The sequence below is a fragment of the Chelativorans sp. J32 genome, from assembly GCF_000518985.1.
GTDB lineage: Bacteria > Pseudomonadota > Alphaproteobacteria > Rhizobiales > Rhizobiaceae > Chelativorans.
The window spans coordinates 55,014-107,508 of the sequence record NZ_JAEQ01000017.1; the positions used below are offsets into that span (position 1 = coordinate 55,014).

Below are 52,495 nucleotides of genomic sequence, written 5' to 3' on the forward strand. Positions count from 1 at the left end.
CTGGTCCACATCGATCATACGGACCTGATCGATTGTCTCCTGCACTGCAGGCATCAGCGTTCTCCATTCACGCCGGAGTCAAGGTCCGGCTTCTTTCGATTCTATCGGCTTTGAGTCCTATCTAGTGAGTGCGCGAGCCGAATTCATCCATCCTGTCGCAAAATATGTGTCATTTACTCCATTTTTCCCAAGGCATCCGGTTCCTTCTTCTTCAAGCGGCTGCAATGGCCGATTTTCTCCTCGTTGCGATCTTCGCAAGAGCCGCTGCGAATGCTTCGATTTCGTCATCTGTGGTTTGGGGGCCGATAGAAACGCGCAGCGCGCCGCCCTCGCCCCCATACCCCATCGCCTGCAAAACGTGACTCGGCCCGACCTTTCCCGAGGAGCAGGCAGAACCTGCCGAAAGTGCGATGCCGGCCAGATCGAAAGCGATCTGCGCTGTCTCCGCCTTGATACCCGGAAGAGAGAAAAACACGGTGTTGGGCAGGCGCGGTGATTGCTCGCCATAGATCATCGTGTCAGGAACAAGCGAACGGATGGCGGCCTCGATTCGAGTCCGTTTTTCATGCACCTGATGCATGTCATTCATCGCCGTCGTCGCCTCGCGGGCAGCTGCCCCAAAACCGGCTATGGCCGCGACGTCCTCCGTTCCCGCACGATGGCCCTTCTCCTGTCCACCGCCTTTTATTAGGGCGCGGGGCATCATGAGGTCTGAAGCACCAATCACCGCACCAACGCCCTTCGGACCGCCAATCTTGTGCGAGGAGATGATGAAGAAATCTGCAGATCCGGCTGAAATATCGAGTGGAATCCGCCCAGCCGCTTGAACCGCGTCAAAAACGGTCGTGCCGCCTGCCTGTCTCGCAACAGCGGCGATCTCCTCTATCGGCTGGATCACACCCGTTTCGTTGTTGGCGACATAGGTCGCGACAAGCGGCAGGCCTTCGCTTGCGTCGTGCGCGGCTAGCGCATTCTTCAGCGCATCGATATCCATTCTGCCGTTCGGCTGAACAGCAATCTTCGTCATTTTCTGTTCAAATCGGCCGCCGGAGAGAATGCATGGATGATCGGCTGCGCTGACATAGAGGTGAGAGAACTTGAGGGGCGCGCGGCCCATTGTCCAATCAGGTGTCAGGAGCATCGAGGCAGCTTCGGTGGCTCCTGATGTGAATACCACATGGGACGGTTGGCCATTGACAAGAGCTGCAACTTCCCGCCGCGCATTCTCCACGACCTGGCGTGCAGCGCGGCCTTCTGCGTGCACTGAGGAAGGGTTGGCAAGGTCCAAAGCCGAGATCACGGCGCGTCTGGCCGACTCCCTCAGGGGGGCGGTGGCATTAAAATCGAGATATATGCGCGTTCCGGCCATGTCCACCAGCGATGCCTCTCGCCATAATTGTGGCGAGGAAGGCGTTATTTCCTTGAATTTTCTAGGCGAGCCGTCCTATCTACCGGCTGCCAACGGGCGGTGATCCCGCCAGTTTTGAACAGTTCTAAACTAGCTTCTATGGAGGCATCGGCCCCACGTCAAGAGCCGCCGCGAAATCGCAGATAGCGTTTGCGGCTCTGGCAGGGTGCCAAGGTGGAGTAAACATGCCCGAAGTGATCTTTTCCGGTCCAGCTGGCCGTCTCGAAGGCCGGTATCAGCCGTCGAAGGAGAAAAATGCGCCAATCGCGCTCATCTTGCATCCGCATCCGCAGTTCGGCGGAACGATGAACAACAAGATCGTCTATGATCTGTTCTATATGTTTCAGAGCCGCGGCTTCACCGCGCTGCGCTTCAATTTCCGTGGCATCGGGCGGAGCCAGGGCGCCTTCGACCATGGCAGCGGCGAACTTTCGGACGCCGCAGCAGCGCTTGACTGGGTACAATCGCTCCATCCGGATTCCAAGAGCTGCTGGGTGGCGGGCTATTCGTTTGGTGCCTGGATCGGCATGCAGCTTCTCATGCGCCGGCCGGAGATCGAAGGTTTCATTTCGATCGCGCCGCAGCCCAATATCTACGACTTCTCCTTCCTGGCTCCCTGCCCTTCTTCCGGATTGATCATCCACGGGGCTGCTGATCGTGTTGCACCGGCTGCCGACGTGCAGACGCTGGTAGACAAGCTGCAGTCACAGAAGGGAATCACGATCACGCAGAAGACCATTCCGGACACGAACCATTTCTTTACGAATGCTTCGGACGTTTTGATCGAGGAATGTGCCGAGTATCTCGATCGGCGGCTCAATGGCGAACTTGCGGAACCGCGTCCCAAACGACTGAGATGAGAGGCTGAAGCGTAATTCAGCCTAGTATAAGCCCGGCGTCCTAAAAATAATGCTTGCCGCTCGACAGTCGCCCGGCTGCGTGAGACGCTTTTGCTGTGGCGAATCACCGCCTGCTAACGGGAAAGACGGCAGTGAGCAAATTCGAAATCTACAAGGATAAGAAAGGCGAGACACGCTTCCGGTTTCGAGCCAGAAACGGCGAAGTGATGTTTACCTCTGAGGCCTATAAGGCCAAGGCATCAGCTGTAAAAGCGATCGAGTCGCTGCGCAAGAACGTCGCTGAGGCGGTCATCGAGGAGATCGCCCCCGCGGACAAAAAGGCTCCGGCCAAGGCGGCAGCGAAGGCTCCCGCGAGGGCCAAATCTTCCGGAAAATCGGAGGCCGCCGCTAAACCATCTGAGAAGGTCAACACAAAGACGGCGAAGGCAAAGGCCAAGGCGACGGCCTGAGCGGCTTTCGTTCTTATCCCGGGCTGAGGTCCGGCGGTCGATTCCTCTGGACGGGATTCGCGCTGCCGAATGGATAAGAAACACCGGCCATAATGTATTGCGCGGCGTTCCTGCCGCGTTTTCTTTTCCGAGACGATGTTCCCATGGGCTGAAGTCAACGCCAGCCCATAGCTCCACGAGCGCTTGTGTGCGGTGCGCGAGTGGTGTTAAACGCCCGCTCATCTCCCAGAGACCGTTCCCGCAAAGGGATTTTTGCTATGCTCGAGTTCAAATCCGATTTCCTGCGCGTTCTTTCCGAGCGCGGCTTCATTCATCAGATCTCCGACCCGGCGGGTCTGGACGAGTTGTTCCTGCGCGAAACGGTTACCGCCTATGCCGGCTTTGATCCGACGGCACCCAGCCTGCATGTCGGGCACCTCACGCTGATCATGATGATGCATTGGCTGCAAAAGACCGGGCATCGTCCGATCGCGCTCATGGGTGGCGGCACGGGCATGATCGGTGATCCCTCGTTCAAGGACGAGGCCCGCAAGCTGATGACGCTCGATACGATCGCCAGCAATGTCGCCTCGATCAAACGGGTCTTTTCCAATTACCTCTCCTTCGGTGAAGGACCGAAGGAAGCGGTCATGGTGGACAATGCCGATTGGCTGCGCGGGCTGAATTACCTGGAGTTTCTCCGTGATGTCGGCAGGCACTTCTCGGTCAATCGGATGCTTTCATTCGAAAGCGTAAAGCAGCGTTTGGATCGCGAGCACTCGCTTTCGTTTCTCGAATTCAATTACATGATCTTGCAGGCCTATGATTTCGTCGAGCTGAATCAGCGCTATGGCTGCCGATTGCAAATGGGCGGCTCGGATCAATGGGGCAATATCGTCAACGGAATCGATCTTGGCCATCGTATGGGCACGCCTCAGCTCTATGCCCTGACGCTTCCGCTTCTCACGACTGCTTCAGGCGCCAAGATGGGAAAGTCGGAAAACGGTGCCGTGTGGCTCGATTCCGCGCTGCTGAGCCCCTACGAATTCTGGCAATACTGGCGCAACGCGGAAGATGCCGATGTCGGACGCTTCCTGCGTCTCTATACCACCCTGGCTTTGGATGAGATCGCCCGTCTGGAGAAACTCGGGGGAGCCGAGATCAACGAAGCCAAGAAGGTGCTGGCGACAGAGGTCACGGCAATGTTGCATGGCCGCCCGGCCGCCGAAGAAGCTGCCGAGACGGCGCGGAAGACCTTCGAGGAAGGCGCACTTGCAGAGAGCCTTCCCACGGTGGAAGTGGCTCAGGCGGAAATCGGGGCCGGTATGGGTGTTCTCCATGCCGTGGTGAAAGCGGGCTTGGCTTCGACCAATGGCGAAGTTCGCCGCGCTATTGCCAATGGTGCCATCCGCATCAATGACGTTCTCGTTACGGATGACCGGAGGGTCGTGGGCAGCGACGATATGAGCCCGGAGGGCGTCATCAAGCTCTCCTTCGGTCGCAAGAAGCACGTGCTTCTGCGCCCCCGCTGACATCGCCGACCGTCGGTCGCTTGGCCGGCAAATGCCCTGCACGCTTTGAGTGCGGAGCGCTGCTGAATTGTAAGCGGCGCATCGTGCTTCCGATAATCAGCCGATGCGCTAGCGAAACTCGAAGATTTCCCGCAGGAACCCCGGCGCAACGGCTGAAAGGGGATTCACTTCAAGCCGTGGCTTGCCGACTTCACCGCTCAGCCGAAAGGTGATTCCGATGAGGCCTCGGTCACGTCCGTTGCCAAGAATCTGACCGATGATCGGTAATTCGCCGAACAGGCGGTTGACCCCGTAAAGCGGCATGAAGGTCCCCGTTATGTCCATTCTGTTATTGGGGTCGTAGAGGGTCCCCTGAAATGTGGAGCCGATCACCGGGCCGCGTAGAACGCCGTTCGCGATCCTCAGGCTTGCCCTGCCCTTTCCTAAGCCAGCTGCACCGCGCTCGAAATAGACGCGGGTCGTGTCCACACGTCCGCTTTCCTTGGTGGCGGCGACCAGCGAGCGCATCTGCGGCTCGTCAACGATCCAGAAATCGCGAATATCAATCTGGCCGGCGAGGTTCTCGTTGTTTGCTCCCTGCAGCGCCAGCGTGAGCTGGCCGCCTTCCATATGCTCGTAGAGGTCAAGAAACCGGAACATTGCACCGGCATTGCTTGATGATGCATGGATGGTGGTCGTCCCCTGTTGAGACGTCTTGGTCACCTTCACGCCACCGTGGGATCTGGCCGCACCTGCGAGCGTCAACTCGTCAGGCTTCTTGCCGTCGTTGGAATAGGTGAACTCCACTTGGCCGAGCGTCTCGCCTCCGAACCCGCTGATCTGCCCGAGCGATGCTTTCACGGTCACCGGCGTAGAGCGGGCGTCCTCGTCTCCAGAGCTGCCCTGTGTCTGTGCATCGCCAAAAATCTGCTTTATGAGGCCGCGAGCATCAAAAGCTGCTCCATTCACCGAAACGGCATAGCCTGCCCCGCTTCTTCGAATGGTCGCGGCAAAATCATCGCCCCGATTGAAGCGAGCATTTTGGAAGGTGGCTTCCTGCAGACTGCCTCTGTCAAGGCGCACGTGTCCCGCCAGTGAAAAGCTCTCCCCTGTAAGGGAAAAATCGCTGAGCTCGATCTGTTCGCCATTTCTGGAAAGATAGAAAGCGGCCTTCGCCGGGATGCCTGCCCCCTTGCGCCAACCGATCCACGGCACGCTGAGGCGGGCGGAGTCGAGCTTCAGGTCGATCTTTTCGCGCCCATCCGGCTCGCGATCATAGACGGCGTTGAAGGGCCCGGAGACCAGCAGTCCCAGTCCCGGAAAGAGCTTCTCACGGGTCTGATCGTCCACATTCAGCTCGATGTGGCGTATCCTTTGTATCTGCGCGGTGCCGAAGGGTTCGACGATATGGACATCGGCCGGAACGCCGTTGAGCTTTGCAACCGCGGAGAATTCCGCATGTGTTGGCTCGACGACCAGGTTTCCCTTGGCGTCCGTTACATGTTGGCCTTCGAAGGGCTTCGCCACTGAGAGGTTCTCATAATCGAGCGCGACGCGCCAATTGAGCTCCTCCATCGGGATATTCGCCTGCAGCGGGATTTCGGCGCTGACATGGCCCGACATTTTTCCCGTGAGGTCTTCCGGTTTGAAATCATGGAAGCGGGAGGCCGCAATCGGCCGGTAGGAGACAAACTCCAGGATTGCAGGCGCCTCGCCCGCGACATCGATCTCCAGATTGCCGATGCGACGGTGTTCCTTCGAGGCATCGATCACGAGCGTGCCGTCGATGGCGTCCACGGTCCGTCCGCTTTCCATATAGGCGCGGCCCGACGAAAGGCCGACCTTTACATCCGTCCCGTGGAATTCGACATATCCATCGGCGTCACGCACCGCAGGGATCTCACCGGCTATGTTGAAGCGGGTGTCCGACAATGCAAATCGTCCGGAAACTTCCTTCGAACCGAGGGGAATGCCGTTTCCAAGCCGGCCCGGCGGCACTTCAAGCGTCATTCCGCTGTCGCGGATCGTGCCGCCGAAGACATTTTGCAGTGTCCAGTTCCGCGCACCGGGCGCCGCAAACCAAGGCCAGAATTGCTTCACATGCGCGGTGGGCATGCTGCTCACCTGGAGGGAGAGCTTTATGCCGGGGGACTTTCCTTCCGCGACGGTGATTGCCGCGCTCGCTCTCAATTCTCCTTCCGCCGAGCGAACCTCGATCGGGTCCGCCACAAGTCGCATTGCAGCCGGGTCGAACCGGCCCGCCAGGCGCACCGCGAAGGGCAGCGGCGCCTCGGGCGAATCCGTTGGTGCAAGCACGGAATCGCGGGATACGAGATCCATGCGGTAACCCGGTTTGCCGCTGGTGGCGGTTTCCGGCCCGAAAGTACCCTGGAAATTTACACGTGTCCGTCCAGAGTCGAGGCGGGCTTGAAGCACGGAAAAGACATCTTCGCCCGTGCCGGCGCCGATGGCGACCGAGGCTCCATCGAGAGCCAGCTCGTCCTCGCCGAAGTCGAGCAATATCTTGTCTGCGGCAATTTCGATGCGCAGGAAGCCGCGTTCGGCCCCAGCCGGAGCCTTGCCCGAAAGCGTAAGGTCAAAGGCACCGATAGACCGGACGAGACCTTCCTCCGCCGGAGAAGCCTCCTCCCCTTCGGCGGCCGAGACCTTCAATGCCAGATCGGAGGTGACGTTCGTGTTCGGGTCGCGGCCGGCGCTGCCTGCAAATGAAAGCTCACGCCCCTGGTAACGAGCGACGCCGTTCAGATCGATTTTCGTTCCGCTTTCCCGGTTGATCTCCAGATTCTCGACCAGGAGGTCGGGAACTGTTTGCCCTCCAGCCAAAAAGCCGACATTCGAGAAGCTTACATGGGCAAGACCGGCACCGCGCGTAATTTCGAATGCACGATCGATGGCATCGAATACGGCCCGGTTCAGTTCGTCAGGGCTGATCGCGGACGGTCGCGCGAGCAGTTCCGTCAGGGTCGGCCCCGTACCGGAGGATATTTCACTCGGTGTGAGAAGAGCATCTGCAACGACCACGCGGGAAAGCTCGATCCTGCCGCTCAGCAGAGGGATGGCACGCAACCCGAAGCGCAATACCCCGATATTGGCCACGGGCGCCTTGTCGCTCGCTCTCACGATTCCGGCATCGCGCACTTCCAGCGCGAAAAGGCTGGTCCGACCGAGTCCCAGGTTGATGCTCCCGATCGAGACATCGACGTCGACGCCGGCTAGCTTTTCGATGGCTTGCTCTGCATGGAAGCGTAGGCGTTCATTGCCGATCGCATCGACGCCAATGAAGTAGAAAGCGCCGAGGGCGACAAGAAGCAACGCCACTATTGCTGCTGCCGGGCGGAGCACCCAGCGCCAAAGGCGCGATCGGCGGCCGCGGCAAACGGAAGGCGGCGGCAGGCAGGCAGAAGGAAAACTCCCCAAGGGAGCTATTTCTTCCCGCCGGAAGCGCACCTTCTCATGCTCATCCGTTCCGTGCGCCACCAAGGTTCCCGTCAAAGTATGGACCGATCGAGGCGAATCCGCTTCAACCATTATATGCACGCCTCGGTCCCCTTTGGGGACAGGGTTTCAAAAGATCCAGAAATTTGTCGATTATGCGCCTAAGCAGGGAAGAAGGGTAAGATAATGGCCAGTGTGGAAAAAGGAGATATGGCGCCCGATTTCGAACTCCCTCGGGATGGCGGCGGCACGTTCCGGTTGTCCGAATTGCGGGGTAGGTCCGTGGTTCTCTATTTCTATCCCAAGGACGATACTTCAGCCTGCACCGCGCAAGCCATCGAGTTTTCAACCCGCAAGGGAGAGTTCGATGCGCTCGGTGTTCCCGTCATCGGGCTCTCCCCCGACACGCCGAAGAGCCACGACAAGTTCAAGGCAAAGCACGATATCACCATTGATCTCGTCGCCGACCCTGAAAAGAAGGTCGTCCAGGATTATGGGGTCTGGACCGAAAAGAGCATGTACGGCCGCAAATATATGGGCGTCGAGCGCAGTACATTTCTCATTGATGCCGATGGACGTATCGCCGAGGTCTGGCGCAAGGTCCGTCTCAAGGGACATCTGGACGAAGTGCTTGAGGCTGCAAGGAGGCTTCGGGGGGAATTTTCCGTGTAAGGGCGTAGGTTTGTTCAGCTCGGTAAGGATTTGTTAACCATATCGCGCTCTAGTCAGCTTCTCTAGGAATCTGCAACAGGCACGCGATCCGTGAAGCTGAAGAGAGGCAATCGTCGCTTCGACGGACAGGAAAAGCCCCTTACAATCATCTTGGCCCGCGGACAGAATGTCCGATATTGGATCCTCCGCCCCTGGATGCTTCTCGCCGGCGCTGCTGCGGCGTTCGGACTGGCGGCAGCCGGCGTGGCAGCCCCCTTCCTGTTGCTCTCCAGCCCGGCGAGTGAAGAGCCTACGGAGCTTCCCGCCCGAATGCAGCAGTCCTATGAAGACCGGATATCCTCGCTCCGGGCCGAGCTTGACCGTGTCACGCGAGATCAGAAATCCGATCAAAAAGCGCTGGAGCGCAAGATCACGGAATTGCTCGACCGCCAGGAGCGCCTGACATTGCGGCACAGCTGGCTAAGCCCGATTTTGGAGCGTGCGGAAGAGCTGAATACATCAGCCAAACCCATCCCGGTCCCTACCCCGCGTCCGCAGGTCCAAGAGCCAGCGGGAGAAAACCGGGTTGATCATACGACCATTACTGGCAGCGCCTTTGCGAGCATTGCCACGCCGAAAATTCCCTGGCCGGTCCGTAGCGAAAGGCCCTTCGACCAGCCGGATGAGCTGTTTCGCGCGCTCGACCGCTCCCTCCGGAGCCTGGAGACCGATCAAGCCGAACAAATCGACAGGCTCACCGAGGAGACCTATCGGAAGATCGACGCCATCGACGAGGCGCTTGGCTCGGCTGGGATCAAGATCAACAGCCGTTACGGCCAGAATGCAGGTGGTCCGTTCATCCCCATCTCGGGCTACCTTCCCATCGAGGAGAGAGCGCGTGGCCTTGATGAGGCGCTGAACAGACTCCAGGAGCTAAAGCGCAAAATCCGCTATATGCCTATTGCTCATCCCGTGCCCGGCGCTCACGTCACCAGCAATTTCGGGGCGCGGCGGGATCCCATTTTGGGGCGGACCGCTTTTCATGCCGGCTTGGATTTTCGCGCTTCCCCAGGCTCACCTGTCCGCGCGGCGGCTGCCGGCATTGTCGTAGAGGCGGGTTGGCAGGGCGGTTATGGCAGGATGGTGGAGATCGATCACGGCAATGGAATCAGAACCCGCTACGCTCATCTGAGCAAGGTCTTGGTGAGCGTGGGTGATCGTATAACCAATGGCGGTATCATTGGCCAAGTGGGCAGCAGCGGGCGTTCTACAGGACCGCATCTGCACTACGAAGTCCGTCGCAAAGACGCGCCGGTAAATCCGCGTAAGCTTATCAAACTCGGCGAACATTTAGCCAAGTTGCTTTAGCTGTCCCGCAGGTTCAAAAAATGTGCTCGGAACTGTCGAGTTTGGATCCGCTCCAGCGTCCTTGATCCGAACCGGCCTGTGCACATGTGACGCGTCGTACAGGACTGAAGCCGGGCTGAGCGTCACGAGGGACGTAATATGAGCCATTCCTATCGCTGGGTAATCGTCGGCGCAGGTGCGCTGATGGGGTGCGTCGCCATTGGCGCGATGTTCTCCTTAGCCATATTCCTCGAGCCGATTGGAGCCGAAACGCTTTGGTCCCGTGCGGGCATTTCGAGCGCCATGACGCTCAACTTCCTTGTCATGGGCCTGGGCGGCTTTGCCTGGGGAGCGGCGAGCGATCGTTTCGGAGCACGTATCGTGGTGCTGATTGGATCGGCACTTCTGGGGCTCGCCTTGGTTCTTGCGAGCCGAGCTGCCTCACTTCTGGAATTTCAGCTAACCTACGGTATTCTGGTTGGACTGTCCGCCAGCGCCTTCTTCGCGCCGATGATCGCGGCGACCACAGCCTGGTTCGAGAAGAACCGTGGTTTGGCCGTTTCGCTTGTCTCTGCTGGAATGGGGATGGCGCCGATGACGATCTCGCCGCTCGCGCGCTGGCTGATCTCCGCCTATGATTGGCGCACCGCCATGTTCCTGATCGGGGTCTTGGCCTGGGTGCTTCTTCTGCCGACGGCCCTCCTCGTTCGTCGTCCGCCTGTTTCCGCCCGGAATGCCCACTCTTCCGAACCCTTTCCGGAAAGTGGAGGGAAGTCGGTGGGAAAAGCGCTGCGATCACCCCAATTTCTCGTGTTGGGGCTCACTTTCTTTGCTTGCTGTGCAGCGCATTCGGGCCCGATCTTCCACATGGTGAGCTACGCGATGGTGTGTGGTGTCGCGCCGATGGCAGCCGTCAGCATCTATAGCGTCGAAGGTCTGGCCGGTCTGGGCGGAAGGCTTCTCTTCGGTGTTCTGGCAGACCGGATTGGCGTAAAGCAGATGCTTGTTGCCGGCCTTCTCGTGCAGGCGGTCGCGATCAGCGCCTATCTCTTCGTCAGCCGGCTTGAGGAGTTCTATCTCCTGGCCATGATTTTTGGGGCGGTTTATGGCGGTGTCATGCCGCTCTACGCTGTGCTTGCTCGCGAATATTTCGGCCAGCAGATCCTGGGGACGGTGCTCGGCGCGGCGACGATGCTATCCAGCATCGGGATGGCCTTCGGGCCGCTCGCAGGCGGCTGGATCTTCGATACCTTTCACAATTATGCGTGGCTCTTTATCGGCTCGGCCATGGTCGGCCTCGGTGCTGCGGCCGTTGCCCTTGCCTTCCCGCCATTGCCGCGGCTGAAGGTTCAGCCGGCACAAATCTGAGCGCAACAAAAAACCCCCGGCAAGCCGGGGGTTTTTGGTTCGGAAGCTTATTCGGCAGCGTCTTCCTTTTTCGCTGCCTTTTTCTTAGCGGCAGCCTTCTTCTTGGTTGCGCCCTCGGCCTTCTTTTCCTGGCCTTCGACCTCGTCCTCGGCGAGGAGTTCGTCGCGGCTCACCTTTTGGTCGGTGACATCAACTTGCGAAAGCAGCTGATCGACCACCTTTTCCTCGAAGATCGGCGCGCGGATAGAAGCAAGCGCCTGCGGGTTCTGGCGATAGAAGTCGTAGATTTCCTGCTGCTGGCGTGCTGGATAGCGGCGGATCGTCTCGATGAGAGCCCTTTGCATCTCGTCGTCGGAAACCTGGATATTGGCTTCCTCTCCGATCTGCGCAAGCACAAGGCCAAGGCGCACGCGGCGCTCCGCGAGACGCTGGTATTCCTCACGCGCCTCCTCTTCCGTCGTGTCCTCGTCTTCGAACGTGCGCCCGGCAGCCTCGAGGTCACGCGTTACCTGCGACCAGATATTGTTGAACTCCGCCTCGACCAGCTTGGAAGGAGCTTCGAACTTGTAGCTCTCATCCAGTGCATCCAGCAATTGACGCTTCGCCTTCTGACGCGTCATCTGGCCATACTGGCTCTCGAGCTGGCTGCGGATGATCTCGCGCAGCTTCTCCGCCGATTCAAGGCCTAGCTTCGTGGCCAGTTCGTCGTTGATGGTGAGTTCCTCGGCCGCTGCTACCTGCTTGACCGTGATGTCGAACTCAACCTCTTTGCCGGCCAGATGCTGCGCTGCATAAGATTCCGGGAACGTGATCTTGAAGGTTTTGGTATCACCGGCCTTCAGGCCGACGAGCTCGTCCTCGAAGCCCGGTATGAATTGGCCGTGACCAATCACGACTTCCGAGTCATTGGCCGAGCCGCCCTCGAAAGGCTCACCGTCGAGCTTGCCGACATAATCAATGGTGACCTTGTCCCCGTTTTCGGCCTTCCCGTCCTTCGGCTCATAGGTGCGGACAGAATCAGCGACGCGCTTGACCTGCTCCTCCACCTCGTCCTCCGGCACGTCATAGACCGGCCGGTTGATCTTGATGCTGGAGAAATCCTTGATCTCGATCGGCGGGATCACCTCGTACGACAGGGAGAACTCGAAGTCCGCCGCTCCGGCGAGCACCTTCTCAGCTTCCTTCTCGTCCTCGGTCATCGTGATTTCCGGCTGCATGGCCGGCTTCTCGCCGCGATCGGCAAGGATGGTGCGCGAGGAATCATTGAGGATCTCGTTCACCACCTCGGCCATGAAGGACTTGCCATACATGCGACGCAGGTGCTGCACAGGCACTTTGCCGGGCCGAAAGCCCTTGAGCCGTACTTTGTCCTTAGCCTCGTCCAGGCGCGCCATGAGGCGGGCCTCCATGTCCTTGGCCGGCACGGTGACCTTGATCTCGCGCTTAAGACCGGAATTGAGAGTCTCGCTAACCTGCATTCAATAAAACCTTCATGTTCACTCGCGCCGGCTGCTCCACAGCACCTCGCCGCTGAGCCCGCCGAAAATTCGTATCCGGGGTGGCCTGGTGCGGGTGGAGGGACTTGAACCCCCACGGCTTTCGCCACCAGAACCTAAATCTGGCGTGTCTACCAGTTCCACCACACCCGCTTCGATGGCCGGCGCCCTCGAAAGCGCGGGGTTCTATATCATCTGGACTGCGGCTATCAAAGGAAATTTGCCTCCAGGCAATTTTTTCCTGAGGTCTCGGCCTTCAATGTGCTCTCGGCCGCTCTTTGACGAGGCGAGATCCTTTGCTGGAACCATTCCAAATTCATCTGACCTCGTTAACGAAGATGGCAGAACCAAGCCGCATTTCGACCGGTCTGTGGCAGTTCTATGGTGCAATGCACAATATGCATTGCTGCCATGCAACATTCGCACTTCCGGAAGCGCAAGAGCGAGACTATCTAAGCCTCACAAGAACGAACGAACCGAACGAAACGAGCAAGACGATGAACCTGATCCGCAACTATCGTAACTGGCGCCGTTACCGGCAGACGGTTAACGAGCTGAGCCGCCTCTCCAACCGCGAGCTCAACGACCTGGGTATCTCCCGCAGCGATATTCCCTACGTCGCCCGTAAGGCGCTCTGATGTAGAAGAGTTTCGTCGGGGTATCCTCCTCCCACCCCGACGGATAACGACCGGCTTTCTCCTCCTCCCGAAACGCCGGTCGACCTAAACGACACCCGCCGGACCTCCTCCCCCGGCGGGTGTTGTTTTTTGTTTGTCGCACTCGATTGTCCGGATCCCATTCACGTTGCATTGATGTCCGGTTCGGCCTATTTCCATCGCATGACGATGAAATCTATCCATGTAATCGGCGGCGGGCTTGCGGGCTCAGAAGCTGCTTGGCAGGCGGCTGAGGCAGGCGTGCCGGTCGTTCTGCATGAGATGCGGCCCGTGCGTGGCACAGACGCGCACAAGACCGACAGTCTGGCCGAACTCGTCTGTTCCAATTCCTTCCGCTCCGATGATGCCGAGACCAATGCGGTCGGCCTGCTTCATGCAGAGATGCGGCTTGCCGGTTCCGTCATCATGCGCGCCGGGGACGCCAACCAGGTGCCCGCCGGTGGGGCGCTCGCGGTGGACCGCGAGGGTTTTTCCCAAGCCGTGACACAGGCGCTGGAGGCGCACCCGCTGATCACCATCGTTCGCGAAGAGGTGACGGGATTGCCCCCGGAAGATTGGGATCAGGCCATCATCGCCACAGGCCCCCTCACTGCGCCATCGCTTGCCGAAGCCATTCGCGAAGCCACCGGCTCGGAAGCGCTTGCCTTCTTCGATGCGATCGCGCCGATCGTGCATTTCGATTCAGTCGATATGAATGTCTGCTGGTTCCAGTCACGGTACGACAAGGTTGGACCGGGAGGAACGGGCAAGGATTATATCAACTGCCCCATGACCCGGGAGCAGTACGGCGCTTTCGTCCAGGCTTTGCTCGATGGTGAGAAGACGGCTTTCAAGGAATGGGAAGGCACGCCTTATTTCGACGGCTGCTTGCCGGTCGAGGTGATGGCAGAGCGCGGTGTCGAGACACTGCGCCACGGGCCGATGAAGCCCATGGGACTCACCAACGCGCACAAGCCCGACGAGAAGCCCTATGCCGTCGTTCAGCTCAGGCAGGATAATGCGCTTGGCACGCTGTATAATATGGTGGGTTTCCAGACGAAGCTCAAATATGCCGAGCAGGTGCGCATTTTCCGCATGATCCCGGGACTGGAAAATGCCGAGTTTGCCCGTCTCGGCGGCCTGCACCGCAACACATACATCAATTCTCCTGCCCTGCTCGATGGCACGCTGCAACTGCGGAATCGCGCCGGTCTGCGCTTCGCAGGACAGATCACCGGTTGCGAAGGCTATGTGGAGAGTGCTGCCATGGGGCTGATGGCAGGGAGGTTCGCCGCGGCGGCGCGGCTTGGCCGCACGATCACGCCACCTCCCGCGACAACGGCCTTCGGCGCTCTGATCAACCATATCACCGGCGGGCACATTCTTTCCGAAGACGAGCCGGGAAAGCGTTCCTTCCAACCGATGAATGTGAATTTTGGCCTTTTCCCGCCCGTCGAGCTTCCCCGATCGGACGGGAAGCGGCTGCGCGGCAAGGAGAAAACGCTGGCCAAGAAACGTGCCATTACGGCCCGGGCGTTGAACGACTGCCGTGACTGGCTCAGCATCCCAAACCGCGCGGCTGCCGAATAGCCGGTTTCACCGGACCCGTTCAGTCCAATCCTGCGCCCGTAGGAGCACCGCTGCCTGCAGGTTCTGCAGACGCGAAGGCTCATCGATATCTGCATAGATGTAGGAAGGCAGGAGGAGTATCCGCCGGCCGGCCGTTTCGAGAGACAGCTGCGCTGGCTCGTTGCTCGCGCTTTCCCGGGCCATTTGTTTTATATCCTGGGCAGGGATCTGGAACCGTGTTTGTTCCTCACCCCTGGTAATGATGATCGCATCCGGCGCCAGAGTGAGGTCCAGCCTCGGTCCGGAAGGCAGATTGATGGAAACGGCAGAATCAGCGGCGACAGCCAACGAGACGTTCTGGGCGAGGATGTCGAAGCCAGCTACAGCGAAGATCACCGGATCGGAGCCCGATACAAACGAGAATCCGCTCGGTCCCTCGCTCGGCCGCGCCGGGTCCAGCCCCCAAGCCAGCGCGGTTGCGCGGTAGCCTTCATCCGGTTTGCCAGAGATATCGGTACCTTCGTGCGCAACCAGTCGAAGGGCCCTGTGATTGTTCAGAAATTGCAGGGCGGCAAGTGCTTCGTCGTGGCGCTTACCGTCCAGCGGCGGGTTTCCGACGATGGCAAGGAATCGGTTGGCCTGGCTCGAAACGGAAACACCCACGGCACCTTGAGGTCCGAAGCTGGCCAGAATGAGCGCGACAACCGCCAGGCCGGCGATCACCCGAATATCGCCGCGCAGGCGCATCCAGATCTGGATCAGCAGAATAAGAGCGGTCATCACGCCGAAGAGACCGAGCAAGTAGCGTTCCGGCGTGAAGCCGTAATTGCTCACCCGCACCCCGAGCGCATAGAACAGCAGGATGAGTGGTATCGGCAGGAGAAAAGGCCAATACCGCAGGAAGAATCGCGTGGGCGCGCGGGCGCGATCGAAGAAGGGATTGATGATCAGCAAAGCCCCGAAGATGCAGAGTCCATAGACGAGCACGAGCCAGCCGATCTGTCCTTCCGGGACCTCGCCGGTGATCACGATCTTCAAAGCGTAGAGATGCAGGATTACTGCGTAGACGATGAGAAGCGGCGCGGCGATAAAGTCCCCAAGCGCCTGCATCCCTCGATCCATGAAGCCGGCCATCACGTCATTCGGCTCTCCGTCGAAGCGGTCAGGGATCTGGCCCATTGCGAAGAGCGGTGCAGCGAACAGGCCGGTAAAGGTCCACACATAGGCGTAGAGGTCGTTAGGCACCGCAAGGCGGAAAAGAGCGGTGAGGCTCGCCAGTATGGCCGAAATGCCCCCTGCAAAAAGCAGGAGGGCCAAGCCTCCCAAAAAGGCAGCGAAAGCCAGTTGAGCCGAAAACATCCAGAACGAATCGCTTGTTCCCCGCCCGGCGTAAGGCGCGACGAGCACGAGGCCGATCAGCGCCAAAAACAACGTCCATTCGGTTGCAAGGAATATCTGGGGAAGAGCGAGCAGGGCTGCGGCCACGCAACCGGCCACCAAGCCGATACCAACGCGGGAAGCTGAAGAAAGGCCCCGCCTCTCGCCGAAGAGGGCTGCTGCAAGAGATGCGAGCGCCGCACCTTCGAGGCCGAACACAAGGTCGATTTCCGGCACGCCTGGCTCTGCTTGAAAGCGGAACAGATGAATACCCGCAATCAAAAGGCCCGCCTGTATTGCCGCGGCTGCGAGAAACAGGGAGGGCATGGGAAAGCGAATTAGAGCCGCACGCAACCCGGTGAGCATCTCGAGGGTGACGTGCCTCCAGCCGCCCTTGCCGTTGTTAACTTCCGTCAGCGACGCCATCCCCGAATCTCCTGCGTTTGAAAGAGGCTAATGAAAACGGCTGAACGAGCAACAAAACCGAGGCCGAATTTCGGCCTTTGCGGGTCCGCGGGCGCAAGGTTGTAGAAAACGAGGTCACCAACCGCGCATTGCGTATCTTAACAGCAGCCAATGCTTACGCAGGGCCGAAAGGCGCACGCTTTCCTCAAGCGGATCCACTGCTCCGACCTCGATCCGTTTGAAATAAGCATCGGTCAGTGCGAGCGGCAGGTAAGCGGGACGAAGGGATGCAGGCAATTCCCCTGCCCCGCGCATGAATGCATTCAGATGTTCGCGCCCAAGTGCAACCATGGCGGCCACAGCTCGCGCAGCACCGGCACGATCCTCCCCGGAGATGAGGTCCTCACGCGAGGCTCCTGCCGCGCGCAGCAGGTCGAGCGGGATATAACATTGTCCTCGGCGGCGGTGGAGAGGCAACAGCCTGAGGAGTCCCACAATCGCCTGTGCACACCCGGCATGGCCGGCCAAGGCTGCGGTGCCGCTCGCGTCCTTCGGGTCCAGGACAAGCGCCGACAGCTGGATCAGTGCCGAGGCTGTCTCGCCGCAATATCCTTCAAGGTCTGTGCGCGTTGGCATCGGATCGTCATAAAGATCGAAGATTCGCGCCTCGATCATGTTCCGGAATGTTTCGACCGGAAGCCGGTGGTCGCGGATAGCATCGAGTAGCGCGATCGCGATGGGATGGCCTGCTGCGGCCGTCGTGCTCTGTGCATTGCCGAGCACGTCACGCCACCACTGCAGGCGTATCTCGCCGGGAAGGGGCTGGCTTATGCGATCGCGAATCGCGGCGATCTCCGCGTTGAAGGCATAAAGGGCAAGAAGAGCTCCCCGTTTCTCCGCCGGTGCGTAGAGGGCGGCGAGGTAGCGGTCTGAATCGGCCTGGCGGACAAGCGCGGCCGCCTCGGTTTCGGCCGGCGACATTTTATTCGACGGCAATCAGGGCTGCCGCTACCGCCCTATCTTCAGCCAGCAGCACGTTGAAAGTACGCACTGCCGCGCCCGTCGACATGATCTCCACGGCCAGGCCCGCCTCCTTCAGCTGCGCGCGGAGCTCTCCGGGCAGCGGCTTGAGGGTCGCGCCCGTTCCGACGAGCAGGATCTGGATATCAGCGGCTTCTTCTGCAGCTCGCTTGAAATCATCCATGCTCACCGAGGACACATTGTCGGCAGACCACCCGTAAATGCCCGACGGCAGGCAAAGCAGCGACCCGCGATGAGACATGTCGGCAAAGCGAAAACCGCCATTGCCGTAGGCATCTATTGGAGCGCGGCCCGGATAATGGGCCGCGCGTATCTGCAATCCGCTCGTCATCAGCGCGTCGGAACTTGTCCTGCCGTATCGCTTCCCCCGGCTTCTACCTCAACAACCGGTCCAGTAGTGGGGCGGAGCCTGAACAGGATAAGGATCGGAGCAGCCACGAAGATCGAGGAGAAGGTTCCGATCACAACGCCGAAGAGCATCGAAGCCACGAAGGAACGGATGACCTCTCCGCCGAATACGAACAGCGAAAGCAGCGCGAGGATGGTCGTGATCGACGTCATGGTCGTGCGCGACAGCATCTCGTTGTCCGACAGGTCCAGGAGCTGGCCCAAGGGCATCTTCTTGTAACGCCTCAGATTCTCCCGGACGCGGTCATAGATGACCACCGTGTCGTTCAGTGAGTAGCCCACGATGGTAAGGATTGCCGCCACTGTCGAGAGGTCAAACTGGAGTTGCGTGACGACAAGGAAACCGAGTGTCAGGAGCACGTCATTGATTGTGGAAGCAATCGCCCCCAATGCGAAGTGCCACTCAAATCGGACCCAGACATATATCAGGATGCCGCCCAACGCTGCGAGCACACCCATGATTGCAGTCCACACCAACTCACCGGAAACGGTCGGACCGACCACCTCGGTGCGCCTTATATCGTAATCTGCTTCGAGGGCCGCCCTCGCTTCCCGCACGATGCTGTCGCCGGATTCCGCACCGGTGTCCGGGGCGATGCCAAGCCGGATCAATGCGTCGCTCGGGTTGCCGAAGCCCTGCACCTGCGCTTCGCCAATACCTGCTTGCGAAAGCCGCTGACGTATGTCGCCCGTATCCGCTTCGCCGGATTTTGCACGGACTTCAATGATCGTGCCACCCGTGAAGTCGATCCCAAAATTGGGTCCCACGGTGAAGAGGAGCACTACCGAGGCGACAGAAAGCGAAAGCGATAGGGCAAAGGCCTGCAGCCGCACCCGCATGAAGGGGATGCGGGTTACTTCCGGCACGAGGCGGATATAGCCGCGGGGCAGCTCCTTCGGGCGGCTGCGGCGAAGCCATTCTGCCGTCAGCCAGCGCGTCAGCGTGAACGCCGTGAAGACGGTGGTGATGATGCCGATCGCCAGTGTCACGGCGAAGCCGCGCACCGGGCCAGAGCCGAGGAAGAAGAGCACGACGGCCGCGATCAAGGTCGTGATGTTGGAATCGATGATCGTCGCCAAAGCTTTTTGGAAGCCCTGATCGAGGGCTTGGACCAGCGAGCGCCCCTGTCGTCGCTCCTCGCGAATGCGCTCGTAGATCAGCACGTTGGAATCGACCGCCATGCCTACCGTGAGCACGATACCGGCGATGCCGGGCAGCGTCAGCGTCGCCCCAAGCACTGACAGTATGGCGATAATCAGCACCACGTTCGCTATCAGCGCGATATTCGCTATGAATCCCAGGAACCCGTAAGCGGCGAACATGAAGACGACGACTAAGATGGAGCCAATGATTGCGGCCATCTTTCCGGCGTCGATAGAGTCTTGTCCCAGGCCGGGCCCAACCGTCCGTTCCTCAACGATGTTGAGATCGGCGGGCAATGCGCCTGCGCGCAGAAGGACCGCAAGGTCGTTCGCACTCTGTACGGTGAAGCTTCCCGAGATCTGGCCTGTGCCCCCCAGAATCGGTTCGCGGATCTGGGGCGCCGAGATGACATGCCCGTCCAGGATGATTGCGAAGAGTCGTCCGACATTCTGCTGCGTAGCCTGCCCAAACCGGGTCGCTCCCCTCGTATCGAAGCGGAAGGTCACGACCGGTTCGTTGGTGAGCTGGTCGAAGCTCGTCTGGGCATCCACCAGGTTTTCACCGGAGACTATGACGCGATCCTCGATCAGGTAAGGAACAGGCGGATTGTCCCGCGAATACATAACGGTGGTGCCTGCCGGCGGGCGTCCCTGGATCGCCTCCTGCACCGGCACAGACTGATCGACCATCTGGAAGGTGAGCTTGGCCGTGGTGCCGAGGATATCCTTCAGGCGTTGCGGATCCTGCAAGCCCGGCACCTGAACGAGAATACGATCGTCTCCCTGGCGCTGGATAATAGGCTCGGTGGTGCCGAGTTCATTCACGCGGCGACTCACCACCTCGATCGACTGGGTAAGTGCGCTGGAGAGACGATATTGGATGCCGGCGTCCGTAAGGGTCAGCCGCAGCAGCCCAGGCTCCGGCTCCGTCATCTCCACTTCCTGAATGGCGCTCGTGCCGAGGAGGCCGCCTGCGACCGGCTGAAGCAACTCGGCCAAAGCCTGCTTTGCAGATTCCACATCAGCCGCATCGCGGACGCGAACCTGCACGAAATGGCCGGAGGAAGAAAGGCCCGTGTAGCCGATCCGCTTGTCGCGCAGCAATCTACGCACGTCGTCGCGCGTGCTTGCCAAACGCTCATTGACGAGCTGATTTCGATCGATCTGGAGGAGGATATGTGAACCGCCCTGCAGGTCGAGACCGAGCGTCATCGGGCGTGTCGGCGCCCAGCTCGGTAGCGAGTTCAGCCATGATTGCGGCATCACGTTCGGCGCGGCGTAGGCAAAACCCAAAGCCACGACAAGCCAGATGAAGAAGGACTGCCAGCGCGAGAAATGTAGCATGTTATCTCTTGTCGTTGGGGGCGGCCCTTCCCCTAAGGCCGCGCCCGGTATCCCGCTTCTTGCGGGCTATTTAGCGGTCTTGTCGGTTGCCGCCGGTTCACCCTTCACGCGCACATCGGCCAGCATGGAACGCAGTGCCGTGACCTTTGCTCCGCCGAGGTCGATCTCCAGCTCGTTATCGTTGATGACCTTGGTCACCTTGCCGACGAGCCCGCCACCCGTAACGACCGTGTCTCCGCGCCGCACATTGGCGAGCATCTCCGCGCGCTTTTTCATCTGCTGGCGCTGCGGCCGGATAATGAGAAAATACATGATAACAAAGATCAGCACAAAAGGCAGGATGCTGACCAACATATCCGGTGCTCCCGCCGCTGCCTGGGCATATGCCGGTGTCACAAACATGAACCACTCCTGAGATGCAGAGGCTGAGCGCCAGCCCGAAAGAAAACTGCGCGGAATATAGATGTTCGGCCTCTGTTTGCAACCGCTTGCCGCGGTTGCGCACGTCTTAGAAGAAGAGCGTACCTTTGGCCCCTCCCCGGCTTGCAACGCTTGCCTCCTTATGGAAGAACCGTACCGTACGGTACGGTATCACCAGGGGTGATCACATGACTGATAATACTTTGGAAGCGTTGAACCAGAAGCTGGACCGGTTGATCGAGGCGGTTTCCCGGCTTTCCCCGCCTTTAGCGCCAGAGCCGCATTTTGCTGAGGCGGATTGCTTTGTCTGGCAAGCAGAAACGGGAACGCTTCTTCCCGTTCCGCGCGTCAATCGGGTCGATATCACCCTTATCAGGGGCGTCGACCGCGTACGCGACATCCTGCTCGACAATACACGCCGTTTCGCGGCGGGTTTGCCTGCCAACAATGCCCTTCTGTGGGGTTCGCGCGGCATGGGGAAGTCCTCGCTCGTCAAGGCCGCCCACGCGGAGATCAATCGGAGCCAGCCGGATGGCGAAGGCCGACTCAAGCTTGTGGAAATCCATCGCGAGGATGTCGAGAGCCTGCCAAAACTGATGCTCCTCCTCAGGGAGGCTCCGTATCGCTTCATACTCTTCTGCGACGACCTCTCGTTCGATCATGACGACACTTCCTACAAATCACTGAAAGCCGCGCTGGAAGGCGGCGTCGAGGGAAGACCGGACAATGTCATTCTCTACGCAACATCGAATCGACGACATCTGCTGCCGCGTGACATGATCGAGAATGAGCGATCGACGGCGATCAATCCGTCGGAAGCGGTGGAAGAGAAGGTGTCGCTATCGGATCGATTCGGCTTGTGGCTCGGTTTCCACAAATGCTCTCAAGACGAATATCTTGAAATGATCGAGGGCTATGCGCGCTATCACGATCTGCCGATCGAAGCAGAAAGGCTGCGGGCGGAAGCGCTTGAATGGGCCACCACGCGCGGAAGCCGGTCTGGGCGCGTGGCATGGCAATTCATCCAGGATCTCGCAGGCCGTCTTGGCCAGACCCTGAAGGTGTGAACGGCGGTCCGGTGGACCGCCCTCACCTCAGATAGGACATCGGATCGACGGGGCTGGTTCCCTTACGCACTTCGAAGTGCAGTTTGGGCCGGTCTGCGTCGCCGGTCATGCCGGACAGTGCGATCTCCTGACCGCGCTTCACTTGGTCGCCACGCTTCACCTTCAGTTGCGAAGCATGGCCGTAGACGGTAACCAGGCCGTCCTCATGGCGTACAAGGACCGTGTTGCCGAAGCCTTTCAGGCCGTCGCCGGCATAAATGACGACACCATTCTCGGCGGCGTGTACAGAAGTTCCTTCAGGAACAGCAATGTCGATACCATCACTTTTCCGGCCGCCGCTGCTGCCGAAATTGCTGATCACGCGGCCTTGTGCTGGCCAGCGAAGACGACCCACCCCGGTCGCTTCGGGGGGCAGAGCCGCAACCTGGGTCTGCTCCACGGCTTCTACGGCCTTCGGCTTCGATTCGGTCGGCGGAGTATAGGCGACGACCTTCGGCTCCTCGGTCACTTCTAGCTTCGGAGCCGATGCCACCACTACCGGTTCTGGCGCGGGCTTGGGGGCTTCAACCACTTTGACAGCGGGTGCGCTGACGGCTTTCACCTGTTCCGGCTTGGCTGCGGGCGAAGCGGCGGCGGCCATGGTTGTCCCGCCCGGGACGACCAGCTTCTGACCGATTCTGATCGAGCCATCTGCCAGCCCGTTCGCCTCTTTCAGCGCGCTCACACTGGCGCCGGTTTTGCGCGCGATTCCGTAGAGCGTGTCGCCTGACGCCACGACATAACTACCACCAGATGCAGCTCCCGATGGGCGGCTCGGCTCCTGCGCCCTAGGCGCCTGGGGCACCATTGCCACCTGCCGCGGCTGCTCTGCGGGCGTCGCTACGGTTGGAGCGCTTGCCTGCTGAGCACCACCACCGGGCGGCGGAAGCGGCGCAGACGATATTGCAGCTGAAGACGCGGGCGCCGAATAGGTAGCGGCGCTGTAGGTCGGAGCAGCCGGCGGCGGAAGCGAAGTGGCGGCGGAAGAGGACTGGAGGATGCCGCCCCCGCCCACCTCGGCCTTCGGCCTGATGATGCGTACGTCACCCGGATAAGGCTGATTCGACCGAGCGACCGCGACAGGGGCGGCGGTCGAGTTCGTCGTAAGACCGTCGGTTAGGTTTGCAACGCTGCATCCCGCTGCCAGAGATCCTATCAAGAGTATCGCCGCACCCCTGGCCAGCGACGTCTTGTACTGTGGCATGATTCCCATTGGCATAAGGCTATCCGCGCATTCCCGTTGACCCAGTCCGATTAAAGCGCGTTAATCTTACCGGGCAGTTAAGCCTCGGAAATTTCAAGCCAGTATTTCGCCGGACCTGGTCAAAGGGCCTGCGCTACGCCCTTGATCAGCGGCTGTAGTCTCACAGGCTCCAGATCAACGCGCTCGAATCTGCTGCCGATCTTAGTGAACCTGGTCATTATCTGCACATCATCGCCTGGTCCCAGTGGGGCAACCATGACGCCGCCGCTGGCGAGAAAGTCCACAAACCGCCTGGGAAGCTCCTCGAAGGCCGCCCAAACCACGATTCGATCAAAGGGGCCGTCGGCCGCGCCCTCGGTGCCGTCCGCCTGTTTCACGATGATGTTGGAAAGACCAAAAGCTTCGTGGCGCTGGCGCGCCTGCTCGCAAAGCGTCTTATAGCGATCCAGCGTCAAAACTCGGTCGGCGAGCCGTGCCATGATCGCCGACGTGTAGCCGGAGCCAGTTCCGATTTCGAGCACGCGGACGCCAGGCTTCAAATCCAGCGCATTGAGGACGGCCCCCTGCAGGTCGCAGGGCTCGAAGGATTCCCCGCACTCGATCGGGAGGGTTCTGTTGGACCAGACCCATTTCTTCCATTCGGCCGGCACGAAAGTGCTGCGCGGGATGGCTTCCATGGCGGTAAATAGGTCTTTGGAATCGATGCCGCGCGCGCGCATACGCAGCATGAAGGCGGCGAACCCTTCGCGCTCCCCCTCGCCTGCCGTCATGCGAGGGCCTTTGCCAGCCGATCGCGCATTTCATGCGCTGTAAGGTCGAGATGGAGCGGAGTGACGGAAATATAGCCGTCGCGGATGGCCGCCTGGTCTGTTCCCTCCCTAATCTCCGCTTCCTGTCGCCCGAAACGGAGCCAGTAATAGGGAAAGCCCCGCCCGTCGCGGCGTTCGTCCACGGAAAGCCCGTGAACGAGCCTGCCCTGCGAGGTGACCCGCGTTCCCTTCACCATGTCCGGTGCACAGCGCGGGAAGTTGACGTTGAGAAAGACGCCTTGCGGAAGCTCGGTGCTGACGAGCTTCTTTAGAAGAGCAGGCCCGAGCGATTCGGCCGTGTCCCAATGGACCGTTCGCATGTCATCGGCGAATGAATAGCCCTGGCTGAGAGCGATGGAGCGGATGCCGAGCAGCGTGCCCTCCATGGCGCCTGCGACGGTCCCTGAATAAGTCACGTCATCGGCGACATTGGTGCCGCTGTTCACGCCTGAAAGGATGAGGTCCGGCAGGCGATCCATCACCTTTCGGACGGCCATGATCACGCAGTCCGTCGGCGTGCCGCGCAGCGCAAAATGCCGGTCATCGATCCTGCGCATGCGCAGCGGCTCGGAAAGCGACAGCGAATGCGCAAAACCGGACTGATCGGTTTCCGGGGCGACGACCCAAACATCGTCCGACAATGTCCTGGCTATCCGCTCCAGGACGGCAAGGCCCTCGGCATGCACGCCGTCGTCATTCGTGAGGAGGATCCGCACGTCAGCCCCTCGCGGCTTCGATCTTCTTCAATCCTCCCATATAGGGCTGCAGGATTTCCGGAATACTAATGCTTCCATCCTCGTTCTGGTAATTTTCCATTACCGCGATAAGAGCCCGGCCGACCGCCACGCCTGAGCCGTTCAAGGTGTGGACGAAGCGCGGCTGTTTTTCTCCAGTGGAGCGGTAGCGTGCATTCATGCGCCTTGCCTGGAAGTCGCCGCAGACCGAGCAGGAGGAAATCTCGCGATAGGTCTTCTGGCCGGGCAGCCAGACCTCGATGTCGTAGGTCTTCTGAGAACCAAACCCCATATCGCCTGTGCAAAGGACGACCGTGCGGAATGGCAACCCAAGCCGCTTCAGAACCTCCTCCGCGCAAGCCGTCATGCGTTCATGTTCCTCAAGCGAGCTCTCTGCATCGGTAATGGATACCAACTCCACCTTATAGAACTGGTGCTGGCGCAGCATTCCGCGCGTGTCTCGCCCCGCTGAACCGGCCTCCGAGCGGAAGCAAGGGGTCAGCGCCGTGAAGCGCAGCGGGAGTTTTTCGCCATCGACGATTTCCTCGCGCACGAGATTGGTAAGCGGAACCTCAGCCGTAGGCACAAGCCAGCGTCCTTCGGATTGCATCGCCGCCGTCAGCGCAGTCTTGAATTCGGGATGAAGCGGATCGGGGACCTGCGCCAGCGCCGCGGACATCACGTCACGCAGGCCGTCGGTCGAATGAGCATAGAAAAGATCGTCCGCAAATTTCGGCAGGTTGCCTGTGCCGAACATGGCATCGCTTCTCACCAGCAAGGGCGGCTGCACCTCGGTATAGCCGTGCTCACTCGTGTGCAGGTCGATCATGAATTGGCCAAGCGCACGGTCCAGGCGAGCAAGTTGTCCGGAAAGCACCGTGAAACGAGCGCCGGAAAGCTTGGCCGCTCTCTCGAAATCCATGAGGCCGAGCGCCTCGCCGAGCTCGAAATGCTCCTTCGCCCAGTTGGGCTGGCGTGGCTCCCCTACTCTGCGGATCTCCACATTGCCGCTCTCGTCGGGGCCAACCGGAACGTCGTCGCGAGGAATATTCGGAATCCGTGCGAGAAGATCTCGGAACCTGTTGTCGAGCTCCCGCTCCTGTGCCTCACCATCCTGGATGAAGCCTTTGAGCTCGGCAACCTCGGTCTTCAGCCGCTCGGCCGTCTCCTTGTCGCCGGCCGCCATCGCGCGGCCGATCTCCTTGGATGCGGCGTTACGGCGCTCCTGAGCTTCCTGAAGCTTCGTGAGGTGGATGCGACGGGTCTCGTCCGCGGCGATCAGCGTCTTGACCGTGGATCGCGCCTCGCTTTCTTCCTGTCCCCGCCTTGTGAGTGCGAGCACGAGCGCTTCATTGTTCTCGCGAATCCATCTGATGTCGAGCATGATCAATATCCGGGTGTGAATCAGGGCCTTCGGACCACCCGGAGGAGATTCAAGCCGAGGAGATCAGGCCGAGCCCGCGCTCGTTCCCGCATCCGCTGGGGCCGACGCGTCGTCTTCCGCCGCTTGCGCGGCTTCGGCTGCCAGCCTCTCTTCCTCGCGTTTGCGCTCCACCATCCGGGCGCTCCAGATGGAGACCTCGTAGAGAAGGATGGTTGGAAGCGCAAGACCGATCTGGCTTACGGGATCAGGCGGCGTCAGGACTGCTGCAACCACAAAGGCGGCGACGATGGCCACCTTGCGCTTGTTCGCAAGCGCTTGCGAAGAAAGCAGACCGACCCTCGCCAGCAGCGTTGTCACCACCGGCAACTGGAAAACCAGTCCGAAGGACAGGATCAGCGTCATGATGAGGCCGAGATATTCGGAAACGCGCGGCAGCAGCGATATCTGAATCTCGTTGTCCGGTCCCACCTGCTGCATGGACAGGAAGAACCACATCACCATCGGCGTGAAGAAGAAATAAACGAGCGCTGCGCCGAGGAGAAAAAGAATCGGCGAGGCGATCAGGAACGGCAGGAACGCCCGCCTTTCATTGCGGTAAAGGCCCGGCGCCACGAACTTGTAGATCTGCGTGGCGATCATGGGGAAGGCAAGCACCAATCCTCCGAACATGGCGAGCTTGATCTGCGTGAAGAAGAACTCCTGCGGGGCCGTGTAGATGAGGTCGACCTGCTCGGAGTTCAGCCCGGCCCAGCGCGTCGCCCATTGGAAGGGGATCACCAGGAGGTTGAAAATCTCGCGGGCGAAGAAGAAACAGACGAGAAAGGCGATAAAGAAAGCGCCAATCGCCCAGATCAACCGCGACCGCAATTCGATGAGATGTTCGATCAGCGGCGCCGAGGATTTTTCCACCTCGTCCTCGTCTTGCCCTGCACTCACTGAGCAGTTCCTGTCGTCTTTTTCTTGCGCGGAGATGGCTTCTTGACCGGCGCAGATACCTGCTTGACCGGCGTCTTCCTGGTGGAGGCGGATCGTGCCTTCGGAGCCTTTGGCCTCGCCGGCGGTTCCGCAGGCTGACTTGGCTCGGTTGCCGCCGCGATCTTCGCCTCGGAGACGCTCGCGGCTGATGTCGCGGCGGGTGGCCCGTCAGGGCCCGGTGGAACCGGAACTGTCGCGCCGTTCTTCAACGGTTCGGCCGCAGGCGTGCTCGGGGCTACCGGCTTTGGCTTGGCAGCCTCGCTGAGGCCACTGCGGATTTCGCGGCCGGCCTCCTCCAGCGGAGACAGGTGCTTTCTGATCTCCGCTCGAGGGTCGAGCTTCTTCACGTCATCGACGAGATTCTTGACGTCCTCGAGCTCAGCTTCGCGCAGGGCTTCGTCGAACTGACGCCGGAAATCCCCTGCCATCGCACGCATCTTCGCCGTCGTACGGCCGAAGCTGCGCAGAACGCGAGGCAGATCCTTCGGCCCAACGACTACGATCAGCACGATCGCAATGACAAGTATTTCGGACCAGCCGAGCTCAAGCATCGCCAATCTTCCAAAGAACTGCGAAGAGGCTTAGGACTTCGTGGCCTTCTGCTTCACGTCGCCCACCGGCTCATCGGCGCGGTGCTCCACCGTTTTGGTTTCTTCGGCCTCGTCACTCATTCCCTTGCGGAAATTCTTGATGCCCTTGGCCATGTCGCCCATCAACTCGGGGATCTTGCCGCGGCCGAACAGAAGCAGCACCACCACGAGCACGATGAGCCAGTGCCAAATCGAAAAGGAACCCATGATAGATCTCTTTACGCGTTAGAGTTCGTTACCTGATTTATGCGCTTTTACGCCGTGTTTCAAACACTAGTACGTCACTGGGACGAACATTCATCCAGATGTCACGGATGCCCGGAGAAAGCTGTCCCGCACGCACACGCGCCCTGACATGCTCCTCCGCCCCCGGAACAGCGAGCTCCAGGAGCTCAACAACGCCCAGAAAACGGCGGGAAATCACTCTGGCTTCCACCCCACCGCCCTTCTCCGCCACATCGAAGCCCGAGAGCCGGATCGCGACCGTGACCGCCTCGCCGTCTTTTCGGCCGGGTGCGGCAAATTGGCCGACCGGGGTATCGGCGCGTCCATTTTGTACCCGGCAATCGAACAGATTGAGCTCGGAGAAGAAACCGGCCGCGAAAAGGTCCACTGGCCTGAGGTAAAGTTCTTCCGCCGTTCCCACCTGTATGAGCCGGCCGCCTTTCAGAAGGGCTATGCGGTCACCCATCCGCATGGCTTCCTCGGCATCGTGCGTGACGACAATCGCCGTTGCTCGGCTTTGCCGCAAAATCGAAAGCGTCTCCGCCCTCACCGTGTCCTTTAGCCGGGAATCGAGGCCGGAAAAGGGCTCGTCCATCAAAAGAACCGTGGGGCGCGGCGCAAGGGCCCTGGCGAGGGCCACCCGCTGCTGCTCGCCGCCCGAGAGGAGATGCGGATAAGCGGAAGCATAACCTTCGAGCCCCACGCGGGCGAGCGCGATCATGGCTTCCCGTTTGGCCTCCTCGCGCGAGAGCGCCGTCAGCCCAAAGCGGACATTGTCCAAAATGCTAAGATGGGGAAAGAGCGCGAAATCCTGGAAGACGAGGCCGATCGAGCGCCGCTCCGGCGGAAGAAATAGGTCGGGACCGGCGATCTCGCGATCGTTCAAGAGAATGCGGCCGGATGTCTGGGCCTCTATACCGGCTGCGATCCGCAAAAGCGTTGTTTTGCCTGATCCCGAGGGACCGAGCAGACAAAGCACCTCGCCCGGTTCGGCCACGAGCGATACCTGGTCGAGAATCGTTTGGCCCGCGGCAAAGCGGTGGCTAATGGAATCAAAGGCGAGTCGTGCGGCAAAGGTTACGCCAGCGGTCACCCGCGCGGGCTTTTCCAAGGTTTCGCTCATCTATGACGTTCTCATCTTCCCCGTTGCCCGGGTAGCCTAAGGCTGCAGCGTCGGCTCGAAAATCGAGATCGGCTTCGCACGTGCGACGCGTGGTTCTATCACTTGCTGCGTCCTCTGTAGACGCATGGCAATGCCTGTGGTCAATCACCCTCGACGCGCGGTGTCAACAGGCCGAGTTCTTCGAGGTCGATATCCGTCAGCGGGTCTTCGTCGTCCGTCAGTGTCTCGGGATCGGCTGGCGGCTGCGGCACGGAGAAATTGGATGGCATCCGGGAAGAAAGGAGGCCTGCTCCCTTGAGCTCCTCGATGCCCGGCAGGTCGCGTAGCTCTTCCAGTCCAAAATGGTCCAGGAACTCCGTCGTCGTGCCATAGGTTACCGGTCGTCCAGGTGTGCGCCGGCGGCCCCGCATTCTCACCCAGCCTGTTTCAAGCAGAAGATCGAGCGTCCCCTTGGAGGTCTCAACTCCCCGGATTTCCTCAATCTCGGCCCGCGTAACCGGCTGGTGGTAGGCAATCACGGCCAGCATTTCCAAGGCAGCGCGCGAAAGCTTTCTCTGTTGTACGGCATCGCGGCTCATCAGGAAGGCAAGGTCGCCCGCCGTACGAAAGGCCCAGGATTCCTCCACGCGGACGAGATTAACCCCGCGCTTCTCGTAGTCTTTCCTGAGATCTTCCATAACCGCGCGGATGTCTACGCCATCGGGCAATCGATCAGAAAGCATCTTGGATGAGACCGGAGTTGCACTTGCGAAAACAAGAGCTTCCGCCATGCGCTTGACCTCGGCGAAGGCCATGCTCGACGGACCGGGTCGCTCCACAGAAGATGTGCGCTCATCCTCTGCGACGAAGGGAATGACGTTTGAAGATTCGGTCATGAAGTTGTCTCTGCCGTCTCAGGGCGTTTCGTACCGCGCCGCATATAGATCGGAGCAAAGGGCTCCTGTTGCCTGATCTCCAGGGTTCCTTCGCGAACAAGCTCGAGTGAGGCGGCAAAGGTGCTCGCAATCGCCGTCGCCCGTTCCTCGGGCCGGGTGAGATACTGGACGAGAAAGCGATCGAGAGCCGTCCAGTCCGGAAGTTCGCCCACGAGCCGCGTCAGGACATCGCGTGCCTGCTTGAGCGACCACACCCCGCGCTTGGCGATCTGCACATTCGTAATCGCTCGCCTTTGACGCTGGCTCGCATAGGCAGTGAGCAGATCGTAAAGTGTGGCGGTATAGGTGCTCTTTTTCTCCACCACGACATGTTCGGGCATGCCACGCGCAAAGACGTCGCGCCCGAGCCGGTTTCGATTGACAAGGCGCGCAGCAGCGTCCCGGATCGCCTCGAGCCGCTTTAAGCGGAATTGCAAGAGAGCTGCCATCTCCTCGCCGCTAGGCTCTCCATCGGCCCGCTGCTTCGGGATCAAAAGCCGGGATTTTAGATAAGCAAGCCAAGCTGCCATCACGAGATAGTCGGCGGCAAGCTCAAGCCTCATCTGCCGCACGCGCTCGATGAACTGGAGATATTGCTCGGCAAGCGCGAGGACTGAAATGCGGGCGAGGTCAACCTTCTGGTTGCGGGCCAAGTGAAGGAGTAGATCGAGCGGGCCCTCGAAACCTTCGACGTCCACGGCAAGAACCGGCTCCGAGACCCCGTGCTCGGAGCTCTCCTCCGCCCACAGCTTGTCCATGGGGATGGGCTTTCCCGCCTTTCCTGCCGCCTGTCCCTGTTCCGCCAACCGCTGTTCCTTGTTCAGACAATCGCTTCGAAATACGAGCCGAATTCCGCGCGTGCCTCGGCCTCGTCCATGCCGTCCGGTTCGGGGCGGCCAGCAAGCGCCTTTTCGGCACGCTCAGCAGATCTGCCCTGCAATTCCGGCACGCTCTGGGCGACGGCACGCATTTCTTCCATCACCCCATTGCAATGAAGGACAAGATCGCAGCCCGCGGCAAGGATTGCTTGTGCGCGGGCAGAGAAATCCCCAGAAAGCGCCTTCATGGAGACGTCGTCGCTCATGAGAAGCCCGTCGAAGCCGATCTCGCCTCGAATGATTTCGGATATCACACGGGCCGATGTGGTCGAAGGATGTTGGGGATCGATCGCCTCATAGACGACATGTGCCGTCATCGCCATAGTGAGGTCTGCAAGTGCTTTGAATGGCACAAAGTCCCTTGCGCGCAATTCGTCGAGCGCGGCATCGACCCGCGGCAGCGTGTGGTGGCTGTCCACCCCTGCCCGGCCGTGCCCTGGAATGTGCTTCATGACCGGGAGCACCCCGCCTGCCAGCAAACCCTCTGCCGCCGCACGGCCCAGTGCCGCTACCGTCTCGGGGTCCCGGCCATAGGCCCGGTTTCCGATCACGTCATGCGCACCGGCCGTAGGCACGTCCAGCACCGGCAGGCAATCCACCGTGATCCCGTACCGGGCTAGATCGAAGGCATGCAGCCGCGACATGAGCCATGCCGCTCTGACGCCCCTTTCCCGGCTTACGTCATAGAGCGCGCCCAGCGCTGCGGCATTGGGGTAATTGGGAGCAATAGGGGGTCTCAGCCTTTGCACACGGCCACCCTCCTGATCGATGAAGACCGGAGCTTCTGGCCGTCCGACACTTTCGCGCATCTCGGCCACCAGATCCTGGAGCTGAGGGCTCTCAGCCACATTTCGGGCAAACAGGATAAAGCCCCATGGGCGCTCGGCGCGGTAGAAGGCCTTCTCTTCAGCGGTGAGCCGTGTTCCGGCGGCACCGAGAATCATTGCTTTTGATTCGCTCATAAGCTGGAGATTACCCCGATCCGGCCGCCAAGACATCGCGGAATGCAGTTAAACCGGACTTTCGGTGTCACGCCGCGAACTTTCGGAATGGCAGATCTTGGGATTGCCAAGACTGCGGCTATTTTAGCTGGCCATGAAAGAGATTCTCATAATCGCCCTCCTATCGCTCCCTCAGGTCCTGCCTGCCGTCTCGGCGCTCGCCCAAATGGTTCAGCCCTCCGAGCCTGCCGTGATCGATACGTCTATCAAGGAAATTCTTCAGCGGGCGGCGGAGCTTGAACCGCTTGAGACGTTGATCGTGTCGCAAAACGGCGAAATCCTCATCGAGGAAGGCTTTCGCGGGCACACGACCGCCGAGCAGACCAACATCAAGTCGGCCTCGAAATCGATCATCTCAGCCCTTGTCGGGATCGCGATCGATAAAGGGATACTCGAGGGACCCGACCAGAAGATCGCGCCGCTGCTCAGCGATAAGCTGCCGAACGATCCCGACCCGCGACTGAACGAGATAACAATCGGCCACCTTCTGTCGATGCAGGCTGGCCTGGAACGTACCTCTGGACCCAATTATGGACGCTGGGTGTTGAGTCGTGACTGGGTCCGAACCGCTCTGTCCCAACCCTTTGTAGACGATCCCGGCGCCGGAATGCTCTATTCCACTGGCAATACACATCTCCTGTCGGCGATCCTGACGCGGGAGAGCGGCCGCTCAACGCTGGCGCTGGCACGGGAATGGTTCGAGCCCTTGGAGGACTTTGCGATCGGCGGCTGGGAACGGGATCCTCAGGGCATCTATCTTGGCGGGAACCAGATGGCGATGTCGCCTAAATCCATGCTGGCTTTTGGCGAGCTATACCGTAACGGCGGCAAGGTAGGGGACCAGCAGGTGATATCACAAGAATGGATCGAGGCCTCCTGGGAACCGCGCACGCGCTCGGTATTTCACGATGGCCGATATGGTTATGGCTGGTTCATCGAGGATATGGCCGGCCACCGGGTCAATTATGCATGGGGCTATGGCGGCCAGATGATCTATGTGGTGCCCAGTCTCGATCTCACGGTGGTCATGACCTCGGCCGAAGACCAGCCATCCGCACGCAACGGACACCGGGACGACCTTCACGATCTCATGACCGAGATCATCAAAAGCCTGGGCCCTGAATTACAACACGCGCCCAGGCAATAAAAAAAAGACCGCCGCGATTGCTCGCGGCGGCCTCACATCTGGCGCTGCGGCTATTTCGAGACGAAACAGGTGCCGCCAGCGGATTTGAGCTGCGAGCAAAGCTCGATCGCCGATTCCTTGGACGAGGACGGAATGCGTACCCGGTAGTAGGTGCCCTTCCCTTCGATGTCGGCCTTCACGATGTTGACGCCCTTGCCTTGCAGCACATTGCCATATCTTTGCGCGAGCTGTTGATAGGACTTCTGGGCATCTTCGACGCTAGGCTGAGAGGCAATCTGCACCGACCACTCGGAAGCATTCGCCGCCGGCTCGTTCTGCAGAGCCGCAACCTGCTGAGGCTGCGGTGCCTCCGCGGCTGGCTGGGCCGCTGGCTGTTGGGGCTGGGGCGTCAAGGCTGCCACCTGTTGGGGTTGCTCGGGCGTTATATTGCCCGGCCGCGACGGCGGAATTGGGCCTGTCCGCGGAACCGCTGGAGTGTCGTCACGAGCTTCTGCACGCGCAGGCTGGTCAGCAGCGGCGGCCGAAGCCGAAGCGATGGCATCTGTCGCCATGGTTGCGGGCTCCGCCTGAGCGACCTGCGGCAGCTCGGCCGGTACCATGCTGCCGTCAGGACGGACAACAAGCGTACGCACGCGCCGTGGCGTGACTGCTACGAGTTCCTTCTCGACCGGATTTTCCATCCCTGTGTTCGTCAGACGCTCTTCGGAACCGCCCGGTGCAGCAGCGGCCCGGTCCGTATCCGCCGAATTCGGGGTGGCGGATGCCGTAGTCGTGGGGGCCGTGTCTTCGACCGACGCGTTTGAATCGTCAAACTCTCCATCGTCCGGAAGCGGAAGTGCTAATGGCTCTTCCGTTGCCGAAACGAGCCGGGGCTGCTCGGATGGAGCGTCCGTCTGTTCGCCGGCGACCCGCTTATAGACCGGGTTCTCCTGGTTCGGTATCTGCACGCCGCCGGGATTTTCCGGCCGAACCTTGATGGGAGAATTATCCGCAGAAAGCAGAACAGGCTCGCCCGTGCCACCCGAGGAAAATGCAAAGAATGCAACGCCGCCGAGAATCGCAACACCGCCAATCACCGCCGCCGACATGAGCAGCCGAGGATTCAGTCGAAGGCGGCTGGACGCCGCCGGCGGCTGAACGCCAGGCATGGGCGTAAGCTGCGCGGGATCATCGTAACGGCTGCTCCACTCCTGGATAGAATCGGGTGCTTCCCGCGCCAATGCAGCGGTCGTTCCTATCCCCGCAGCAATGCCGGCCATCAGGAATTCGTCGTCAATGAAACGATCCGAGTGCTGCTCTTCCTGCGGCTGCTGCGCGACTTCCACCTGCGGCTCCGGCTGTTCGGCCATTTCACCGAACGCACCGGCCAGGATTTCCTCGATCTCGTCGAGATCGGAGGTCGGCTTTACCTCTTCCCGATAGGGCACTTCCGGAATATCGAGGGGGGCAGCGACGGCTACTGCTGTCTCGGCGACCTCGATGGTCTCGATCTCCGGCTGATGATAATTGCTATAGGAAACCGAACTGCTGTTATAGCTCTCGCCGCCGAAATCCTGCCGATGAGACTCGGCGTGATTCCATCTGTCCTGGGGTTCGTCATCATACGAGTCTGCCGAATCCGCGGCCCAGTGGTCCGCGGCTGGCGCAGGCTCCTCAGCGGCCTGTTGATCGTCCCAAGACGAAGAAGCGCTCCAGGCGGTCGTGTAAGGCGAGAAGCCCGTCTCTCGCGCCGGTTCGATGGTCGCACCAGACAGGAATTGGGGGCGCTCAGCCGCCGCCCTGGCATATTCGAACGGCAGGCTCTCTTCCGCGGAATTCGGCTCCTGCCCCCCGTCATCGCTGCGGAATGACCGCTCCTGCTCGCCCGGATTGGGGACGCTCGAGTAACCGGCTGATTGTGTGTCCTGATCGAAGGAAGGATGCTCGCCGCTTGCCTGCTCATCCAATGTACCGTCGAGCAATGCATCAAGCGAACGTTCGAAATCCGCGTCACCCCCCGCAGCTTCCGCGAGGGAATAGCGCCAGTCGGCCAGATCCGCTCCGATCGCGCCCGTTTGGACGTGGTTTTCGCCTGGTTCGTCCTGATCAAGATCGCCCATCAACTCGTTTTCGAGATCGAGCGCGAGTCCTTCAGCAACCTCCGGGGTTCTTGGCCGAAGCGAAACATTGGATCTGGGGTCGTGCCCCATGATACGCGTGAGTTCAGCGAAAGGATCGTCCTGCTGCAGGTCGTTCGCTTCCGGATTCGTCTTGAAAAAACTTTCAGCCATCTTCCCACACTCGGTCGGACGCCGGCGACGTCTTGCTCTAATTGACCTACCAAGGCAATGTGGGCAAATGGTGACAGTTGCTTGCGACTATCGCATCTCCTCCGGGGCATCTGCTCCCACGAGCGCTAGACCCGACCTCACGACATCACAAACAGCCTGTACCAGACCCAGCCTGGCATACGTCAACTCTGGGTCGTTAACTTTAACAAATCGTAAGCGGTCTGTCTCTGTACCACGATTCCATTGCACATGAAATTGGCTGGCAAGATCATACAAGTAGAAAGCGAGCCTGTGCGGCTCCAGCGCCTGTGCCGCGCTCTCGATCAATCTCGGATACTCCGCGAGCTTGCGAATCAAGGCGATTTCGCCCGGATCATCCAGTCGGAATAAGGCTTTGCGCATCACCGCCCGGTCGAATTTCTCCACACCCAATTGCTCGGATGCCTGGCGGAATACCGAATGGCAGCGCGCGGATGCATACTGGACATAGAAAACGGGATTGTCTTTGGACTGCTCCGTGACTTTGGCAAAATCGAAGTCGAGCGGGGCATCGCTTTTGCGGTAGAGCATCATGAAGCGGACGGCATCGCGGCCAACCTCGTCGATGACATCGCGCAGCGTCACGAACTCCCCTGCCCGCTTGGACATGCGAACCGGTTCGCCGTTGCGGAAGAGTTTCACGAGTTGGCACAGCAACACGGTCAAATGCAATTTCCCGTCAGAGATTGCACGCGCCAGCGCTTCCAGCCGCTTTACATAGCCGCCATGATCGGCGCCGAGCACATAGATCAGGTGCTCGAACTTGCGGGCGTATTTATCCTTCATATAGGCCACGTCGGCCGCGAAATAGGTGAACGTGCCGTCCGACTTGATCAGCGGCCGGTCAATGTCATCACCCACTTCGGTGGACCGGAAAAGGGTTTGCTCCCGGTCTTCCCAGTCCTCTGCGACCTGCCCTTTTGGTGGCGGCAGCTTGCCCTTGTAGACATGGCCCTTGAGCGTCAGATCGTTGATCGCCGAGCGGATCGCTGCTCCGTTGGCTGCATGCAGCGAGCGCTCGGAGAAGAACACGTCATGATGCACGTTGAGTGCCGCGAGGTCGTCGCGGATCATGGCCATCATGGCGTCGATCGCCGTGTCCTTGGCGATCTTCAGTGCCTCGGGCGCCGGCATTTCCAGGAGTTTGGTGCCGTATTCGTCGGCTAACGCCTTGCCGACCGGCTCCAGATAATCGCCGGGATATAGACCTTCCGGGATCTGGCCGATGTTTTCGCCCAACGCTTCGCGATAGCGCATCAGCACCGAGCGGCCGAGCACGTCAATCTGCGCGCCAGCATCGTTGATGTAATATTCCCGGGTAACGTCATAGCCTGCAAAAGCCAAAAGGTTGGCGAGCGCATCCCCCACGACCGCGCCGCGGCAATGGCCGACATGCATGGGCCCGGTTGGATTGGCCGAGACATATTCGACGTTGATCTTGTGGCCCTTGCCCATTTCGGAACGGCCATAGTCACCGGCGAGCACCAGCATCTCACCCAAGCGGGCCTGCCAGAAGGCATCGCTCAGCCGGAGATTGACAAACCCCGGACCTGCCACGCTTGCCTCGGCCACGTCCGGGTCCCCGCCGAGCACTGCCGCAAGTCTCTCACCAAGCGTGCGCGGGTTTTCGCCGACCGCCTTCGACAGCACCATTGCAGCGTTGGTCGCAATGTCGCCATGGCTGGGATCGCGGGGCGGCTCGACCGCAACGCGAGAGAGATCGAGATCTCCACCATCCTTCGGCTTCAACCCCAGCGTCTTTACGGCATCGATAACCCGATCGGAGAAATCGGCGAAAATGTTCATGGACCCGGTCCTGGATTGATTTCGCTGCTGGCGGCACATGGCCACAAGCCCAATCGCCTGCGCCTAACGCAAATCCGGAGTGTGGTCAAATAGCCGCTCGTATTCCTTGAGCGCGTAGGTGTCCGTCATGCCGGCAAGGAAATCCGCCACATCGCGTGCCTTGATGCGTTCTTCCGCGCAATCCAGACCCTCGCGCCAACCCTCCGGCATCTGGCGCGGATCGGCGAAATAGACATCGAAGAGATCGCGGACGATGCGGTCGGCTACGCGCCGCACGGCAACGACGGATGGATGGCGATAGAGATTGCGATAGAGAAACCCCTTCAGCTCCTTCTCCTCCGACGCCATCGACTCTGAAAAGGTAACGATCGGGCGACCGGCATCATGCACGTCCTCGACGGAGGCCGGTTTCACTTCCTCGACGTTTTTCTTGGCGGTTGTGATCACGTCTTCCACCATGATGGTGATCTGCCGCCGCATCAGTTCATGCCCCGTACGCACCGGATCAAGGTGTGGATAGAGCTCGCCGACTGTCCGCAGGATGCGGCCCGGCAATGTCACGTCCCGCAGCATGTCGAGCGTCAGCAGACCGGCCCGCAATCCGTCATCGATATCGTGTGCATTATAGGCAATATCATCAGCAATTGCAGCGCATTGTGCCTCTACGCTCGCAAAGCGGTTCAACTCCAGATCATGCAGCTGCGAGTAACTAAGGATCGCGGGAGGCACCGGCCCTTGTAGGCCACCGCCCGTCGAGTCCGTCAGCGGACCGTTGTGCTTGACCAATCCTTCGAGCGTTTCCCAGGTAAGATTGAGCCCATCGAACTCGGCATAACGCCGTTCCAGTCTCGTCACGATCCGAAGCGATTGAGCGTTGTGGTCGAAGCCGCCCCAGGGTGCCATTTTTTCATTCAACGCATCCTCGCCTGTATGGCCGAAGGGTGTGTGGCCGAAATCGTGCACGAGGGCGATAGCTTCAGCGAGATCCTCGTCGCAGCGCAGCGCGCGTGCCAGAGCGCGGGCGATCTGCGCCACCTCGATCGAGTGGGTGAGCCTCGTGCGGTAATGGTCGCCTTCGTGCGCGATGAAGACCTGTGTCTTATGCTTCAGCCGCCGGAAGGCCGTGGAATGAATGATGCGGTCGCGGTCGCGCTGGAACGGGGTCCGTGTCGGGCTCTCGGGTTCCGGACAGAAGCGGCCGCGCGAACGCGCGGGATCACAGGCATAGGCCGCCCGGGGCCTGTAGCCGAAACCAATGCCTTCAAGATTTGCCTGGCCTGCCATTGCTCAGCATGTTGACTCGCCGCTCCCCCGTTCATACCTATCTGGTATCGACGAAAGCAAGGTGAACCCATGGGCATCGATGCCAAGACGGAAATGAAGGGTGTCGAACTGACCGATGCCGCTGCGAAGCGGATTGTCAGGATCCTCGCGGCGGAAGCGGACAAGAAGGCGCTGCGCGTTTCTGTCGAAGGCGGCGGCTGCTCCGGCTTTTCCTACAAGTTCGAACTCGTGGCCGACCGCAATGAGGACGATGTCGTTATTGAAAGAGACGGGGCCATGGTCTTCATCGACGAGCTTTCCCTGGTCTATATGGGCGGCTCGGTCATCGATTTCGTTGACGATCTGATTGGGCAATCCTTTCAGATCAAGAACCCGAACGCCGTGGCTTCCTGCGGCTGCGGGACCAGTTTTTCCATTTAAGCCGTGGCGGCATCACTGAGCCGCCTCCCTTGCCCCGCTCCTCTCTCGCCATAAATGCTCTCGTGAGCAGCCCGCGACGGCGAGCAGAACCGGAGCACTTCAAATGAACGATAACGAAAGCCCGCCCGTCACAATCATCACCGGGCGCGTCTGGCGCGAACAGGGAAAGGCCAGCGAAGGCGTCCATGTGCTCCTGACGGCGCCGGACGATGACACCGCCGTGCGTCTCGCCCTCGAGGCTCTTGCCCAGGAGGGTTACGCGGAGGCCGAACTCGATCAGATCGGCGAGATGGAGGGCGCTCCGGACGAGGAGCCACATCTCTCGGCTTGGCAGGGAGCGACCCAAGGCGAAATCGCAATCGTCACTTTTGACGAGAAGGACTAACCTCCCTCTTCTATCCGTTCTGCTTTGAGCCAGTTCCTCAAGAAAAAAGCCGCCGGTTTGACCGGCGGCTTTTTTGTTTTGTTCGCGGCCGGCCGTTACTCGGCCGGCTGGCCGGTCATGTCTGCGAGGACAGGATTGACCATCTCCACGCCGGACTCCTTGCGCCGCTCGTCGAGGATCAGATCGTCGCGCGACCGGGCGATGCGGCGGATCTGCGCCATCGCACCACCGGTGCCCGCCGGGATGAGGCGGCCGACGATGACGTTCTCCTTCAGGCCCTGCAGCGTGTCGATCTTGCCGGCAACGGCCGCCTCGGTCAGCACGCGTGTCGTTTCCTGGAAGGAGGCGGCGGAGATGAAGGACGGCGTCTGCAGCGAAGCCTTGGTGATGCCGAGCAGCACCGGCTGAGCCTCCGCAGGCTTCTTGCCTTCCTCGATCAAACGGTCATTGATCTCGTCGAACTCGACCTGATCCACATGGTCGCCGGGGATATAGGTCGAATCGCCCGCAGCCGTGATCTCGACCTTCTGCAGCATCTGGCGAACGATCACCTCAATGTGCTTGTCGTTGATCAACACGCCCTGCAGCCGGTAGACCTCCTGGATCTCGTTGACGAGATAGGAAGCCAGAGCTTCCACGCCCTTGATCGCCAGGATGTCGTGCGGCGCCGGATTGCCGTCCAGAATGAAGTCGCCCTTCTCGATGACGTCGCCGTCCTGAAGATGGAACGGCTTGCCCTTCGGGATGAGATACTCAACCGGCTCCAGCGTCGAGTCATGCGGCTCGATGATGATGCGGCGCTTGTTCTTGTAGTCGCGGCCGAAGCGCACCGTGCCATCGATTTCGGCAATGATGGCATGGTCCTTCGGACGACGTGCCTCGAACAGTTCGGCCACGCGCGGCAGACCACCCGTGATGTCCTTGGTGCGCGCGCTCTCGGTCGGGATACGTGCAATCACGTCGCCCGGCCTGACCTTTGCACCCGAGTCCACCGACAGAACAGTCTCCACCGAGAGGAGGAAGCGCGCATCGCCGCCACGGGCCAGCTTCGCCACCTTGCCCTTGGAGTCGAGGATCGTGATCGCCGGCTTGAGGTCCGAACCGCGCGGCGTCGACCGCCAGTCGATGACCTCGCGCTTGGTGATGCCGGTCGATTCGTCCGTGGTTTCCTGCACCGAAATGCCGTCCACCAGGTCCTCGAATGCCACGGTGCCTTCCACTTCCGTCAGCATCGGACGCGTGTACGGGTCCCACTCGGCGATACGCTGACCACGCTTCACCTTGTCGCCCTCGTCCACATAGATGCGCGAGCCGTAGGAGACCCGGTGCGAAGCGCGCTCATTACCGCCTTCGTCCAGGATGAGCACCGCCATGTTGCGCCCCATGACCACAAGATGGCCATCCGAGTTGCGCACCACGTTGCGGTTGCGGATCTTCACCGTGCCCTCAAAGGATGCTTCGAGGAACGACTGATCCACGACCTGCGCGGTGCCGCCCATGTGGAACGTACGCATGGTGAGCTGCGTGCCCGGCTCGCCGATCGACTGCGCCGCGATGACGCCGACAGCCTCGCCGAGATTGACCGGCGTGCCGCGTGCCAGATCGCGCCCGTAGCAGGTGGCGCAGACCCCGTTCCTGACTTCGCAGGTAAGGGCGGAGCGAATGCGCACGGTCTGGATGCTTGCGGCTTCGATCGCCTCCACATCCCGCTCGTCGATGAGACGCCCAGCCGGAACGATCACCTCGCCCGAGACCGGATGCAGCACATCTTCCAGCGCGGTGCGGCCCAGAACGCGCTGACCAATGGAAGCCACGACCTGGCCCGCATCCACGATCGGCTGCATGGTGAGGCCCTTGTCGGTGCCGCAATCCTTGACCGTGACAATGCAGTCCTGCGCCACGTCCACCAGACGACGGGTCAAGTAACCCGAGTTGGCGGTCTTGAGCGCGGTGTCGGCGAGGCCCTTACGCGCGCCGTGCGTGGAGTTGAAGTACTCCATCACGGTCAGGCCTTCCTTGAAGTTCGAGATGATCGGCGTCTCGATGATCGAGCCGTCCGGGCGGGCCATCAGGCCGCGCATGCCGGCAAGCTGACGCATCTGGGCCGGCGAACCGCGGGCACCGGAATGCGACATCATGTAGATCGAGTTCATCGGCCTCTGGCGTCCGCCATCGTCGAACTCAACCGCCTTGATGCGCTTCATCATCTCGTCGGCAACACGCTCGGAGCATTTGGCCCAGGCATCGACGACCTTGTTGTACTTCTCGCCCTGCGTGATCAGACCGTCATTGTACTGTTGCTCGTATTCCTTCGCGAGCGCTTCGGTCTCCGCGATCAGGTTCGCCTTCGTCTCCGGAATGACCATGTCATCCTTGCCGAAGGAGATGCCCGCCTTGCAGGCGTGGCTGAAGCCAAGCTGCATGATGCGGTCGCAGAAGATCACCGTCTCCTTCTGGCCGCAATGGCGATAGACCGTGTCGATCATCTTCGAGATGTTCTTCTTGGTCATCTCCTGGTTGCAGATGTCGAAGGGCACATTGTGGTTCTTCGGCAGGAGCTCACCAATGATCATACGGCCAGGTGTCGTTTCGTAGATCTTGGAAACGGGATTGCCGTTCTCGTCCACGGTCTTGAACCTGCCTTTGACCTTGGTGTGCAGCGTGACGACCTTCGTCTCCAGCGCATGCTGCAGCTCGCCCATGTCGGCGAATACCATCCCCTCGCCCGGCTCGTTCTGGTTCATGATGGACAGGTAATAAAGTCCAAGAACCATGTCCTGCGACGGCACGATGATCGGCGCACCGGAAGCCGGGTGCAGGATGTTGTTGGTCGACATCATCAGGACGCGCGCTTCGAGCTGCGCTTCCAGCGAAAGCGGCACGTGGACCGCCATCTGGTCGCCGTCGAAGTCAGCGTTGAAGGCGGTGCAGACCAGCGGATGGAGCTGGATCGCCTTGCCCTCGATCAGCACCGGCTCGAAAGCCTGGATGCCAAGGCGGTGCAGCGTCGGCGCGCGGTTCAGGAGCACGGGATGCTCACGGATAACCTCGTCCAGGATATCCCAGACCTCCGGCTTCTCCTTCTCCACCAGCTTCTTGGCCTGCTTGACCGTCGAAGAATAGCCCTTGGCGTCGAGCCGCGCATAGATGAACGGCTTGAACAGCTCCAGCGCCATCTTCTTCGGCAAGCCGCACTGATGCAGCTTGAGCTCCGGGCCCGTCACGATGACCGAGCGGCCGGAATAGTCGACGCGCTTGCCGAGCAGGTTCTGACGGAAGCGGCCCTGCTTGCCCTTCAGCATATCGGAGAGCGACTTCAGCGGACGCTTGTTGGCGCCCGTGATGACGCGTCCGCGGCGGCCGTTGTCGAACAGTGCGTCCACGGCCTCCTGCAGCATACGCTTCTCGTTGCGGATGATGATGCCCGGCGCCTTGAGCTCGATCAGCCGCTTCAGACGATTGTTGCGGTTGATGACGCGGCGGTAGAGATCATTGAGATCCGAGGTCGCGAAGCGGCCACCGTCGAGCGGCACCAGCGGACGCAGGTCCGGCGGGATGACCGGGATGATTTTCATGACCATCCACTCCGGGCGATTGCCGGATTCGAGGAAGTTCTCGACGACCTTCAGTCGCTTCAGAAGCTTCTTCTGCTTCAGGTCCGACGTCGTCGAGGCGAGCTCCGAGCGGAGATCGCCTGCGATCTTCTCAAGCTCCATGCTGGCGAGCAGGTGATGAATCGCCTCGGCGCCGATCATGGCGGTGAAGGAATCCTCGCCATATTCGTCGACGGCCATCATGTACTCCTCTTCGGAGAGGAGCTGATTCTGCTTGAGCGCGGTCAGGCCCGGCTCGGTCACGATGTAGTTCTCGAAATAGAGAACCCGCTCGATATCCTTGAGGGTCATATCGAGCAGCGTGCCGATGCGCGAGGGCAGCGACTTCAGGAACCAGATATGCGCGACCGGCGCGGCGAGCTCGATATGGCCCATGCGCTCGCGGCGAACGCGGGAGAGCGTCACTTCCACGCCGCACTTCTCGCAGATGACGCCCTTGTACTTCATGCGCTTGTACTTGCCGCACAAGCACTCATAGTCCTTGATCGGACCGAAAATACGCGCACAGAAGAGCCCGTCCCGCTCCGGCTTGAAGGTGCGGTAGTTGATCGTCTCCGGCTTCTTGATCTCGCCGTAGGACCAGGACAGGATCTTCTCCGGGCTCGCGAGCGAAATCCGGATGGAATCGAAGGTCTGTGCCGGCGCCTGAGGGTTGAACAGGTTCATGACCTCTTGGTTCATGCCGATCTCCTTTGCGGGACTCCTCGTCCCTTAATCACGGTGCGATGGCGGGCTTCCGAAGGCAAAACGATCTTCGTTGTTGCGAAAGCCGCTCCATCAGGGGTCTTGCACGCCGCAGACTGGCCGCGGCGTGCCGGTATTGCCTTTATTCGGCTGCTTCGGGCAGCGCCGGCGGCGTGTCGTAGCGCGTGGAGTTTTCCAGCTCCACGTTGAGCCCGAGCGACCGCATTTCCTTGACGAGAACGTTGAAGCTCTCCGGGATGCCCGCCTCGAACGTGTCGTCGCCGCGCACGATGGCCTCGTAGACCTTGGTGCGGCCGGCCACGTCGTCCGACTTGACGGTGAGCATCTCCTGCAGCGTGTAGGCAGCGCCGTAGGCTTCCAGAGCCCAGACCTCCATTTCGCCGAAGCGCTGACCGCCGAACTGCGCCTTTCCGCCGAGCGGCTGCTGGGTGACGAGCGAGTAGGGACCGATTGAACGCGCGTGGATCTTGTCGTCCACCAGGTGATGAAGCTTCAGCATATAGATGTAGCCCACGGTCACCTTGCGGTCGAAAGCCTCGCCGGTCCGCCCGTCATAGAGCGTCACCTGCCCGCTTGAATTGAGGCCCGCCTCCTCCAGCATCTGGTTGATGTCGGATTCGTGCGCGCCGTCGAAAACGGGCGTGGCAATGGAGACACCGCGACGCATCTGCTCGCCTAGACGGACGATGCTTTCGTCGTCATAGGCACGGACAGGCTCGTTGCGGTCGTTGTCCGGAATCAGCGTCTCGATCTTCGCGCGGAGCGGCTGGATATTGCCCTGCTCCTTATAAGCGTCGATCAGCTCGCCGATCTGGCGGCCCATGCCTGCGCATGCCCAGCCCAGATGCGTCTCCAGGATCTGGCCCACATTCATGCGGCTCGGCACACCCAACGGGTTCAGAACGATGTCCACGTGAGTGCCATCCTCGAGGAACGGCATGTCCTCGATGGGCACGATTCTGGACACAACGCCCTTGTTGCCGTGCCGGCCGGCCATCTTGTCTCCAGGCTGCATCTTGCGCTTCACGGCCACGAAGACCTTGACCATCTTCATGACGCCGGGGGGCATCTCGTCGCCGCGCTGCACCTTCTCGACCTTGTCCATGAAGCGCTGCTGCAGCGCATTCTTGGATTCGTCGTACTGAGCCCGAAGCGCTTCCAGCTCGCTCTGCAGCTTCTCGTCCTCAACGGCGAACTGCCACCACTGCGAACGGGGATACTCGTCCAGAAGTTCCTTCGTGAGCGTAGCACCCTTCTTGAAGCCCTTCGGTCCGGCGATCGCTTCCTTGCCGATCAACATTTCCGACAGACGCGCGTAAACGTTGCGGTCGAGGATCGACTGCTCGTCGTCGCGGTCCTTTGCAAGACGCTCGATCTCTTCCCGCTCGATGGCCATGGCGCGCTCGTCTTTTTCCACACCATGGCGGTTGAAGACGCGCACCTCGACCACCGTCCCGTAGGTGCCGGGCGGCATGCGCATGGACGTGTCGCGAACGTCGGAGGCCTTCTCACCGAAGATGGCGCGCAGAAGCTTCTCCTCCGGCGTCATCGGGCTTTCGCCCTTCGGCGTGATCTTGCCGACCAGGATGTCACCCGGCTGCACTTCCGCGCCGATATAGACGATGCCGGCCTCGTCGAGGTTCTTCAGAGCCTCTTCCGAAACGTTCGGAATGTCGCGCGTGATCTCTTCGGGCCCAAGCTTCGTGTCGCGCGCCATCACCTCGAACTCCTCGATGTGGATCGAGGTGAAGATGTCGTCACGCACAATGCGCTCGGAAAGAAGGATCGAGTCCTCGTAGTTGTAGCCGTTCCAGGGCATGAAGGCCACGAGCACGTTCCGGCCGAGCGCCAGATCGCCGAGATCCGTCGACGGGCCGTCGGCAATGATGTCGCCCTTGTTGACCTTGTCGCCCACACGCACCAGCGGACGCTGGTTGATGCAGGTGTTCTGGTTCGAGCGCTGGAACTTCTGCAGCCGGTAGATGTCGACGCCCGATTGGGAGGCATCCACGTCTTCCGTGGCACGGATAACGATACGCGTCGCGTCCACCTGGTCGACGATGCCCGTCCGGCGGGCGGCGATCGCCGCGCCGGAGTCACGCGCCACGACCGGCTCCATGCCGGTGCCCACGAAGGGCGCCTCAGCACGCACCAGCGGCACGGCCTGACGCTGCATGTTCGAGCCCATCAGCGCGCGGTTGGCGTCGTCGTTCTCGAGGAACGGGATGAGGGCCGCAGCGACCGAAACGAGCTGCTTCGGAGACACGTCCATCAGATCCACGTTCTCACGCGGAGCCATCATGACCTCGCCGCCGTGGCGGCAGACCACGAACTCGTCGGCGAAACCACCATTCTCATCGATGACGGCATTCGCCTGAGCGACATAGTGCTTCGCCTCCTCCATGGCGGAGAGATAGACGACGTCCTCCGTCACCTTGCCGTCCACGATCTTGCGATACGGCGTCTCGATGAAGCCGTATTTGTTGACGCGGGCGAAGGTCGCGAGCGAGTTGATGAGGCCGATATTCGGGCCTTCAGGCGTCTCGATCGGGCAGATGCGGCCATAATGCGTCGGATGCACGTCGCGCACTTCGAAGCCGGCGCGCTCCCGCGTAAGACCGCCCGGGCCGAGCGCCGACAGGCGCCGCTTGTGGGTAATCTCCGACAGTGGGTTCGTCTGGTCCATGAACTGCGAGAGCTGCGAGGAACCGAAGAACTCGCGCACGGCGGCAGCCGCCGGCTTCGCGTTGATCAGGTCCTGCGGCATGACCGTGTCGATCTCGATCGACGACATGCGCTCCTTGATCGCGCGCTCCATGCGGAGCAGGCCGAGACGGTATTGATTCTCCATCAGCTCGCCCACCGAGCGCACGCGGCGGTTGCCGAGATTGTCGATGTCGTCGATCTCGCCCTTGCCGTCCCGCAGCTCGACCAGCGTCCTGACGACTGCCACGATATCTTCCCTGCGCAGCACGCGCACGGTGTCGGGGCAATCGAGTTCAAGCCGCATGTTCATCTTCACGCGGCCCACGGCCGAAAGGTCGTAGCGCTCGGGGTCGAAGAACAGCGAATGGAACATCGCCTCCGCCGTTTCTAGCGTCGGGGGCTCGCCCGGCCGCATGACACGGTAGATGTCGAACAGCGCATCCTGGCGGTTCTCGTTCTTGTCGGCCACCAGCGTATTGCGGATATAGCCGCCGATATTGACATGGTCGATGTCGAGGAAATTGACCTCGCCGCCCGCCGTATCGAGCAGAACCTTCAGGGTCTTTTCATCGATCTCGTCGCCGGCCTCGAGATAGATCTCGCCCGTCTCCATATTGACGATGTCCTCGGCGAGGTAGTTGCCGAGCAGATCGTCCTCGGTGGCGCGGATCGCCTTGAGGCCTTTGTCGGCAAGCTGCCGCGCCATGCGCGCGGTCATCTTCTTGCCGGCTTCCAGCACCACCTCGCCCGTGTCGGCGTCGATGATGTCGGCGGTGGCCTTCATGCCGCGGAAACGTTCGGCCGAGAAAGGAATGCGCCAGTTCTCGCCGTCACGGATGAAGGTGAGCTTGTTGTAGAAGGTCGAGAGAATCTCCTCGCCGTCCATCCCAAGCGCCATGAGCAAGGACGTGACCGGGATCTTGCGCCGGCGGTCGATGCGCGCATAGACGATGTCCTTGGCATCGAACTCGATGTCGAGCCAGGACCCGCGATAGGGGATGACGCGCGCAGCGAAAAGCAACTTGCCGCTCGAATGCGACTTGCCCTTGTCGTGGTCGAAGAAGACGCCCGGTGACCGGTGCATCTGCGAGACGATCACACGCTCGGTGCCGTTGATGATAAAGGTGCCGTTGTCCGTCATGAGCGGCATGTCGCCCATATAGACGTCCTGCTCCTTGATGTCCTTGATGGACTTCGCACCCGTGTCCTCATCGACATCAAACACGATGAGGCGCAGCGTCACTTTCAGCGGCGCTGCATAGGTGAGGTCGCGCTGGCGGCATTCCTCGACGTCGAATTTGGGAGCCTCGAACTCGTACTTCACGAATTCGAGCATCGCCGTCCCTGCGAAATCAGAGATCGGGAACACCGACTTGAAGACTGCCTGCAATCCCTCGTCGGGGCGCCCGCCCTCGGGCTCCTCGACCATGAGGAACTGGTCATAGGATGCTTTCTGAACCTCGATAAGGTTCGGCATCTCCGCAACTTCCGGAATCTTCCCGAAAAACTTGCGTACGCGCCTGCGACCGTTGAATGTCTGGGTCTGGGCCATCGTCGCTCCTTGCCTGCCGCTTGCCTGCTTCCGGCCGCCCCCGAGAGCGGCCATTCTAAACGGGGAAAAACCCGTTTCCTGAAAGCCGCTTTCGGCCCTCAGGAAAAAGGTTTTCATGATCCCTTTCCGCCTGGCCCGCGGGCGGATATCCGCCCGCGGAGCCTGCGGAGCTTACTTCAGCTCGACCTTGGCGCCTGCGCCTTCGAGCTGGGCCTTGATCTTCTCGGCCTCGTCCTTCGCCACGGCTTCCTTGACCGGCTTCGGCGCGCCCTCGACCAGGTCCTTGGCCTCTTTCAGGCCCAGACCGGTGATCGCGCGCACTTCCTTGATCACGTTGATCTTCTGGGCGCCGGCGTCAGTGAGGATGACGTCGAACTCGGTCTTCTCCTCGGCAGCGGCAGCCGGAGCTGCACCACCGCCGGCAGCAGCGGCGACGGCGACCGGAGCAGCCGCGGAGACGCCCCACTTCTCTTCAAGCATCTTCGAAAGCTCGGCCGCCTCCAGGACGGTGAGGCTCGAGAGGTCTTCAACGATCTTCGCAAGATCAGCCATTTTTCATTTCCTTACGTGTTCGAACAGTGTTGCTTCTGGTGGTGAGGAACTGCCTCACGCCACCTCGTCCTTCCGGGCATAGGCGCCAACGACGCGGGCAAGCTGGCCCGCAGGAGCGTTGACGATCTGGGCGATCCGGGTCGCCGGCGTTTGGATCATGCCGACGATTCTTGCTCTGAGCTCATCCAGCGACGGCAGCGAGGCAAGCGCCTTCACGCCGTCAGCGTCGAGCGTGGTCGCGCCCATCGCGCCGCCGAGAATGACGAGATTGTCATTCCCCTTGGCGAAATCGCTCGCGACCTTCGGAGCAGCAACCGGATCATCCGAATAGGCAATCAGGGTTTGCCCCTGAAACAGGGCCTGAATGCCTTCGGACGGAGTACCCTGAAGAGCGATCTTGGCGAGACGGTTCTTCGCGACCTTGACGCTCCCGCCCGCCGCACGCATCTTCGACCTGAGGTCGTTCATCTGCGCGACGGTGAGACCGGCATATGTTGCCACGACCACTGATCCGGTGTTCTGGAACACCTGGTTCAGGTCCGCGACGAATTCGCGTTTTTCCGCTCTTTCCACAGCCTTCTCCAGTTAACGGCGCCTCACTGAGTGCTGCGCCGGGTTGCCTTTTGCCGGCCGGGCTTTCCGGTTAGGGATCACCCGAACGACGCTCGAGGATCCTGCCCCCTTTCGCCGCTCCGGCAACCAGCCGGTATTCGAGCAAAAGGCAAACACGGTTCGAACCTTTCATCGACCTGTTTCCCAGGCCTTTGTCCGGTCTTACCCGTCTCATGCAGGCCCTTCATCAGAATTAAGGCGAGCCGCCTGCAATCTCGGACAGGATGTCCGGAGGAAATCCTCCGGATCCGGGCCTTGCGGCCCGAATAGGGCGGGGAGGAAGCACCCTCCCCGCAAAAATCACGAAGCCGCGAGGGTCGACAAATCGACCTTCAGGCCCGGGCCCATGGTCGAGGTAATCGAGACGCGCTTCAGGTAGTTACCCTTGGCGCCCGTGGGCTTCGCCTTGATCACCGCGTCGGCGAAGGCACGCACATTCTCGGCGATTGCCTTGTCGTCGAAAGAGACCTTGCCGACGCCCGCATGAACGATACCGGCCTTCTCCACACGGAACTCGACGGCGCCGCCCTTGGAAGCCTTCACGGCGGCAGCTACATCCGCAGTCACCGTACCGACCTTCGGGTTCGGCATGAGGCCGCGGGGGCCCAGCACCTTGCCGAGACGGCCGACGAGCGGCATCATGTCCGGCGTCGCGATGCAGCGGTCGAAATTGATCTCGCCCTTCTGCACCGTCTCCACGAGATCCTCGGCACCAACGACGTCGGCGCCTGCAGCCCTCGCCTCGTCCGCCTTGTCGCCCTTGGCGAAAACGGCGACGCGCACGGAGCGGCCCGTGCCGTTCGGCAGATTGACCACGCCGCGGACCATCTGGTCGGCATGCCGCGGATCGACGCCGAGATTCATCGCAACCTCGACGGTCTCGTCGAACTTGGCGCTCGCCCGCTCCTTGATCACCTTCACCGCCTCATCGAGAGAATAAAGACGGTTGCGATCGACACCTTCGCGGCTCTTGGCCACACGCTTGGAGATCTTCGCCATCGCCTTACCCTACAATCTCGAGACCCATGGAACGGGCGGAGCCTTCCACCATACGCATGGCGGCTTCCACGTCGTTCGCGTTCAAATCCTTCATCTTTGCCTCGGCGATCTCGCGCACCTTGTCCCGCGAAATCTGGCCGGCGGACTGCTTGCCCGGCTCCTTCGAGCCCGACTTCAGATTCGCCGCCTTCTTCAGGAAGTAGGTCACCGGCGGAGTCTTCATGGTGAAGGTGAAGGACTTGTCCTGATAGTAGGTAATGACCACCGGGATGGGCGAACCCTTCTCCAGATCCTGGCTCTGCGCGTTGAACGCCTTGCAGAACTCCATGATATTGATGCCACGCTGACCAAGCGCAGGCCCGATGGGCGGCGACGGCGTCGCCGAACCTGCGGGAACCTGGAGCTTGAGCTGGCCTGCAACTTTCTTAGCCATCTCTCATCTGCCTTGTCATCATGCCGGCCCGTCTTTCATCGGATAGCCGGCGGTTGCAGTCTGGTGGTGCGGAACCTCTGGTCGCCGGCTACGCGACCCGCTCCTTCCACCGGTTCGTTCCGGAAACCGGAACAGCCGGTCAGGTCTTTTCGACCTGGCCGAACTCCAGATCGACAGGCACAGCGCGCCCGAAGATCGAAACTTCCACCTTGAGGCGCGAACGCTCCTCGTCCACCTCCTGAACGAAGCCGTTGAAGGAGGCAAACGGGCCATCGGAAACACGCACCTGCTCGCCGATCTCGAAGGTGACGGACGGCTTTGGCCGTTCCACGCCCTCCTGAACCTGCGTCAGAATGCGCTGGGCTTCTGCCTCGGTGATCGGCACAGGCTTGGAGTCACCCAGAAAACCGGTCACCTTGGGCGTGTTCTTGATCAGCGAGAACACGGCATCCGTCAGATCGGCCTTGACCAGCACATAGCCGGGAAAAAACTTGCGCTCGGCATCCACCTTGCGGCCGCGGCGGACCTCGACAACCTTTTCAGTCGGCACCACCACCTGCTCGATGAGATTGGAGAGGCCCTTCTGGCGCGCCTGCTCCTCGATCGATTCAGCGACCTTCTTTTCAAAATTGGAATAAGCGTGGACGATATACCAACGCGCCATCTAAAAATAACTCCCTTCGTCGCCGGACGGCTCAGACGCCGATGCCGAGAATCAACTCGATTGCCCAGGCCATGAGCTGGTCAGCGGCAAAGAAGAAAAACGCAGCTAAAGCGGCAAATGCCAGCACCATCGCGGTCGAAATAAAAGTCTCCCGACGGGAAGGCCAGGTTACCTTTGCCGTCTCCGACCGCACCTGCTGGAGGAAAGTAAAAGGGTTCGTGGTCCTAGAGGCCATCTATCGCTCATTTGTCATTGAAGCACCCGGGAAACCCGGTTCCTTGCCGGCTGCAACCCTGGCCGCGATGCAGATAACGAATCACCACCTTCTGCACATACGACAAGGGCGCGTAAAGCTGCTCCCCAGCTCCACGCACCGTCTGCTTGCTCCTTACATAGTTCCGATTCTTTCCACACGCAAGTGCCTTTTCATGGCATCGCGTTCGATGAGATGGGAAGATGGCAGGGGCAGAGGGGCTCGAACCCCCGACCTGCGGTTTTGGAGACCGCCGCTCTACCAACTGAGCTATACCCCTAGAAGGACCTTGAAGGCCTGTTTCGTGCACGCCTTCTAGTGCCTGTTTGCTTGGGCCGCAAGTCTAATTCTGAAGCTCTCCCAAGCCGAAAGAAACTTCGCCCTCCTCTTGTCGCAGCGGCCTCGCCAAAGGCGGCTCATATGTACCAGACCCGACCGCTCGCGAGCGGATGGATACGGTGGGATGGAATCGCCATGAGCGGATAGCCGGAACTCGAGTGCAGGGAAGCGATCAACTCGTCCAGAATATCGGGCCTCAATGAGCCGATATAGGAAGTCTCACATATCGCCATCAAGCGGCGAAAAGAAAAAGGCAGCCGAAGCTGCCTTTTCCGGGGTGTATCGTTGCAGGCTGCCCGGGGAATTACGGGACGATCGGGCGCCTGCCCTTTTGCGATTTTGGTTCGGTCGCTACGATCACTCAGTGATCGAAGCGACGATGCCGGCGCCGACGGTACGGCCGCCTTCGCGGATGGCGAAGCGCAGGCGCTCCTCCATGGCGATCGGCACGATCAGCTCGACATCAACCGTCACATTGTCGCCCGGCATCACCATCTCGGTGCCCTCGGGCAGCTTCACGATGCCCGTCACGTCCGTCGTGCGGAAGTAGAATTGCGGGCGGTAGTTGGTGAAGAACGGCGTGTGGCGACCGCCCTCCTCCTTCGTCAGGATATAGGCTTCCGCCTTGAACTTCGTGTGCGGCGTCACCGAGCCGGGCTTGGCCAGAACCTGGCCGCGCTCCACGCCCTCGCGATCGATGCCGCGCAGAAGCGCACCGATATTGTCGCCCGCCTGGCCCTGGTCGAGCAGCTTGCGGAACATCTCGACGCCCGTCACCGTCGTCTTCGAGGTCGGACGGATGCCGACGATCTCGACTTCCTCACCGACCTTGACAACACCGCGCTCAACGCGACCCGTCACCACCGTGCCGCGGCCGGAGATCG

Annotated in this window: 44 protein-coding genes and 2 tRNA genes (1 of these 46 running past the window's edge); 12 read left to right on the forward strand and 34 right to left on the reverse strand. The window is 60.6% G+C overall.

All coding sequences use genetic code 11. The features are described 5' to 3' along the window. Positions 1–54, reverse strand: partial view of a Fe-S cluster assembly protein SufB gene (gene sufB / locus CHEJ32_RS0118820; RefSeq protein WP_028035174.1) — the beginning only. It extends 1,464 nt beyond the left edge of the window; the window shows 54 of its 1,518 coding nt (coding positions 1–54); it begins with the start codon at positions 52–54; its stop codon lies beyond the left edge, outside the window. Positions 55–211: 157 nt separating this feature from the next. Next, positions 212–1,369 (reverse strand): cysteine desulfurase family protein, encoded by a 1,158-nt coding sequence (locus CHEJ32_RS0118825; protein WP_034658772.1) that lies wholly within the window; start codon positions 1,367–1,369, stop codon positions 212–214. Positions 1,370–1,593: 224 nt separating this feature from the next. Here CHEJ32_RS0118825 and CHEJ32_RS0118830 point away from each other — a divergent pair, with 224 nt between their 5' ends. From CHEJ32_RS0118830 to tyrS, 3 genes are all read left to right on the forward strand, one after another. Then, positions 1,594–2,268: an alpha/beta hydrolase gene (locus CHEJ32_RS0118830; RefSeq protein WP_028035176.1), complete on the forward strand. Its 675-nt coding sequence runs from the start codon at positions 1,594–1,596 to the stop codon at positions 2,266–2,268. A 131-nt stretch (positions 2,269–2,399) separates the two neighbouring features. After that, positions 2,400–2,717: a DUF1508 domain-containing protein gene (locus tag CHEJ32_RS0118835; protein WP_028035177.1), complete on the forward strand. Its 318-nt coding sequence runs from the start codon at positions 2,400–2,402 to the stop codon at positions 2,715–2,717. Between the two features lie 257 nt (positions 2,718–2,974). Continuing rightward, positions 2,975–4,228 carry a tyrosine--tRNA ligase gene (gene tyrS, locus CHEJ32_RS0118840; RefSeq protein ID WP_028035178.1) on the forward strand — a complete coding sequence of 418 codons (1,254 nt, stop codon included), beginning with the start codon at positions 2,975–2,977 and terminating at the stop codon, positions 4,226–4,228. A gap of 108 nt (positions 4,229–4,336) precedes the next feature. Here tyrS and CHEJ32_RS0118845 read toward each other — a convergent pair whose 3' ends face one another. Further along, positions 4,337–7,546, reverse strand: a complete 3,210-nt coding sequence (locus tag CHEJ32_RS0118845) for a DUF3971 domain-containing protein (protein ID WP_198023885.1) — start codon at positions 7,544–7,546, stop codon at positions 4,337–4,339. Between the two features lie 303 nt (positions 7,547–7,849). On the opposite strand from CHEJ32_RS0118845, the gene CHEJ32_RS0118850 reads away from it, so the two are divergent. From CHEJ32_RS0118850 to CHEJ32_RS0118860, 3 genes are all read left to right on the forward strand, one after another. Continuing rightward, complete coding sequence (locus CHEJ32_RS0118850; protein WP_028035180.1) at positions 7,850–8,335, forward strand: peroxiredoxin; 486 nt, start codon at positions 7,850–7,852, stop codon at positions 8,333–8,335. A 90-nt stretch (positions 8,336–8,425) separates the two neighbouring features. Beyond that, on the forward strand, positions 8,426–9,682 hold the full coding sequence (locus CHEJ32_RS0118855) for a M23 family metallopeptidase (RefSeq protein WP_051469761.1): 1,257 nt from the start codon (positions 8,426–8,428) through the stop codon (positions 9,680–9,682). Between the two features lie 138 nt (positions 9,683–9,820). Continuing rightward, a complete protein-coding gene (locus tag CHEJ32_RS0118860) occupies positions 9,821–11,029 on the forward strand; it encodes an MFS transporter (protein WP_028035182.1) in 1,209 nt (402 codons plus the stop codon). A gap of 47 nt (positions 11,030–11,076) precedes the next feature. Here CHEJ32_RS0118860 and tig read toward each other — a convergent pair whose 3' ends face one another. Next, a complete protein-coding gene (gene tig, locus CHEJ32_RS0118865) occupies positions 11,077–12,507 on the reverse strand; it encodes a trigger factor (RefSeq protein ID WP_028035183.1) in 1,431 nt (476 codons plus the stop codon). Positions 12,508–12,593: 86 nt separating this feature from the next. Then, positions 12,594–12,678: transfer RNA gene (locus tag CHEJ32_RS0118870), tRNA-Leu, on the reverse strand. Positions 12,679–13,022: 344 nt separating this feature from the next. Here CHEJ32_RS0118870 and CHEJ32_RS26865 point away from each other — a divergent pair. Beyond that, complete coding sequence (locus CHEJ32_RS26865) at positions 13,023–13,163, forward strand: DUF1127 domain-containing protein (RefSeq protein WP_084032860.1); 141 nt, start codon at positions 13,023–13,025, stop codon at positions 13,161–13,163. Positions 13,164–13,364: 201 nt separating this feature from the next. Then, complete coding sequence (trmFO, locus tag CHEJ32_RS0118880; RefSeq protein WP_028035184.1) at positions 13,365–14,771, forward strand: methylenetetrahydrofolate--tRNA-(uracil(54)-C(5))-methyltransferase (FADH(2)-oxidizing) TrmFO; 1,407 nt, start codon at positions 13,365–13,367, stop codon at positions 14,769–14,771. A gap of 6 nt (positions 14,772–14,777) precedes the next feature. Here trmFO and CHEJ32_RS0118885 read toward each other — a convergent pair whose 3' ends face one another. The 5 genes from CHEJ32_RS0118885 to yajC all read right to left on the reverse strand — a co-directional run bounded on the left by CHEJ32_RS0118885 (position 14,778) and on the right by yajC (position 20,870). Then, the gene (locus tag CHEJ32_RS0118885; RefSeq protein WP_028035185.1) at positions 14,778–16,553 is read right to left on the reverse strand and encodes a DUF4153 domain-containing protein; all 1,776 of its coding nucleotides are present in this window, start codon (positions 16,551–16,553) and stop codon (positions 14,778–14,780) included. A 114-nt stretch (positions 16,554–16,667) separates the two neighbouring features. Then, positions 16,668–17,513 carry a phytoene/squalene synthase family protein gene (locus CHEJ32_RS0118890; protein WP_028035186.1) on the reverse strand — a complete coding sequence of 282 codons (846 nt, stop codon included), beginning with the start codon at positions 17,511–17,513 and terminating at the stop codon, positions 16,668–16,670. Position 17,514: 1 nt separating this feature from the next. Further along, complete coding sequence (locus CHEJ32_RS0118895) at positions 17,515–17,904, reverse strand: Mth938-like domain-containing protein (protein WP_028035187.1); 390 nt, start codon at positions 17,902–17,904, stop codon at positions 17,515–17,517. Further along, positions 17,904–20,468, reverse strand: coding sequence for a protein translocase subunit SecDF (gene secDF / locus CHEJ32_RS0118900; protein ID WP_028035188.1), 2,565 nt, complete (start codon positions 20,466–20,468; stop codon positions 17,904–17,906). The genes CHEJ32_RS0118895 and secDF overlap by 1 nt, the downstream gene beginning before the upstream one ends. A gap of 66 nt (positions 20,469–20,534) precedes the next feature. Beyond that, positions 20,535–20,870 (reverse strand): preprotein translocase subunit YajC, encoded by a 336-nt coding sequence (gene yajC / locus CHEJ32_RS0118905; protein ID WP_028035189.1) that lies wholly within the window; start codon positions 20,868–20,870, stop codon positions 20,535–20,537. 206 nt (positions 20,871–21,076) lie between these two features. Here yajC and CHEJ32_RS0118910 point away from each other — a divergent pair, with 206 nt between their 5' ends. Beyond that, entirely contained in the window at positions 21,077–21,955 is an 879-nt protein-coding gene (locus CHEJ32_RS0118910) for an ATP-binding protein (RefSeq protein WP_028035190.1), read from the forward strand. A 22-nt stretch (positions 21,956–21,977) separates the two neighbouring features. Here the strand turns inward: CHEJ32_RS0118910 and CHEJ32_RS28090 are convergent, their stop codons facing one another. The 11 genes from CHEJ32_RS28090 to nagZ all read right to left on the reverse strand — a co-directional run bounded on the left by CHEJ32_RS28090 (position 21,978) and on the right by nagZ (position 31,792). Beyond that, the gene (locus CHEJ32_RS28090; RefSeq protein ID WP_051469762.1) at positions 21,978–22,730 is read right to left on the reverse strand and encodes a M23 family metallopeptidase; all 753 of its coding nucleotides are present in this window, start codon (positions 22,728–22,730) and stop codon (positions 21,978–21,980) included. A gap of 587 nt (positions 22,731–23,317) precedes the next feature. Beyond that, positions 23,318–23,968, reverse strand: a complete 651-nt coding sequence (locus CHEJ32_RS0118920) for a protein-L-isoaspartate(D-aspartate) O-methyltransferase (protein ID WP_028035192.1) — start codon at positions 23,966–23,968, stop codon at positions 23,318–23,320. Continuing rightward, positions 23,965–24,723 carry a 5'/3'-nucleotidase SurE gene (surE, locus tag CHEJ32_RS0118925; RefSeq protein WP_028035193.1) on the reverse strand — a complete coding sequence of 253 codons (759 nt, stop codon included), beginning with the start codon at positions 24,721–24,723 and terminating at the stop codon, positions 23,965–23,967. The genes CHEJ32_RS0118920 and surE overlap by 4 nt, the downstream gene beginning before the upstream one ends. A gap of 1 nt (position 24,724) precedes the next feature. Beyond that, complete coding sequence (gene serS / locus CHEJ32_RS0118930; RefSeq protein WP_028035194.1) at positions 24,725–26,125, reverse strand: serine--tRNA ligase; 1,401 nt, start codon at positions 26,123–26,125, stop codon at positions 24,725–24,727. Between the two features lie 63 nt (positions 26,126–26,188). Further along, complete coding sequence (gene tatC / locus CHEJ32_RS0118935; RefSeq protein ID WP_028035195.1) at positions 26,189–27,061, reverse strand: twin-arginine translocase subunit TatC; 873 nt, start codon at positions 27,059–27,061, stop codon at positions 26,189–26,191. Further along, entirely contained in the window at positions 27,058–27,651 is a 594-nt protein-coding gene (gene tatB, locus CHEJ32_RS0118940; RefSeq protein WP_028035196.1) for a Sec-independent protein translocase protein TatB, read from the reverse strand. Before tatB ends, tatC begins: the two co-directional genes overlap by 4 nt. Before the next feature lie 30 nt (positions 27,652–27,681). Next, positions 27,682–27,897 carry a twin-arginine translocase TatA/TatE family subunit gene (locus CHEJ32_RS0118945; RefSeq protein WP_028035197.1) on the reverse strand — a complete coding sequence of 72 codons (216 nt, stop codon included), beginning with the start codon at positions 27,895–27,897 and terminating at the stop codon, positions 27,682–27,684. Positions 27,898–27,934: 37 nt separating this feature from the next. Continuing rightward, on the reverse strand, positions 27,935–29,038 hold the full coding sequence (locus tag CHEJ32_RS0118950; RefSeq protein WP_028035198.1) for an ABC transporter ATP-binding protein: 1,104 nt from the start codon (positions 29,036–29,038) through the stop codon (positions 27,935–27,937). 140 nt (positions 29,039–29,178) lie between these two features. Further along, the gene (gene scpB / locus CHEJ32_RS0118955; RefSeq protein ID WP_028035199.1) at positions 29,179–29,913 is read right to left on the reverse strand and encodes an SMC-Scp complex subunit ScpB; all 735 of its coding nucleotides are present in this window, start codon (positions 29,911–29,913) and stop codon (positions 29,179–29,181) included. Further along, positions 29,910–30,710 carry a ScpA family protein gene (locus CHEJ32_RS0118960; protein ID WP_028035200.1) on the reverse strand — a complete coding sequence of 267 codons (801 nt, stop codon included), beginning with the start codon at positions 30,708–30,710 and terminating at the stop codon, positions 29,910–29,912. Before CHEJ32_RS0118960 ends, scpB begins: the two co-directional genes overlap by 4 nt. A gap of 62 nt (positions 30,711–30,772) precedes the next feature. Further along, the gene (nagZ, locus tag CHEJ32_RS0118965) at positions 30,773–31,792 is read right to left on the reverse strand and encodes a beta-N-acetylhexosaminidase (RefSeq protein ID WP_028035201.1); all 1,020 of its coding nucleotides are present in this window, start codon (positions 31,790–31,792) and stop codon (positions 30,773–30,775) included. A gap of 133 nt (positions 31,793–31,925) precedes the next feature. On the opposite strand from nagZ, the gene CHEJ32_RS0118970 reads away from it, so the two are divergent. Continuing rightward, on the forward strand, positions 31,926–32,978 hold the full coding sequence (locus CHEJ32_RS0118970; protein ID WP_028035202.1) for a serine hydrolase: 1,053 nt from the start codon (positions 31,926–31,928) through the stop codon (positions 32,976–32,978). Positions 32,979–33,028: 50 nt separating this feature from the next. Here CHEJ32_RS0118970 and CHEJ32_RS0118975 read toward each other — a convergent pair whose 3' ends face one another. The 3 genes from CHEJ32_RS0118975 to CHEJ32_RS0118985 all read right to left on the reverse strand — a co-directional run bounded on the left by CHEJ32_RS0118975 (position 33,029) and on the right by CHEJ32_RS0118985 (position 38,377). Continuing rightward, positions 33,029–35,248, reverse strand: coding sequence for an SPOR domain-containing protein (locus tag CHEJ32_RS0118975; RefSeq protein WP_028035203.1), 2,220 nt, complete (start codon positions 35,246–35,248; stop codon positions 33,029–33,031). Positions 35,249–35,335: 87 nt separating this feature from the next. Continuing rightward, positions 35,336–37,093, reverse strand: a complete 1,758-nt coding sequence (gene argS / locus CHEJ32_RS0118980; RefSeq protein WP_028035204.1) for an arginine--tRNA ligase — start codon at positions 37,091–37,093, stop codon at positions 35,336–35,338. A 63-nt stretch (positions 37,094–37,156) separates the two neighbouring features. Then, entirely contained in the window at positions 37,157–38,377 is a 1,221-nt protein-coding gene (locus CHEJ32_RS0118985; protein ID WP_028035205.1) for a deoxyguanosinetriphosphate triphosphohydrolase, read from the reverse strand. A gap of 69 nt (positions 38,378–38,446) precedes the next feature. On the opposite strand from CHEJ32_RS0118985, the gene erpA reads away from it, so the two are divergent. Next, complete coding sequence (gene erpA / locus CHEJ32_RS0118990; RefSeq protein ID WP_028035206.1) at positions 38,447–38,797, forward strand: iron-sulfur cluster insertion protein ErpA; 351 nt, start codon at positions 38,447–38,449, stop codon at positions 38,795–38,797. Between the two features lie 103 nt (positions 38,798–38,900). Then, complete coding sequence (locus CHEJ32_RS0118995) at positions 38,901–39,182, forward strand: hypothetical protein (protein ID WP_028035207.1); 282 nt, start codon at positions 38,901–38,903, stop codon at positions 39,180–39,182. Positions 39,183–39,277: 95 nt separating this feature from the next. Here the strand turns inward: CHEJ32_RS0118995 and rpoC are convergent, their stop codons facing one another. From rpoC to CHEJ32_RS0119050, 10 genes are all read right to left on the reverse strand, one after another. After that, positions 39,278–43,477 carry a DNA-directed RNA polymerase subunit beta' gene (rpoC, locus tag CHEJ32_RS0119000; protein WP_028035208.1) on the reverse strand — a complete coding sequence of 1,400 codons (4,200 nt, stop codon included), beginning with the start codon at positions 43,475–43,477 and terminating at the stop codon, positions 39,278–39,280. A 145-nt stretch (positions 43,478–43,622) separates the two neighbouring features. Then, on the reverse strand, positions 43,623–47,759 hold the full coding sequence (gene rpoB, locus CHEJ32_RS0119005) for a DNA-directed RNA polymerase subunit beta (RefSeq protein WP_028035209.1): 4,137 nt from the start codon (positions 47,757–47,759) through the stop codon (positions 43,623–43,625). A 171-nt stretch (positions 47,760–47,930) separates the two neighbouring features. Then, entirely contained in the window at positions 47,931–48,311 is a 381-nt protein-coding gene (gene rplL / locus CHEJ32_RS0119010) for a 50S ribosomal protein L7/L12 (protein WP_028035210.1), read from the reverse strand. A 54-nt stretch (positions 48,312–48,365) separates the two neighbouring features. Next, entirely contained in the window at positions 48,366–48,884 is a 519-nt protein-coding gene (gene rplJ / locus CHEJ32_RS0119015) for a 50S ribosomal protein L10 (RefSeq protein ID WP_028035211.1), read from the reverse strand. A 339-nt stretch (positions 48,885–49,223) separates the two neighbouring features. Then, positions 49,224–49,922, reverse strand: a complete 699-nt coding sequence (gene rplA, locus CHEJ32_RS0119025) for a 50S ribosomal protein L1 (protein WP_028035212.1) — start codon at positions 49,920–49,922, stop codon at positions 49,224–49,226. 4 nt (positions 49,923–49,926) lie between these two features. Then, the gene (gene rplK, locus CHEJ32_RS0119030; RefSeq protein ID WP_028035213.1) at positions 49,927–50,355 is read right to left on the reverse strand and encodes a 50S ribosomal protein L11; all 429 of its coding nucleotides are present in this window, start codon (positions 50,353–50,355) and stop codon (positions 49,927–49,929) included. 139 nt (positions 50,356–50,494) lie between these two features. Then, on the reverse strand, positions 50,495–51,019 hold the full coding sequence (nusG, locus tag CHEJ32_RS0119035) for a transcription termination/antitermination protein NusG (protein ID WP_028035214.1): 525 nt from the start codon (positions 51,017–51,019) through the stop codon (positions 50,495–50,497). A 31-nt stretch (positions 51,020–51,050) separates the two neighbouring features. Then, the gene (gene secE / locus CHEJ32_RS0119040) at positions 51,051–51,254 is read right to left on the reverse strand and encodes a preprotein translocase subunit SecE (protein WP_028035215.1); all 204 of its coding nucleotides are present in this window, start codon (positions 51,252–51,254) and stop codon (positions 51,051–51,053) included. A gap of 222 nt (positions 51,255–51,476) precedes the next feature. Beyond that, positions 51,477–51,552: transfer RNA gene (locus CHEJ32_RS0119045), tRNA-Trp, on the reverse strand. Between the two features lie 416 nt (positions 51,553–51,968). Beyond that, positions 51,969–52,495 (reverse strand): EF-Tu/IF-2/RF-3 family GTPase (locus tag CHEJ32_RS0119050; RefSeq protein WP_028035216.1); only part of this gene is annotated, 527 nt, incomplete at its 5' end.

What these genes read in the sequence shown, in the direction of transcription:
- tig (WP_028035183.1), bottom strand. Translation starts at nt 12,507, where the DNA reads ATGCAGGTTAGCGAGACTCTCAATTCCGGTCTTAAGCGCGAGATCAAG.
- serS (WP_028035194.1), bottom strand. Translation starts at nt 26,125, where the DNA reads ATGCTCGACATCAGATGGATTCGCGAGAACAATGAAGCGCTCGTGCTC.
- CHEJ32_RS0118945 (WP_028035197.1), bottom strand. Translation starts at nt 27,897, where the DNA reads ATGGGTTCCTTTTCGATTTGGCACTGGCTCATCGTGCTCGTGGTGGTG.
- rplK (WP_028035213.1), bottom strand. Translation starts at nt 50,355, where the DNA reads ATGGCTAAGAAAGTTGCAGGCCAGCTCAAGCTCCAGGTTCCCGCAGGT.
- CHEJ32_RS0118985 (WP_028035205.1), bottom strand. Translation starts at nt 38,377, where the DNA reads ATGGCAGGCCAGGCAAATCTTGAAGGCATTGGTTTCGGCTACAGGCCC.
- CHEJ32_RS0118825 (WP_034658772.1), bottom strand. Translation starts at nt 1,369, where the DNA reads ATGGCCGGAACGCGCATATATCTCGATTTTAATGCCACCGCCCCCCTG.
- argS (WP_028035204.1), bottom strand. Translation starts at nt 37,093, where the DNA reads ATGAACATTTTCGCCGATTTCTCCGATCGGGTTATCGATGCCGTAAAG.
- trmFO (WP_028035184.1), top strand. Translation starts at nt 13,365, where the DNA reads ATGACGATGAAATCTATCCATGTAATCGGCGGCGGGCTTGCGGGCTCA.
- CHEJ32_RS0118950 (WP_028035198.1), bottom strand. Translation starts at nt 29,038, where the DNA reads ATGAGCGAAACCTTGGAAAAGCCCGCGCGGGTGACCGCTGGCGTAACC.
- tatB (WP_028035196.1), bottom strand. Translation starts at nt 27,651, where the DNA reads ATGCTTGAGCTCGGCTGGTCCGAAATACTTGTCATTGCGATCGTGCTG.
- CHEJ32_RS0118920 (WP_028035192.1), bottom strand. Translation starts at nt 23,968, where the DNA reads ATGACGGCAGGCGAGGGGGAGCGCGAAGGGTTCGCCGCCTTCATGCTG.
- CHEJ32_RS26865 (WP_084032860.1), top strand. Translation starts at nt 13,023, where the DNA reads ATGAACCTGATCCGCAACTATCGTAACTGGCGCCGTTACCGGCAGACG.
- CHEJ32_RS0118975 (WP_028035203.1), bottom strand. Translation starts at nt 35,248, where the DNA reads ATGGCTGAAAGTTTTTTCAAGACGAATCCGGAAGCGAACGACCTGCAG.
- secDF (WP_028035188.1), bottom strand. Translation starts at nt 20,468, where the DNA reads ATGCTACATTTCTCGCGCTGGCAGTCCTTCTTCATCTGGCTTGTCGTG.
- scpB (WP_028035199.1), bottom strand. Translation starts at nt 29,913, where the DNA reads ATGACCGAATCTTCAAACGTCATTCCCTTCGTCGCAGAGGATGAGCGC.
- nusG (WP_028035214.1), bottom strand. Translation starts at nt 51,019, where the DNA reads ATGGCGCGTTGGTATATCGTCCACGCTTATTCCAATTTTGAAAAGAAG.
- rpoB (WP_028035209.1), bottom strand. Translation starts at nt 47,759, where the DNA reads ATGGCCCAGACCCAGACATTCAACGGTCGCAGGCGCGTACGCAAGTTT.
- CHEJ32_RS0118830 (WP_028035176.1), top strand. Translation starts at nt 1,594, where the DNA reads ATGCCCGAAGTGATCTTTTCCGGTCCAGCTGGCCGTCTCGAAGGCCGG.
- erpA (WP_028035206.1), top strand. Translation starts at nt 38,447, where the DNA reads ATGGGCATCGATGCCAAGACGGAAATGAAGGGTGTCGAACTGACCGAT.
- secE (WP_028035215.1), bottom strand. Translation starts at nt 51,254, where the DNA reads ATGGCCTCTAGGACCACGAACCCTTTTACTTTCCTCCAGCAGGTGCGG.
- rplA (WP_028035212.1), bottom strand. Translation starts at nt 49,922, where the DNA reads ATGGCGAAGATCTCCAAGCGTGTGGCCAAGAGCCGCGAAGGTGTCGAT.
- CHEJ32_RS0118860 (WP_028035182.1), top strand. Translation starts at nt 9,821, where the DNA reads ATGAGCCATTCCTATCGCTGGGTAATCGTCGGCGCAGGTGCGCTGATG.
- CHEJ32_RS0118895 (WP_028035187.1), bottom strand. Translation starts at nt 17,904, where the DNA reads ATGACGAGCGGATTGCAGATACGCGCGGCCCATTATCCGGGCCGCGCT.
- CHEJ32_RS0118885 (WP_028035185.1), bottom strand. Translation starts at nt 16,553, where the DNA reads ATGGCGTCGCTGACGGAAGTTAACAACGGCAAGGGCGGCTGGAGGCAC.
- nagZ (WP_028035201.1), bottom strand. Translation starts at nt 31,792, where the DNA reads ATGAGCGAATCAAAAGCAATGATTCTCGGTGCCGCCGGAACACGGCTC.
- CHEJ32_RS0118850 (WP_028035180.1), top strand. Translation starts at nt 7,850, where the DNA reads ATGGCCAGTGTGGAAAAAGGAGATATGGCGCCCGATTTCGAACTCCCT.
- CHEJ32_RS0118970 (WP_028035202.1), top strand. Translation starts at nt 31,926, where the DNA reads ATGAAAGAGATTCTCATAATCGCCCTCCTATCGCTCCCTCAGGTCCTG.
- yajC (WP_028035189.1), bottom strand. Translation starts at nt 20,870, where the DNA reads ATGTTTGTGACACCGGCATATGCCCAGGCAGCGGCGGGAGCACCGGAT.
- CHEJ32_RS0118995 (WP_028035207.1), top strand. Translation starts at nt 38,901, where the DNA reads ATGAACGATAACGAAAGCCCGCCCGTCACAATCATCACCGGGCGCGTC.
- CHEJ32_RS0118890 (WP_028035186.1), bottom strand. Translation starts at nt 17,513, where the DNA reads ATGTCGCCGGCCGAAACCGAGGCGGCCGCGCTTGTCCGCCAGGCCGAT.
- rplL (WP_028035210.1), bottom strand. Translation starts at nt 48,311, where the DNA reads ATGGCTGATCTTGCGAAGATCGTTGAAGACCTCTCGAGCCTCACCGTC.
- rpoC (WP_028035208.1), bottom strand. Translation starts at nt 43,477, where the DNA reads ATGAACCAAGAGGTCATGAACCTGTTCAACCCTCAGGCGCCGGCACAG.
- CHEJ32_RS0118910 (WP_028035190.1), top strand. Translation starts at nt 21,077, where the DNA reads ATGACTGATAATACTTTGGAAGCGTTGAACCAGAAGCTGGACCGGTTG.
- tyrS (WP_028035178.1), top strand. Translation starts at nt 2,975, where the DNA reads ATGCTCGAGTTCAAATCCGATTTCCTGCGCGTTCTTTCCGAGCGCGGC.
- CHEJ32_RS0118960 (WP_028035200.1), bottom strand. Translation starts at nt 30,710, where the DNA reads ATGGACAAGCTGTGGGCGGAGGAGAGCTCCGAGCACGGGGTCTCGGAG.